This window comes from Myxococcus sp. CA051A, assembly GCF_013336705.1.
Lineage (GTDB): Bacteria > Myxococcota > Myxococcia > Myxococcales > Myxococcaceae > Myxococcus > Myxococcus llanfairpwllgwyngyllgogerychwyrndrobwllllantysiliogogogochensis.
In genome coordinates, this window is the sequence record NZ_JABUMS010000006.1 from 357,348 (window position 1) to 415,018 (window position 57,671).

Below are 57,671 nucleotides of genomic sequence, written 5' to 3' on the forward strand. Positions count from 1 at the left end.
GTGCGCGTCGGTATTGGAGACGGGGGCGACGCGGAAGCCGCGCCGCAGCAGCTCGAAATACTTGGGGAGCCCGTTGTACTCGGCGAGTTCGACGGCATCTCTCACCTTCTGGCGTCGGTCCGGCGCCGTGGGGAGCGTGAAATACACGTCGTCATTCGGATGGTTCAGCTGGATGTGGGTGCTCAGCAGCGGGTCCGCCGAGTAGTTGTCGACGATTTCGTCGTGCATGTTCCCGATGTTGGAGGAGTTGACATGCAGATTGCGGTTGAAGCTGTTGAAGTGGTGGTCATGGCTGGAGCCCGTCCCATCATCCGGGCCCACATGGGACTCCCTGCCCCTGACGACGAGCAGCTCGGATTGCCCGTTCGCATCCAACACGGGGCTCAGCTGGGAGATGGGGTCATCGTCGTCATAGGACTTCCACGACGTGGTGTGGTTGCTGGTGCCGAAGAAGTCATAGCCATGGCGGAAGGCGGACAGCAGCACCTCGCTTCGGATGATCTGGGGCGTGAAGCTGAGCGACCCGCCGCCCAGGGAGTCATGGCCGCGAGGGTGGTTGTGCAGGTCCCCCACGAACGTCTGCCAGCCCCCTCCTCCCAGCTCCAAGGCGATGCGGTTGCGGTACTTGCCCTCCCGGACGGCGGGGACCGGATACCGGTCCGAGGCGAGCACGTTCGTCACCTCCTCATCAGCGAGGCCGGGGGTGGAGACCAATGCGGCGGCCAACAGCACACTGCTGCCAAGACTTCTACTTCGAGACATGTAAGGCGCCTCCGCTGAAGGAACTCCGCGCGGGCAGGCACGCGTCCGTGCACGACCCCTGGAGTTACTACGGAGGGAGGGGTGAGGACTGGTCGTTCCCTCATCCCAAGGCTGACGGCCCACCCCGGAACTCAGGAGCGGGCCGCGGCCGCCTACGGTCCTCGCGTCACTTCACCTCGACGCCCGGCATCTGGCCGAGGCCCAGGTCAATCCACCCCGGCATGTTGTAGCTGGCCGTCGTGCCGTCCGTCCTCGTGGCCAGGGGGTTCTGGTCCACGTGGCCCGCGGTGCCCAGGCTCATGAAAAGCGTCGTGGGCATCGACTCCGGCGTGGCCTCCATCAACGTCATCGTGGTGGAGGGCACATCGGGCAGGTAGTCGTGCGTCGCGTCGAAGTCGCGATACGCGGTGAGCCAGGCCTCGTGGCTGTAGCCCGGGTCATTCGGCGTCATCGCCAGGGTGGCGAAGGGCTCGCCCTCCGCCTTGAGCTTCTGACGCTGGGCCGCGAGCGCCGCGGGGTCGCTGGAGTCCGCGAAGAAGCCCACCACCATGTCCTGCGCCTGCCGGGCCGCGACGTTCTGCACGTTCGCCAGCCCCTCCGCGCCCGTCACGGTGATGGTGGTGTACTCGGTGCCGCCGTACTCGAGGATGTCCATGCTCATCCCCTCGAACTTCCGCGAGCCGTCCGGGTTGAGCGAGAACTGGATTTCAAACGAGTTGTCCGTGCCGGCCACCTTGCCCTCGGCCGTCACCGTCGTCTGGCCATTCACCGTCGTCACAGTCTGCGTCAGGCTCTCATCCCAGAACTGGTGCTCGAAGCCGACGAACTTCGTCAGGTGCAGCTCCGCGCTGAGCGAGCCCTCCTCGGACCAGGTCTGCTGGGTGCGCACGTCCAGGACCCCCGGGCCCGTCTGCGTGGGGAGCGTGCCCTCCCGGACGAAAGTCTCGTAGGCCGTGCGGCCCTCTGGCGTGGCCAGGTCGAACTCCACGCTCGCGGAGTTGCCCTGCGTGTAGCTGTGCTCCGAGCCGATGCCGCCGCCGACCTTGTGTCCCTTGAGGGTCAACTCCAAGCCCAGCTCCAGCTTCGACGTGAGCGTCTCCTCCGGGCCCACCGTCACGCGCACCGTGGTGTCTCCGGTGCGCTCCACCGCCACCGACTGGGTCTGCTCCTTGCCATTCTCCCCACTGAGCTTCAGGGGCCCGATGGACAGACCGCTCGACGTCGTCACGAAGTCAGAGGCGTCCATGACGAGCTTGCTGCCGGGCGGCAGCGCCAGCGGGTCGCTCAACGTGGGGACCTGGAAGCCGCCGGGGTTCATGATGAGCTGGCCAATCTCCCCCTCGGTGAGCGCGAGCTGGAAGCTGACCGATTTCTTGCTCCCGGACTCCGCGCCAATCTCCACGCCGAACGGGCCCACCTCGCCCGCCTCGATGCCCGCGCCGCCCTTGAGGCCACCGGTGGCATCGAACGTAACGGTGATGAGGTGCCGGCCGTCCGCGGTGGGCTCCGTGGGGTTCCAGCTCAGCTTGACCTCCGTCTCCGCGTAGGCGCCGCCGGAGATGGTGCCCTTCACCTCGCCCTTCTTCTTCTCCCCTTCCGCGGGCTTGAACTCGGCCTTGATGCCTACTTCGATGGTGCCATCGGTGGAGATGTTGACGGACGGCGTCAGGTCCACCAGCTCCTTCTTCTTTGTCGGGTCCGCCGCATCCCCCGTCGTCGTCGCCGCCGCATCGTCCGCCACCGAGCGCGCCGCGGCGCCCGTCAGACCAAAACCGTGGATGAGCGCCTCACGCGCGGGGCCCGGAGGCACGGACAGGATGCGCGCGAGCTGCGCGTCCGGCACCGCCACCGGCTGGCCGTAGGAGGAGTGCGTCGCCTTCCACTCGGCGAGGTTCGCGTACGTCTTGCCGGGCTCGTTCGGGTCGACGACGGCACCGCCCGGCTTTCGCACCAGCGCGTGGCCCACGCTGTCGCGCGAGTCGCTGAGCAGCAGCACCTGGTCCCCTGGCTTCGACAGCGTGTTGGCCTTCTCCAGGCAGTTGGCCTTGCCGTCGCCCAACACCTCCGTGCGCAGCGTGCTCGCCGGCCCCGCGCCGCCGAACAGGTCCATCGAGGGACGCCGACCCGACTGGAAGCTGCTGCGCCCCGAGTGGCCCGCCGCGGGCTCCTGCTTCGGCGCTGGAGGCGGAGGCGGAGGCGGCGGAGGGGGCGCGGCGACGGTCGGCTGCTGAGGCACGGCGGAAGGTGTCGGGGTGGCGGCGCGGCGAATCGGGGCCATGGACTCTCACTCCTCGGATGCGGGCTGCGAACGCGGATAAAAAACCAATCGACCAATTTGTTTTAGTCGATTCTCCGCGCGTCCGGGTGAAAGTTGCTGTCAGTGGTCAATTTTCTGGCGTCAGCGGACGGATTCCCAGGGTTCAGGGGCCCGCGCCATGGCCAATGTGCGGCAAGGCAGGCGAACTCCGACCCGCTGAAAGGCAGCGGGGAATTCGCCGTGGCGGTCAGAAGTCCGCGGTCAGCTTGACGGACAACGAGCGGCCGGGGCGCTGGACGCCGAAGAAGTCATACGTCTTCGCGTTCGTGAGGTTGAGCACCTCCAGCGTGCCCCCCAGGGTGGGCGAGCCTTCCCGCACGTAGGTGAGGCTGAGCGAGTGGGTCAACTGCGCATCGACGTCCTGCTTGTACTCGCGCAGGCCCTGGCTCTCCCATCCCCGGAAGAAGCCGTTCATGAATCGCGAGGTGACGCCGAGCGACGCGGAGTCGCTGGGGAGGATGAGCGCGCGGCGCCGCAGCCGGGCGCTGAAGTTCGCGAAGAGCCAGGGCACATTCGGAATGCGGTCGCCCTTGAAGGCCGCGTACGTCCCCTGCCCGCCCGTGTTGCGGAAGTCCTGCCACGTCACGTTGGCATCCAGCCACAACCAATCCCCTGGAACCGTCCATCCCGCGGCAGCCTCGACTCCGAGCGAGCGCGCCGCATACACGTTCTGGAAGGAGACCGTGGAGTCGTCTCCCAGCTTGACGATGAAGTCGTCGGCGAGCCGGGCGAAGCCTCCCACGCTTCCGCGGAAGCTCCCCATCCCCGTGCGCCAGTCATCCACCGAGAAATCCAGGTTGGCGTTGTGGCTGACCTCGGGCCGCAACCCCAGATTCGCCATCACGAGCACGCCATCACCAAACAGCTCATCCGGACCGGGGAGGCGCGTGGCGTACTCGTACGAGAGCTTGGCCAGCACGCCATACGGGAGGAACATCCGCAGGCTGTCTCCAAAGCCCAGATGCTCGCTGGCCTGGTCGGCCCGCCGGAAGACCCCGCCGGGCAGCACCTCCTCCGAGTCCGAGCGCATGACGTACCCCTTCACGAAGGCCACGTTCTTGAGCCGTCCGTCGCCCAGCGCCAGTTCGTGCTCGAGCCCGCCCACCAGCGTGAGCAGGTCGCGCTGCGCGCTCAAGGGGTCTCGCTGGCCCGTCCCCAGCTTGAGCTGGTCCTCACCCTGGCGCGTCACGAAGGTGGGCGCCAGCGAGAGCCGCAGGGACTGCGTCGCGGTGAGTTCGTAGGCGGCATGAAGGCGCGCCAGGGCGCTGTGTTGCCATTGCACCTGGTCCGCCGGCGTGGTGCCCAGCTCTCCGGGCTGGCGACGCTCCACGCCCGCGTTGCCGTACCAGTCGTAGACGAACCCCGCCATGTCGCGGAAGTCCGTGTCACGCCGGCTGTAGCCCCCCACGCCCTCCAGCCGAAGCTTGCCGGACAGCAGCCCTCCCTGGGACCACGTCGCCAGCGCGCCGTAGCTCGACTCGGCGGAGCGGGCCTCGCCGTAGGGCACCGTCATCACCACGTTGTGCTGCAGCTCCTTGCGCGTGCGCGTGCCAAAGACACGCAGGGAGAGGCGCTCCGCGAAGGGCCGCTCGAGCACCCCCACCTCCAGCCCGACGCCGCCCGCGGTGAAGCCATCGTGGAAGCGCGGCACGCGCGCGGGCACCAGGCGCCCCCGGTCATCGGCGGCCTCCACGTCCACCATGTAGTCGTTGCGCGCGACGTCGCCGAAGGCGTGGCCCTTCACGAAGAGCCCGCCGGTCCCCAGCTTGTACTGTCCCGCGAGTGACCCCCGGTATGTGCCGAACGAGCCCGCCTGCAGCGAGACGGAGGCCCCGCTCGGCTCGTCTCCGTCCGAGGAGACGAGGTTGACCGCGCCTCCCAGCGCATCCGCGCCGAAGCGCACGGGAACCACGCCTCGATAGACCTCCACGCGCTTGAGCAGGTTGACCGGCACGTTGGCGAGCCCCAGCCCGAAGCCGGCCAGCTCCAGCGGCACGCCGTCGAGGAAGAAGCGCACCTGCTCGCCGGAGAAGCCACTGAGCGAGAAGCGGCTGGCGGAGCCGAGCCCTCCGGTCCGCTGCACGCTGACACCCGTGTTGCGACTGAGCACCTCGCCCAGGTCCGCGGTCTGCTGCCGCGCCTCCTCCAACTCCACCACCTTGACCGCTTCGGCCGAGAGGGCGCGCTCCTCGCCCTTGCTCAACTGTCGCCCCGTCACCTCGATGGTGGTCTCCAGGCTGACGCTCTCCGCGAGCACCGCGTCCACCTCCGTGCGCTCCCCCGCCGCCACCTGGACGCGGTACGCCTGGGGCTCACAGCCCGGGACATAGGCGTGCAGCTCATAGGTGCCCGGAGCGAGCCCCTTCACCTCGAAGCGGCGCTGCGCATCGAGGCGCGGCGTCTGGGTGCGCCCCTCGGGCTCGAGCAGCAGGACCTCGGCCTTTCCCAGCTCTCCCCCTTCACAGGCGGACAGCCGTCCCGCGAGGTCTCCCACCGTCGCGCGAGCCTCCACGGCGGGCGCCTGCGCCGCGTCCTGTGCGGCGGAGGGAAGCGCCACGACCATGGCCAGCAGACCCACGGTTCGCCACGTCCGCCCGAGGGACACCGGGGGACAGGTCCAGGAGACCGAGCACTTCGCGCGGGCCAACGCGTCAACGAGGAGGGTCATGGTCCGTTGCATGAAACACGAGAGGAGTCCGGGCCCCGCGAACGACGGGGGGGCGCTGGAAGAAGGCGAGCCCGAGCACATCGAGCGGGACGCGAGTGAAGGGTGCGTCGGGAGTCCGGACATTCACGGCGACTCATGCGCGAGAACCGGCGCGGGCGCCCGCGCGTCCCTGGGATCTCTCGGCACGATGCGCCCGATGGCCCAGGCGGAGACCAGGAACAGGACGCCCAGCAGGGCCAGTCCCAGCTCCACGCAGAACACATAGGGCGAACCCGCCGGGTCGAACACGCGCCGGGCGTTGCGCCAGGAATCCAACCAGGGCAACAGGAACAGGATGCCGCCGGAGATGGCCAGCGACCACCGGGACCACACCTTGGGGCGGGGAAACAGGAGCGCACCCAGCACGCAGGCACACCAGCTCCCGAAGAAAATCGTGTGTTCCCAATCCGCCCGACGCGTCAGCGTGTCGGGCAGCAGTTGGTTGGCCAGGAAGACGGCGGCGAGCGCGAACGCCGCCGCTCCGCACCCTCCCGCCGTGAAGCGCGCGAGGAGGACGTCCACCCGGCGCATGTCGCGCGCCCGCCGCTCCAACCAGATGAGGTTGCCTGTCAGCACACACAGGGCGCTGAAGATGCCCAGCAGCGCATAGGTGAGCCGCAGCCCCATCCCCGCATAGAGCCCGGAGTGGAGCACGTACGCGGACTCGATCAGCCGCGCCGTGGCGCCAGGCCCTCCAGCCTGCCGCACGTGCAACACCTCACCCTTCCCCGACACGCGGACGGTGGTGAACTCGTGGAGACCCTGACGCGCGTAGCCTCGGACATCGACATACGCCTGGGCATCCCCCAGGTTGCGCATGGAGAAGCGGTAGTGCCGCGCATCCGGCAGCGCCTCGCGCGCCCGCGCCAGCACCGTGGCCACTCGCGGCGCCTCGGCGGGCTGTTTGGAGGGTTTGGCTCCGCGCGGGTAGCCGATGCTCTTGAGCCCCGCGTCCACGTCACCGTCGAAGGCCGTGCGCACCACCACCGGCTGGAGGACCGCGGAGTTCAGGCAGATGATGGCCGCCGTCCAGGCGATGACCGCCTGATAGGGCAACCCCACGCTGCCGAGCACCTTGTGCAGGTCCCCCCACGCGGTGCGCAGGGCCTCGCGCGGACGGAAGCGCACCCAGTCCTTGCGGAAGCGGCCCAGTTGGATGACCAGCCCCGTGCCCACCACCAGCAACAGGACGATGGCCACCAGACCGGCGATCAACATGCCCCCCGGCAGCGGGTAGAGGAAGTGCACCAGGAACAGGAAGTAGCCCAGGTCGCTGCGCTCCGGGGCCTGCTCGCCGGAGAGCGGGTTCACCCAGACGGCGGTCTTCTCGCCCCCCCGCTCCTTCCACTCGAGCCGGAGCCAGGGGGAATACGGAGCGGGCAGGTCCACGTCCAACTGGGACGGCCCGTCCTTTCCCACGCGTGCGTCCAGCCATTGCTGGAGCGTCTCCAGCGCCCGCGCCTCGTCCGCGGCCACGGGCGTCCTCAAGCGCGGCTCCTGCCAGGGCATCAGCTCGTGGCGGAACAGCGACACGACGCCGAGCAGGAACATGCCCACCAGGAGGACGGAAGCCACCGCGCCCGCCCACGCATGCGCCTCCCAGAGGACTCGGTACGTCCCAGACCCAAGCTTCATGGGAGACATCTCCAGAGGACGAGCAGCGCCGCCCCGCTCGCCACCAGGACGCCGGCCCATGCACGCGCCGCGGAGCGAGCCAGGAGCGCCATGCACGGCGCGGCGGCCATCAGGGGAATCACGACGATACAGGCCACCAGGTAGCGCACGTCCGACGAGGCGGGCACCACCGCGGGCAAGGCGACCGAGACCAGCAGCGCGGCGAGCGGAGCCCCCAGCACGGCCGCCAGCAGCCAGCTCACGCCCCGCTGGCGCCGCGTCCTGGCGCTCACGATGCGCGCTCCAGCACGCCCAGCAACAGGCCCACCGGGGCCAGCAGCACCATGGCCCGGATGGGACGGCGCACCAGCGGCGAAAGGACGGCCAGCGAAGTGCCCCCCGCCATGACGTACGCCATCGCCGAGCCCAGGGCGGCCCCCGGAGTGGGAGCCGTCGACAAGGACGTGGCGAAACCCGCGAGGACGAGCACCAGCCCCCCGCCCTTCAAGCCGGAGGGCACGCGCGAGGAGTCCGGCCACCGGCCCGCGTGGCGACACCACCACGCGCCGTAGAGACCCACCACTCCGAGCCAGAGCAGCGTGGGAACCAGGACATCCATCCAGGAGACCTCGCGGGAATCGAGGGCGAGCGCTCAGCGGATGCGAGCGACGTCCAGGACGAAGCCGGGGAACGAGATGCTGGGCTTGGGGGTGCCCGAGGACAGGTCCATCAGCGTGGAGGTGGAGTAGGTAGCCGCGCTCTGGCTGACGAAGAAGCTGGAGCCTGACGTGAGCGTGAAGCCGCTGTAGGCCCCGGGCGCGGCGTCCACGCGCGAGGGGGCACTCAGGGTCGCCAACGGCACCTGCCACCAGCTCCACCCCTTGCTGTACCACTCGCTGTAGGTGGTGCCCGGCGCCGACGGGGTGATGGTGGTGTCCGCCACCTGGAGCCACGCGGTGCCGTTCTCCGTGAGGGCGATGATGGTGCCCACCTTGTTCTCGCCGAGCGCGGAGGCCACGCTGCCGACGAAGCCCGTGTCGAAGGTCTGCTGCCCCGCCGGGATGCGCAGGAAGCAGTCCTGCTGGCCCGCGTCCTGGGCCCCCTTGACCGCGTAGCCCAGGCCGTTGATGACGCCGCTGAAGAAGTAGAGCGTGTCACCCTGCCGGCCCGTCTTGGTGAGGTCGCGGCAGCGCTCGTCGGAGGACCAGCTCAGCGCGTCCGTCGCCGTGTCGATGCGAACGAGCACCGAGCCCGGAAGCACGGTGTCGTACGTCGACGTCGACCAGCCCACCGCGAAGAACGCCTCGCCCTCGCGGGTGGCCCACTGGCTCAGCCCCGTGACGTAGCCCGCCTTGGTGAACTCCGCCGGCAGCGCCAGCGTCTTCTCGACCGCCATCTCCGCGGGGTTCCAGACGATGATCTGCCCCTGGGCGTCGTCCTTGTAATACGCCTTCGTGGCGCTCACGAAGTGCACGGCCTGGGCGCCCATCCGCTTCACGCCGAGGTTCTGGAACGAGATGCTGGCACCCGGCGTCAGCGCGCCGTCCTTCACCTCGTAGCGGGTGATGGTGGGAGACTCTCCGGCGCCAATGGCGAAGAAGCCCACGCCCCTGGCCGCGTAGAGCCGGGGACGGCCCGGCAGCTCCAGCGACTTCGAGTAGTCCAGTGTCTTGGGCTCGTCCAGGGAGTCGACCAGCGTGAAGTAGTTCATCCGGCTGCCGTTCGTCTCCACGGCGGAGTGCACCAGGTACAGCGCGCCCTCCTCGCCTCCACCCGGCCCCCCAGGGAGGGTGGGCTCATCGTCGCCGCACGCGGACAGGAACAGGGCGGCACACGCCACGAGCCCCTTCGAGAAACCGCCCTTGCCAATCCTCAATGCTCCGCGGTGCATCGCGCTCTCCTCGAACCTGGACTGGCCTCCCAGCGCTGTCCGTCAGCACCGTGAGATCCGGTCAATTCCCGATATGAATTTGAGACTCAGTATCAAAATCAATACAGGCGCGCTGGAGTAGCCCTCTCGCAAGCCAGGTGTCAAGCAACGTCAGGGAGGAGGACAGAACAGACACGAGGTCCACTCGGTTGCTCGCGGGTATTCCTCGATATCGGCGGCCGCGGAGGACTGGGAGTGGAGGGGGCCGCACGCATGGCATCACCCGGCGGGAGCGGAGCCGTGGATGGAGCGGGCGCGTCAACCCCGGTCCGGTGTGCCCGAAGGTGGCTTCAGCAAACAGGGTTTGGACTCCGCGGGTTGCCCGCGACATGGGGCCCCCGAGGCATCGAGCGGTCGCAATTGAACGGGAGTTCGTGCGACCTCACGCATTCCCTACGTTCTTACTGATGCAGCTTGATTGCGAATAAGGGGCGACCTGTTCGCCTCTCGCCGCGCCATGCCCGCCCCCCAATGACCTTCGATACCACTTGGATGAGATGCGCCCTCGCCGTCCTTGGCCTCTGGGCATTCACCCCCGGCTGCAAGAACGCCGAGCCCGGCGACGAGGACCCGCCCATCTCCATGGACGGAGAGCCCGACGCGGGTGGCTCCGATGGAGGGCCCGACGATGGCGGCACCCAGACCTCGGACGGCGTGGGCTTCATCGACTACACGCTCCCCTCGGCGGACATGGAAGCCGTGCCCCTGAACGCGCGCGTCATCGTGGCCTTCACGGAAGTGCTCGAGGCCACTTCGGTGAGCGCCACCAGTCTCACGCTGTCGGAGAACGGCGTGGCGCTGGAGGGCGCCGTGAGTCATGACGCCGCCACCCGCACCCTGAGCTTCGTCCCGGCGCGGCCGTTCACCGCCGACTCGCTGGTGACGGTGGCGGTCTCCACCGGGCTGCGCACCGTGACGGGTAGGTCCCTGCCCGCGCCCCACGTCTTCGTCTTCTCCGTGGGGAAAGAGAGGGACACGACGCCACCGACCGTACTGACGACGCTGCCTTTGGACAACGCCGCGGGCGTGGCACCGACGCGTCCCGTGTACGTCATCACCTTCCGCGAGCCGATGGACCCCCGGTCGCTCACGGCCGAGTCGCTCCGGTTCGAACAGGTGCTGGGAGCCAATCCCGCCGCCCCGCTCTCCGGTGTCATCTCCTACGAGCCTCGGACGCAATCGGTGTACTTCCGCACGAGCCCCGCTCCCGCTCCCGGAGCCCGTGTCACGGGCGCGCTGTCCACCCAGGCGAAGGACCTCGCGGGCAACGCGCTCGTCGCGGCGTACTCGTTCTCATTCGCGGTGACAGCGTCGAGGGACACCTCGCCCCCGCGCGTGCTGGGCACCTTGCCCGTCTCGCAGACCGTGGGCGTCGCGGTGCGGTACGCCCCTTTCACCGTGAGCTTCGATGAGCCGCTTCGGCCCGAGTCCGTGACGACGGATTCCGTCTACCTGGAGGAGCAGAACGAAGCGGGGACCCAGGCGGTGCGGCGTGTCGCGGGCACCGTGCGGTATGACGACGCGAGACTCCAGGCCGCCTTCTCTCCGAGCGCGCCCTTGAAGTACCAGACCCGCTACCGGGGTCGGGCTCGCGCCGTGGAGGACCTCGCCGGCAACCCACTGGGGGTGTTCAATGGCTTCGACTTCATCACGGAGCTGCCGCCCGCGCCTCCGACGGTCCGTGGCGCAGTGCCTGCTCCGGACATGCGCTTCGTCTCACTCGGAGGCCCGCTCCGCGTGAGCTTCGACCGCCCCCTGGACCCGGCCACCGTCAACGCGGCGAGCTTCGGCGTCGAGGGCGTCAACGGGCTCGTCAATTACGAGGCCTCCACGAATACGGTGGTGTTCCGACCCGTGCCGCCCTTCGCGCCGGCAACGGACTACACGGTGACGGTGAAGGACGTGCGCACGCCCCAGGGCGCCAGCCTCGCTTCGCCCTTCACGTACGCCCTCCGCACGGTGGCTTCGAGAACGAAGGTGAGCGCGGACCTCCCTGGACAGCCCTCCCTGCCAGCGTTCGCCACCGGCCCGCTGGGAACACTGGCTGTCTGGAGCGTGGACACCGGCACGAGCATCCAGGTCCGTGCGGCTTTTGATACCGGCGCGGGCTTCGCAGACTCCACCGTCCTTGGCGAGGCAGGCGCGAACACGCTGCCGCCGGAGGTGTCCTCGTGGGGCAATCGCTTCATCATCAGTTGGTCGGACGCGTGGGCCCTGGGCAAACGCGTCATGCTCTTCGACGGGACGTCGTTCACCTCCGTGACACCCAACGTCAGCGGTGACCTGTTCGGCTTGGGCAACAACCTCTACGTCCTCAACGGGAAGACCTTCAGGGTCCTCAACGGCACCCAGTGGACCGAGGTCCACACGAGCCCGAACCTCGGTTCGCCCATCCTCTCCCTCCTCCTGAATGGCGACTCCATCCTGGTGAGCTCCGGGTGGGGCACGAGTCCCGAGGTCGCGGTCGTCTTCGACGGGGCGCGGTGGTCGGAGTCCTCCGTCACCTCCAACGTGGATGCACAGTACATCCGCGTGGGGACGCGCTTCGGCCGGGCGTGGGTGTCCAGCCGAGGCACGGAGTTCGCGCTCTTCAACCCCGACACCCACCAGTGGAGCGCGCCCGAACTCATCTCCTCCACGCAGGCGAGCAGTGTGCGCATCGCCTCGGATGGCAATACCATCACCGCCGTCTTCGGTGCCTCGTCGGGGCTCTTCGGGGCCGACCGCGTGAACGGGACCTGGCAGCCCGCGGTGTTGCTGGAGAGCATCCCTGTCCGGGAGCTCTGGGCGCTCGTCCGGCACCATGGCAACTCCGTCGCGTTGTGGAGCAGCACCGCCACGCAGCTTCACGCCGCGGCGCAGACAGGTGGCTCCTGGGCGTCCGCCTCGAAGGGAGTGGTGACGACCGGCGCGAACCGCGTGCGCGACGTCCGCGCTGCCGGTGACGACCTGCTGGTCCTCACCGAGAGGAACAACGTCGACAATTCCGCGTATGAAATCTGGGGCACCGCGCTCACGTCCCAGGGTTGGCGGCCGAGCGTCCGACTGCGCGGCATGGAGAAGGCCGGCGCGAGGCTCGCCATGCAAGGCGCCCGCGTGGGTGCCGTCTTCGCGGCTCCGGGTCTGGTGGCCCTGCGCGCCTATCTGGGCAGCGGACAGTGGGAGGAGAGCCACCCGCTGGTGACTCCGGAGCTCGTGGGCAGCGTGCGCAACCCGTCGGTCCACTTCGCCGCCGACGGCCATGGCGCCGCCGCGTGGGAGCAGTTCGAGGCGGGGGCGTGGAGCATCCTCCTCGCTGAGTTCGACGGGACGGCCTGGCACGAGCCCGTGCGCGTGGCGCGAGGTGGCTCCAGGCCTCGCGTGGCCGTGGACGACAACCTGGCCGTCGTCGCGTACCTCCACCCTGGAACCACCGGCAATGTGGAGGCATGGATGGTGACGCACGAGGCCGGCGTACCAGGGACGCCCCTCAAGTTGGACAGCGTGGCGGCCACCTACGCCAACGCGGACCTCGCCCTGACCCACGGCGCCAGCGGCTTCATGGCGGTGTGGGGTGACCTCGAGATTCGCTCCGCCCAGAGCGTGGATGGACAGACATGGTCCGCGCCGGTGACCGCCAGCCCTCGCGCGGTGTCCGGTGGGAGCGCGACCCGCCTGCGACTCGTGGTGCCGGGCACCTCCTTCGCCGTATCGGTCCAGCGCGGCGGGAGTTCGTTGAGCGCGAGCGTCCACGCAGGGGGGGCCTGGCAGACACGGGCCGATGCGACCGCGTCGAACACGGCGCCTGACTTCGCCGCCGACGCGAGCACCGTCATGCTGCTGACCGGCTTCGAGAACGAGTTCCGGTACCTCGTCCACAACGGCACTGCCTGGTCCGCGCAGCGCACCCTCTCCTCTCCCGCGGACGGCAAGGGACTGCTGGCCGCATCGCCCCAGGGACTGCGGCTCCACACAGGCATGAGCTGGTGGAAGTGGAGCGGGTCGGAGTGGGTGAAGGAGGCGACCCAGGTCAGCCGCCCTCACGCCACGGGCTCCTTGCGGTGCGACACGAAGGGCTGTGGACTGGCGACAGGACCTGTCTTCGGGACGCCGGTGAACCTGGCGCTGTCCTACGCGCCGGGCACGAGCGCCTTCCAGCAGGGCGCCTCGCCCCACGAGCCGTCCCAGCCCGTCATCGACGGCAGCGTGAGCTGGGACTTCGCGGCGGGCTCCTACCGAGCCACCTGGCTCCAGCCCGCGCAGCAGGGTGTGCACGCGCTCCACGCCAGCACGGGCCTCTAGATTCTTCCAACCTCCACGAGGATGCGCCGAAGCTGTGCGCGCCGCGTGCCCATGCGCCTCGGCGTTCAGCGGCTCCAGCAGACATTGATGGCGGGACTCCCACAATAGGTGTTCGCGACACTCTGGCACTGTTCATAGGGGACCCCTTCACCCATGCACATCCAGGGGAACCCCGGGGTGCAGATGAAGCAGCAGCGGCGCCCACCCGCCTCCCAGCCCTCACATAGGGAGGAGTCCACCGTTCCCACGTCCGCGTCCTGGGGAGCTTCACGGGGGGGCCTTTCGGAGTGTGCCGGAACAGGACTGGCGCCGGCCAATGAAAGCCGAGCCCTCCGGGTTTGACCATCCCTGGCAGTGGCGCTCGGGCAAGACCGTCTCGAGCGGAGGGAGACAGACCGCGAGGAGGTCCGAGAGCTGATGGATGACCGCGGTGATGGGTTCGGCTCGAACTCCTCTCAGTCGACACGCGAGTAGAGGGAAGCGGCGCCCCTCAACCGTTCCATGGCTTTGGCATCGAGCTTTCGCTGGCAGCGAAGGTGAAGGCCCCGGTCACTGAACCTCACCGCCGCGCGAAGGACTGTCACGAGCGATTCAACGTGCCGCTCACTCACCAGCGTCGCCTGGACAGGTACTTCCGCGCCGAGGTCCACCGAGAGTTTCCAGGCTCCAGCCAGGGCGGCATCGAAGCGTTGCAGCCTGGGCGCCAGGGAAGAATCGGCACAGAGGACCACCGTGCCCGGCTCAGCCCTGGGGAACTCCAGCCAGGACAGGTGCGGCAGGGCGGCCAGTGCCTCGAACAGCCCAGGCCCGCGTGCGCCCGTCACCTCCAGGCGCCGCACCGGCAACGCGTGGGCGCCCAGCTCACGCGCCAGAGCCTCCGAAACGTTCCTCAACCGCGTCACGCCGCGCAGGTGCGGATGGGCAAGCCACCGGCTCCAATGCACGGCGGGGCCAGTCCAGTCGGCAATGCCGTTCCAGTCGATTTCCTCCACCGTGCCCCAGGCCGGTCCTGGCGCGGGCGCTCCCTCCATGACGTTGGATTCCATCATCCGGACCGCCACCGGAAAGCCTCGTGCGAAGCGTGCATACCCTCGCTCGATGACGGCCCCCAGCGGGGCCTCCCACTTCTCCCTGTTCGCCACCAGCAACTGAGTGATGCGGTCCTCGTCGGGCACCTCGGCGTATTGGAGCACGATGAATTCACCCAACGGGTCGCCCAGTTCGAGCAGTTGGTCGGCCAGCACTCTGCGCGAGGAGTCATCCTCCGGCACGGCATGGATGCGAGCGAGCAGCACATCCCGGGTGGAGGAGATCCGTTGCTCCACGGCCGTGCGCGCGTCGATGGCCTCCCTCAACGCCTCACACCGCGCCTGGGTCTCCTCGTCGAGAATGGGAGGGACCCAGCCAGTCCCCAGACGGATGACGATGTCGAGCTTCTCCGCCACGAAGAACAGCTCGGCGGGGAGTCTCACTCTCAGCGCATGAAGGACGTTCACGTCGTAGGGCGGCCCCACGTGCATGAACAGGCCGCACAGCTCGTCCAGGACCTGAGAGTGCTTGGCCACCGGCATGAGCGCGATGGCGAGCAGCGGTTGAATGAGCCGGGGGTCCGCGGCCCGCTCTCGAAACTTCGGGATCTGCCGCGCGGTCTCTTGCCCATGACCCTGCCGCGCATGCGCCAGGAGCGGCATCAGCTCCCTCGGTAGGTCCATCAGATGCCTCGGATCCCGCTTCTGCCACCAAGAGGCGTTGACGTCGAGCGGAGTGAGGCCGACCACGAGGCGGTCCGAGAGCTGCTGCGCGAGCGCGATGATGGGCTCCGCGCGGGCCTCAGCCCAGGCCTCCAACAGCCTCTGGAGCGCCTCCTCCTCCTCGTGCCGCTCGAAGGACTCCGTCGCGCGAGCCAGGAGCTCGTTCAGAATGTGGCTCACTTCGCCAGCATAGCCCTTTGCGCAGCGCCCAGTCGTCGAGGCCCAGGACTCGAGCGGGGCTGGCAGGAAGCAACGGGGCGCGGCGCCTCAGCCGCAGGAGGGGAGCGAGACTGGTGGGCGTGGCCAGGGGCTTGAGCAGCCGGGCCCCGGCTTCTGCTCCCGCTGTGATTGCAACGGAGCACCCCTCGGTGGCCAGCCGGCGTGGCCGGTGCGCCTGCGCGGACAGCAGGCGCACCGGCCGCTCCGTGAACGTGCGGCGGGGAGCGCGAGCGTTACGGAAGTGGCGGAAGCGCGATGCGCAGCTTGACCCACTCGTACTCCTTGACGGTCTTTCCAGCCACCTGGACGTTCTTGCTCTTGGAGCCGACCACGGAGAGCTTGAGGGGACTTTCAAACACCGCGTGCACATTGGTGTTCGTGGCGATGAAGCGCGCCAGCGTCAACGTCCCCATGACCATGACAGTCGGGCAGTCCGCCCTCAGCTTGCACGTGGGAGCACGATACACAATCACCGTGCCGCCCTCGATATCGTTCGCGCTGTTGAGGCGCGCCTTCGGTACGACGATGAACAGCCGATTCTTGCCGTCGGGAGTCTCCCAGACCGCGCCCAGCTTGTGGTCGATGGGGCTGTCGGGCTTGTTGGCGTTTACGTCCACGGGCCGGAGGATGACCTCGGTGAAGCGATCGCGCTCGAGGACCGCATTGACCTGGGTGAGCTCCGCCTTCTTCGTCCATCCCAGCCAGTGGAGCTGCGGGAGGTTGTAGTTATCCGACGGGAATCTGCCCATGAACGTGCTCGCGTCGCGGTACTCGATGGGCTTGTTGGTAGAAGGATCTCGCGCGTTGCCGTGCGCGAGGCCGAGGATGTGCCCGGTCTCGTGGACGTAGGTCCGGAACAGGTTGTCATTGAGGTAGATGTTGCCCCCGGTGGCGTGCGAGATGGAGCAGAGCCCGGTGGGCAGCACATACACGGTCATGAACGCGGTCGCGCTGATCTGGGCGACGGCCTGTTCCTTCGCCTTCCCGCAGTTGCTGCTCGTCACCTGCACGGTCTGCGTGCCGATGATATTCCGGTGCACCTGATTGCGAGACGCGACCACGAAGAAGTCGTACATATTGTGGACGTTGGCCATGATGGAACTCATCGAAGGCGTGGTCTTGCCCGCGAGCGCGACGCGAACGACATTGACCCTGTGCGTACTGTTCACGACGCCCAATCTGGGATTGTAGTTCCTGACGCACTCCGACTCCCCGACGGCGCAGGTGTAGTTGTAATCCGATGACGGCACCTCGGCGTCCGCGATCCGGAACGACTGCACGTTGCCGTCCGCGCTCGCGCCCGACTCGAACGAGGTATCACAGAGGCTCGCGTCGGATTGAACGGTGACCGAGTCCCCGGTGCAGCCCGTGCCGGCATGGAGCGTCACGGCCTTGCCGGACGCCACGTTGACGTAGGAGGCGCCAGCGGCTGGCTCCAGCGTATAGCAGCCATTGGCTTCGGCCCCCTGAATCACCTGGGAATCACTGTGGCAGCTTTCGCGCAGGCGGACTTCCATCGAGCGAGGGGTGCTGAGGTACTCGCGCATCGTGGGCCAGTTGGCCGCCGTGCAGTTCCCAGACTGCACCTCCTCCAGGAAGTAGCCATCCTCGAGCGCCGGGTGATCGTAGGTCGCGCACGTCTCCCACAGCTCACTCCAGTGGTCCCAGTCGCAGGTCCCCGCGTTGACATACGTCTCGACACACGCGAGCGACACCATGAGTTCAGGCGAGGTGATGGCCTGTCGGGTGGACCCGACGGACGCCTCGGTGCCGGTGCCACCGGGCTGTTCGTGGGCGGGCTCCTCCCACTCTCCTGCATTGCATGCCGATACCAGAACTCCGAACAGCAGGACGCCTGTCATGGACAGCTTCTGCATACTTCTCCCTCTCGCGGCCCATGGCCGCATGGCGCTGCGCATCATTTGCAGTGGAATGGCTGCTACAATTCGACAGATGAGCCAGCCCGTCGGCTGTCCCATCGGCGCTGTCTTGCCTGCGGGTTTCGCGGCGGGCGTCGCTCGCGCCTTAAATGGTCTTACTCGACATTCATGTAAAAATCGACAGACAGTGGAAAATTAATTTCGCGCCCTGACGAAAAGGTGCGAGCGGATTGCGGGAAGCGGATGAGAGGTGCGACAGAGCGCGAGGTATTGCGAGCCGCTGCTGCCGAGAGTTCAACATCCGAGGATGCAGTCACAAGAAGATTGCTTGAGCTCAACCCGGAATACCGGGAAGGAGGCGGCACACCCAGGAGCGTGTCAATGCATGTTCGTCGCCTTCCCCTCGCAGCTCACCGCGCCGTACTCGCCCTCCTCTTCGCCACTGCTATTGCCTGTGGAGTGAAGACGGAGAACGACCCCGAACTCTCAACGCAAAGCGCCGCGGTCACCTCGGGCACCCGGCTCATCGGCGTGCAGTCCGGCCGCTGCCTCGATGTGTCCCAGAACAGCCAGACGTCGGGGCAAGGCCTCAACATCTACGACTGCCACGCACAAGCGAACCAGCGGTTCCTGTTCACGCCCGAGGGCGAGTTGCGCGTGTTCGACGGCGCCTGGTGCGTCCAGCCCGCGACCGCCAGCGCGGGGGGCCGCGCCGTCATCAGCGCCTGCACCGGGGCCGCCAACCAGCGATGGGTCCGAAACACCAGCGGCGCGGTGGTCCATACGGCGACCTCGTTGTGCCTCGATGTCTCCGGTCAGGCCACCGCCAACAGCTCCCCGGTGGTGGTCTGGAATTGCAACGGCCAGACGAACCAGCAGTGGTCGCTGCCTGTCGACACCCAGCCTCCCACCGTGCCCACGGGACTCACCCTGTCCAACGTGACGTGCAACTCGGCCACGCTGACGTGGTCGCCGTCCACGGACAACGAGGGCGTCGCCTTCTATGACGTCTACCACGACGGTCAGCACATGAAGGCAGTCTCCGGCGCCGTGGTGTCCACCGGCCTCACGGTGGTCCCCGGAGCGACGTGGGGCCTGTATGTGAATGCGCGGGATGCGGCCGGCAACGTCTCTCAGGGCAGCGCCACGCTCACCATCACCCCGCCGCAATGCCAGGTGGATACCCAGGCCCCCAGCATTCCCACAGGCGTCACCGCCACCGCCCTGGGCACCAGTGTGACGGTGAGCTGGACGGCGTCGACCGACAACGTGGGCGTCAGCGCGTACGACGTGTTCCGAGGGGGCGTGAAGATTGGAACGGTGTCCGGCTCGCCGCCCGGGACGACCTTCGTCGACAGCGGACTCTCCCCGAGCACGACCTACGCCTACGCCGTGCTCGCCCGTGACGCCCAGGCCAATGCGTCCGCCCAGAGTTCGACCGCGACGGTCACCACCGGCCAGGCCTGCACGAACGACGTCTGCTCCGTCTCCCAGGTCGCCACCGACACGGACATCCCGTGGGGACTGGTGAACCTGCCGGATGGCTCGGTGCTCTACGGCCGCCGGGACGCGCAGAACATCGTCCGCCTGGACCCGGCGACGGGCCAGAAGACGTCGGTGGGTGTCGTGCCCAATGTGCAGAGCACCGACGGCGAGGGCGGGCTGATGGGGTTGGCCCTCTCCCCCACCTTCTCCACCGACAGGTGGCTGTACGTGATGCACACCTCCCCCACCGACAACCGCATCGTGCGCCTCAAGTATGAGAACGGCGCCCTCAACACCTCCTCGCTCCAGGTGCTGCTCTCGGGTATCGGCCGCAACAAGTTCCACAACGGCGGGCGCCTGCGCTTTGGCCCGGACGGGAAGCTCTACGCGTCGACGGGGGATGCCCAGAACGGTGCCTATGCACAGGACCTCAACAACCTGGCTGGCAAGGTGCTGCGGCTCAATGCCGACGGCACGCTCCCGTCCGACAACCCCTTTGGCAACTTCGTGTGGAGCTACGGCCACCGCAACCCGCAGGGGCTGGCCTTCGACTCCCAGGGGCGCCTGTGGGAGCAGGAGTTCGGCAACTCGGTGATGGATGAGACGAACCTCATCCAACGGGGTGGGAACTACGGCTGGCCGAACTGCGAAGGGACGGTGTCCCAGGGAGGCTCGGGCTGCGCGACGGCCGGGTACATCGCCCCGAAGCGGACCTACTCCACGGCGGAAGGCTCGTGCTCTGGCATCGCGGTGGTCCGCGACGTCCTCTACGTGGCCTGCGCCCGCGGCTCACGCCTCTACCGAGAGGTCATCAGCGGCACCGAGCTGACCAACGTGCAGCAGTTCTTCGTCGGCACCTACGGCCGGCTGCGCACCGTCGAGCCGACGCCCGACGGCAACCTCTGGATGACCACGACCAACCAGGGCGACAAGGACAGCATCCCCGACAACAGCAACGAGAAGATCTTCCGCGTCGTCCTCGGACAGTAGGGAGCGTTCATTGCCTCCGGGGCCCTTGTGGCGCCGGGGGCAGGCCTCGCCTCGCTCCGAGAGGCGGGCTCCGCGCACGCAGTTCCAGGCAGAGCGGGCGGCTTGTATCAACACCCCGAGCGACTCGACGACGAGGCGCCCTTGAATGGGCGCCTGCGTGCCGACTTCGCTTTCGCCTACTTCTTCTTTTTGATGAAGAACCTGTGCTCCGACCACCAGTCGAAGTGGCCTCGGCTCCGCGAGAAGTAGATGCCGCGTCCGGCATCGAGCACCTTTTCCCAGACGCTGCCGCCGTCCTTCTTCTTGAGTACGCCCGTCGGCTTGCCGAGGAACTTCTTCGCGGTGAAGTCGTTCACACCCTGAGGCAGCTTGAAGGCGAGCGGGCCGTCATACTTCTCGCCGAGGTGCACTTCGGAAATCACGCCATTGCGGCCGATGTGGACCGTGATGCCACGCTTCTTGTCCTTGAGCGCGCCTCCGGCCTTCAGGGGCCTGGTCGGCAGCTTCAGCTTCTTGAGCTCCGCCGAGAGCTTCGGGTCAGTCACGGGCCGTCCGAGCAGGGCCACCAGCCCTCGCGGAAGGGGGGCCAGCTTCTTCACGCCCTCGCTCTCCACCGGAGCGGGCGCGGCGTCACGCTGGTACGCCTTCACGTTGAACTTCGCGGGCTTCGGCGCCTTGACCTTCTCCTTCGCGAGCCACTCACGCAGCGCCTCGCGCTCATCGCCCTCATCCAGGTCATCCAAGCGCGTCTTGCCCGCGCCGAGCGCCAGCAGGAACGCCTCGAGGCTGGGAGCGACGACCTTCAGCACGTCCGACTCCGAGTCGAACAGCACGACCGGCCGCGGCGTCACGGTCGAGACGAGCGCGAGCAACGAGCCCTCTGGCAGCGACAGGAAGCACCACGCGTCGCTCAGCTCCCCAGGCACCTCCGAGGTCATGAGTTCGAACGAGCCGAAGTTTCCATACTTCTGCGTCGCGACCCACTTGGCGAAACGCGCGAGCAACGGAGGAACAGTCAGCCCCTTGGGCGGCTTCAGCCTGGCGAAGTATTTGCTCATGGGGCGCGCACCCTACCCCATCGTTCAAGGGATGCCACGGCGCCCGGAAATGGATTCCAGGCGCGCATCGACTCCGCCCCAACAGCGCTGACGCAGGGGCGCGCGCGGCTACTTCTGGTGGATGCGGATGAAGTTGAGCTTGTTGTTGGCGGCTCCCGGCGCGCTGCGCACGGTGAGCCGGCCGTCGGACACCGCGACCACGCCAGAGCCGTTGGTGAAGCCGTAACCCGTCGGCACACCGCTCAGCAGCACCGAGTCCTCCACCTGGATGCGGTATGAGCCGTTCTTGGTGCTCGGGTCTCCCGCCAGGAGGTCAATCGCGTAGACGCCGTTCGGCACGGCGATCTCCCAGACCCGGTCGCCCCCCTGCTGCATGCGCGCGTGACGCTGCGCCAGGATGTCGATGTCGTAGCCCGCGTCCACCATGTTGGCCGTGTTGTCCACGTTCCACCCATAGCTGAAGCCGTACGCCCGGCCCCCGTACACCTGGCCGTAGTCGGTGAGCATCGCGTAGATCTCCACGGGCGAGGCCGAGGCCGGCTGGAAGTTGATGTCCACTCCGAACTTCCGCGTCACCTCCACGAAGGCCAGCTTGTTGTTCACCGCGGCGCTGTCATTGCGAATAGTCAGCCGGCCGTCATTCACGTCGACCGTGGTCACCGCCTCCACGAAGCGCTTGTCCGTGGTGGGCGTGCCCTTCAGCACGTGGCCGTAGTATTCGACGCTGAAGATGTAGTCGCTGTCGAAGAAGCTCGGGTCCCCCGCCACCAGGCGGACCTGGTAGTAGCCGTTGGGGACCGCCAGCTCCCACGTGAAGTTGCCGCCGTTCTGCGTGCGGATGACGGTGTCGTAGGCCTGGGACGGCGTGTTCGCGTCATCGCGATCTCGCGTGTTGGCCGTGTTGTCCGCGCTCCACCCGTACGTGTGGCCATTGCCCCGGCTCCCGAACACCTGCCCTGAGTCCGCGACGAAGCCCGCGGGCACCGCCACGTTGGCGGGCTGGAAGTTCACCCGCAGCTCGAAGGGAACGAAGGGAGAGAACGGCACGGTCTGCGCCACGGCCGGAGCGCCGACCAACGCCAGTCCGCCCAGCGCCGCCAGCCGCACCGTCTTCGAGAGCAGTGTCTTCATGATGTCGACCTCGGGGTGTGGGACCGCGCCACGGCGGCCCCCGTGAAGGGCCCACCGCTAACATGCCCCTCCCGCATCACCGCAAGCCACACATCCACCACCCACTCCCCACGCACGGCGGCGCGCAATTTTGCCGCGAGAATGGATGCGCGTTGAACACCGCTCGCCAGACTCATCCATGAGTGCCACGCGACACGCGACAACAACCCATGTTGCGCAATCGGGGCGGGTGCGGGGTCTACGGGAGAACCCGGGTCAGTCAGGCCTCGGCCCGTCCTTGGAGAACCCCATGCGCAGCTCTGCTCCGCACACGCCTTCGCGTGCCACGCTGCCCGTTCGACATCCCTCGGCGGCATACCTGCTCGCGGCGGTCTTGATGGTCGGTTGCGAGTCCCCTCCCTCCGAGCCGCCGCCCCCGTCGCCGGAGTCCCGCCCCACGACGGAGGAGAGCCCCTACTTCGACGGAGAGCTCCTCGTCCGGTTCCGTGGCGGCGTTCAGGCCCTTGCCACGAGCGGCGCTGACGTGGTGAAGGGCGCGAGCGTCCTCCACGCGTACCGCGGGGCTCCCGGGCTTCAGCACGTCCGGCTTCCGGTGGGATTGAGCGTCGAGCGCGCCCTGGAACAGTATCGCGCGGACCCTCGCGTCGAGTTCGCCGAGCCCAACTACCGCCTCGAGAAAAACGCGCAGCCGGACGACACACGGTTCCGCGAACAGTGGGGGTTGCACAACGTCGGGCAGACGCTCGGCGTCGTGGACGCGGATATCAATGCGCCGGAGGCGTGGGAACTCGTCGAAGGGCGTGAGTCGGGTGTCGTCGCCGTCATCGACACGGGCGTGGACCTCACGCACCCGGACCTGGTCGACAACCTGTGGGTCAACCCCGGGGAGACCGCCGGCAACGGCATCGACGACGACAACAACGGCTACATCGACGACATCCACGGCATCGACGCGACGGACGCGGCGGGGGCCAGGCCGCCCAGGGACGACGATGGCCATGGCACACACGTGGCTGGAATCATCGCCGCGCGCGGTGGCAACGGACGCGGCGTCACGGGTGTGAGCCCCCGCACGAAGCTCATCGCCTGCAGGATTACGGACGCGAATGGAAACCTGTCGGGCGCGGCCGCCATCCGCTGCCTCGACTACGTCGCGGAGCTGAAGACGCGGACACGACACCCGGTGAACGTGGTCGCCACGAACAGTTCCTGGGGAGGGCGCCTCCCCTCGCAAGAGCTCGAACGAGCCATCGCGCGCAACCTGCCCGCGGGAATCCTCTTCGTGACCGCCGTGGGCAATACAGCCATGAGCCTCGACGAGAACTGGGGCTCCCAATATCCAGCGGAGTACTCGCTGCCGCACCTCATCCGGGTTGGTGCCTCGGACGCGTCGGACCGGCGTGCCTGGTTCTCCAACTTCGGTCCCCAGCGCGTGGACGTCTTCGCTCCCGGAGAAGCCATCCTGAGCACGGTGCCGGGAGGCGGGTATGCCGCCTACAGCGGGACCTCCATGGCGGCTCCCCACGTCGCCGGCCTCGTGGCGCTCCTGTCCGCGCAGGTGCCCGCGCGCGACTGGCGGACCTTGCGCAACCTGGTGCTCAGCGGAGGGCAGCAGGTGCCCGCCCTGCGGGACGTCAGCGTGACGGGCCGCCGCATCCGCGCCATCGGTACGGATGGAGTGGGCTCGATGAGCTGTGAGAACCAGACAGTGGCAAGGCGACTGGCGCCCCAGGGCGAGGTGTTCATCAGCGGCACGAGTTGGGGAGAGCCTGGTGATCGCGTCACCCTCTCCGCGCTGAACATCCGCTGTGGCGAGGCCGCGGGTCGCGTGACGGTGCTCATGAGCAGCCCCCCTGGCAGCATCGACCTCCTCGACGACGGCCTGGGCGCCGACCTGGTGGCCGGTGATGGCATCGCCACCGCGCACTGGTCCCCCCCGGAGACGGGCGCCGTCACCTTCACCTTCCCGGGAGAGGATGCGGTGACGGTTCATCCCAGGTTCCCTGCCCTCCCCTCCATCCACAAGGGGCGCGCATCCTGGAATCCCGCCCTGGGAGAGGTGGCCTTGTTCTCCATCGACTTCAGCGGACGTGGCTCTCCAGGGCCCTGGGAGGTCCAGTGGGATGTCGACTACAAAGGCCGCTTCGACGTCGATATCTCGACGGCGGCGCCAGGGACCTCCCACCCCGGCGAGGAGACGAACTCGTCCGTCCGGCTCGTTCCACAGGCCCCCGAGGCGACGGTTGCGGCCGTGAAGCTCATCGACTCCCTTGGGGTCGTCTCGCCCACCCTGCAGTTCTTGACGGACTACCAGAAGCCCTATCCCTCCGACGTGCGGGTCGACGCGAACATCCTGGTGCCCGAGACTTCTCATCCGTTCGAGCTGACCGTCTGGTTCCGGGCGAACGGCACCATCGGTCCCTGGGTCGTGCAATGGGACTTGTTCCATGACGGAGAGCGCTTCACTCCATACGCGGCGGACCTCGTCCTGAGCACCGCGGGAGGGGAGTGGCCCAAGGCCATCGGGCGACTCACGCGGGTGTTCTCCGCATCCCATGGGGGGCCCCACCGCTTCGCCGTGCGAGTCATGGACGCGAAAGGGAAGACCTCTCCCATCCAGACGTGGGGCGCTGTCGCGGTCTGCGGCCCTCCCTTCATCCAGGAGGTGGAGTGGGAGAGCGCGGGGCGCGTGGAGCCCGTCGACGCGAGGCTGACCGCCCGCGCCGTTCAGGCCTGCGAGCCCATCCTTCGCTACCGCTGGGACTTCGACGCGGACGGGAGCTTCGATGCGGAGAGCGAGAGCCCCTTCATCCGTCATGTGTATGCGGACAACGTCACCGGCCAGTCCTCGCAGCGGGGCATCGTGCGCGCGGAGACGGCGACGACCCACTTCGACCGGACCTTCGAGGTTCCCGTCGAGAACACAGCCCCTCTTGTCCTTCCCATCCCCGAGCAGGTCGTGACGACCCGGCAGCGAATGGAGTACCAGGTCCCCGCCCATGACGTGGCGGGTGACACGCTCCGGTTCACCCTGAGCGCGAACGCCCCCAGGTGGGTCCAGCTGAGCGACACCGGACGGCTCTCCTGGACGGCCTCGGAGTCGTGGGCTCGAGGGGAGAAGCCGCTCGGCTTCAGCGTCACCGTGACCGATGACGAAGGGCTGTCCGCGACCATCCCCGTCGTCCTGGTCCCCGCGTATCGGCCGGAACCGCCCCCCGCGCCCCCGGATGAGGGCGGGTGCTCCACCACGGTGGGCGCCTTCCCTGGGGGTCTCGTGCTGCTCGCGCTCCTGCCGTGGCTACAGCGCCGCGGCCCATCCCGGCGCCCGGGGCGAACACGGGAGAAGAAGAGGGAGCCCCCAGAGACCACCGCCCGCTGGACAGAGGGGCTCTGGTTCACGTTGTCGCGCTGCAGGGGGCTGACGAGCGTCCTGCCACCGCCACTCAGCGAGAGGATGTAGAGCTGCGCTCCCTGGGCCGGGTAGACCTTCGAGCCCAATCCGCCCAGGAGTCCCGGGGCCCTCGCGGCGTTCGCGTCCACCTTGGGGGCAGGATGCTTGTGGACCGACTCCTCGATGGGAAGGTTGTGCTCCGCTGTCAGTCGTCGCGGAGGGCCTTCATGAGAAAGCAGCGAAGAGGGAGTGGGTTCATTCCCACATTCAGTTCACTCCTGCTAGGGCTGACGCTGGCCTGTGGAGTCGAGACGACGGACCCATCCGAGGACGAAATGCACCTCGGGGAGGTCGCGGCCGAGCTGGTGGAACCCCCTGACGGGAAGGAGATCTTCCTGGAACGGTGTCCGACGGCGGCGGACGCACGGGACAGAACGCTGTTCGTTTCGAACACGGGGCCATGGAACTCCAGCAGGCCGTTGGGCTCCAGCTCCAACCCATACAGGACCATCACCCTGGCGCTGAAGGCCGCCCGGCCGGGAAACATCATCGAGGTGCGCCCGGGAACCTATCCCGAGCAGCTCGTCATCAACCCGTCGACGACCCGGGCGGGTACCGCCATCGCGCCCATCCTCGTCAGGGGAGCGTCGTCCTTCAGGACGCGCATCGTCCCCCCGACCGGACGTGTCGTGGGCAGCCTGCTGACCTTGAGCCAGCCCTACTGGATCTTCCAATCCCTGGAAGTGGACATCCAAGGCAAGGCATCGTTCGCCGCGCTCTTCGAACGCAACACCTATTGCTCGCAGTTGATTGACTCACGGATACACCGAGGCACAGCCGGTGGCGGCGTCGTCATCAGCAGTGCCAACAATGTCCTCATCGGCAACAACGAGATTTATGACTTCTCGAAGTCGGGGGCGGACTCCCATGGGGTCGTGGTCAAGAACGCCTCGCGGGAAATCTTCGTCCTGGAGAACAATATTCATCAGACCGCGGGCGACTCGGTGCAGTGTCAGATGGATGGCAACAGACCCGCGTATCTCTATATCGAGCACAACCAACTGCATGATGCCGGGGAGAACGGCGTCGACATCAAGGGTTGCGACTCCGTCTTTGTGCGCACCAACTCCATCTTCGACTTCCCCAACCTGTCGCGCTACCCCTGGCAGGCGAGCACCTCCGCGGCCGAAGCGGTGGTGGTCCACGCGGACGCCACGAACGTTCAACTCGTGTCCAACACCATTTCCGATGCGGGCCGAGGAATCTCGCTAGGAGGCACCACGGCAGGGGACCAGCCCGTGGACGTGCTGATTCGGAACAACACCATCAGCGACATCTTCAACTTCGCGAACAGGGGGAACGGACAGGGCATCCGCGTCGTGCAGGTCAACCGGGTGCAGATCCGCGCGAACCTCGTGCAGCGGACGGCGGACGCCGGACTGCGGCTGGCCGCGGATGAACCCCTCGGGGCCCCGGGCATGCTGGTGTTCGACAACATCCTCCGCGACATGCCGCTCTTCGTGCGGCTGGGCCGCGCGCAATACCGCGCCCAGATGAGGATGGACCGAAATCGTTACGAGGGGCCCCGTGGCAAATTCACGGCCACGGGACTCGTCAACCTCGGGGAGTTCCCTGAGTGGCGCAGCAAGCTGGCGCCCGCGGGCCTGGAGCAGAACTCAATACGAGTCCCCTGAGAGGCGACTCACATGAGGTTCCGGCCGCCACCACGCCAGCGGCCGGCGGGCCGGCTTCGGCCCTCATGCCTGCTCGCTCGATTTCGGGACAGCCTCTAGGATGTTCGGGCGCCTTCGCCGCGGACTTCGAGGCGAAGGAGGTCAAGGGCCCCGACTCCATGCATGTACCCCCACCCTCCGAACTCGAGCTCATCCAGGACGGCATCCGGCTGACCTCCTGGGTCTTCGGCATCAACCTGTATACCAGCCGCTCGTTCTACGACGGCTCCGTCGGGCTGCTGTCGGCCTGGGACCTGTTCCAGACCCGGTGCCCACCCGAGCGGCTGACCTTCCACGCCACGGAGACGATGAAGGCCCACAAGCCGGTCACGAAGCGGGTCCTCGGACTGCTCGGCACCTGGCTGGCCCCCGATGCGCCTCGCAAGAACTACCGCGGGCTTCGCCTTCGAGTGCTCCCGCGATGACAAGGAGGCCAGCGAGACACACGCCTGGAAAATGTCGATGCGTCACCCGGGCATCGACATCGTTCGCATCCCGTTCGACGCCAAGGCCGTGGGCGGCAATGGCATCCAGGGCGTGAATTGGCTGACGCTGCTCGACACAGGGACGCTGGAGCAACTCGGTGGGCTCAAGGCCCTGCGGAGTCAGCTTCCCGCCGAGGTCGAGCTGCTCGAAGCCCGGCATGGCACCCTGGTCAAGACAGGGCCCGCCCCCATGACAGGCGATGTCGACCACGGGGAGATGTTGCCGCTGTACCGTGAGGTTTATCGGCTGCTCGCGCCGTGGATCGCCATCGCGGCGGACCAGTCCATGGCCCTGCGGCTCGGGGGCGGCGCCATCCCCCGGACCGAGGCGTGGTACCGGCGACTGGGCACCTGAGCCCCCGCCAGGAAGCCGCACCCCGAGCAGGCTCTGGAAGGCTTGTCCACTCGCCCCGTTGGTCGACGGTGCGGGGTTGGAATTCAGAACGTTTGAGCGCGTTGGGGACTGTCGCAAGGCTCGTCCTCGCCCGCCGGCGCGAGGGCTGGGGCCTTCCACTCAAACAGACGCAGGGTCCGCCGTTCAGGGTGGCTCCTGCCACGCCTGGGAGCCTGCTCCCGAGCGTGGCGGTGTGCCCCTCGCTGGGCCTGCTGGAGGCAACACCGTTTGCGGAAACTTCGACTGGCATTCGCTGTCACGACTTTCTCACTGCTGCTGTCGGCAGGCTGCGGCAGTAAAGGAACGGAAAAGGAAACCCCTCCGGATGACCCCTCTCCGGACACCAGCCCCTCCGTACCCGGCGACGGCACCCCTGACCCCACGCCTGGCACCGGAGACCCCGACCCCACGCCTGGCACCGGCGAGCCAGACCCCACGCCCGGCACCGGCGATCCTGACCCTACCCCTGGCACCGGCGAGCCTGACGCCGGCACCCCTCCCACGACCGACCCCGGGCCTGTCATCCCCGACCCGACGGACCCCGAGCCTCCCGTAACCACTCCGCCCGAGCAGGTCGATGTCCTGCCCACCCCCAAGCGGACGCTCAGCGCACGCAACCTCAACGAGCTGCGGAGCATGATTGCGTCCGCCCTCCCAGGGGACCGCATCGAACTCGCCGACGGCGCCTACACCAACGCGGACCCCATCGAGGTGTCGGTCCAGGGCACGGAGAAAGATCCCATCGTCATCACCGCGAAGACCGTGGGTGGGGCGAGCATCGGCGGCGCGTCGAGCTTCCTCGTGGAAGGTGCCTCCCACGTCATCCTTCGGGGCTTCAAGCTGACGCATGCTGTGGAAGAGGGAGACGTCGCGCTGAGAATCGTCGGCTCGACCCATGTCCGCTTCACGCGGAATGAGTTCGCCATCAAGGACACGACGTCCATCAGCACCTGGATGCGGCTGGAAGGAGCGGGCAGCGGCAACAACCGCATCGACCACAACCACTTCCACGACAAGAAGAGCTCCAACGTCTTCCTCGCCGTCTATGGCGATGCGCCGAATGGAAGCACGGGCATGTCGCAGAACGACCGCATCGATCACAACTTCTTCCAGAAGCTGACCCTCGACGCCGAGGGAGGCGAGTGCCTGCGAATCGGCGACAGCAAGCGCGGCCCCATCAGCGCGCACACCGTCGTGGAGGCCAACCTCTTCGAGGAGTGCAACGGTGACCCCGAGGTCATCTCCAACAAGAGCTCGGAGAACGTCTTCCGCGGCAACACCCTGCGCAACAACAAGGGCTCGCTGGTGCTGCGCCACGGCAACAAGAACGTGGTGGATGGCAACTTCATCCTGAACAACGCGGGGGGTCTGCGCATCTACGGCCACGACCACCTCATCACCAACAACTACATTGAAGGCAGCACCGGCACGGGCGCCCAGGGCACCATCGTCCTCAGCAGCGGCTGCACCGAGGAGGACACGGGCCTGGGCACGGACTGCAGCGTCGCCAACCGGGTGACCGTGGCCTTCAACACCCTGGTGGGCAACGGGCCGACCCACCTGGTCATCGGCGCCTCCGACTCGCGCCGGCCCATTCCGGCCAGGGATCTGCGCGTCGAGAACAACCTCCTCGTCGGTGAGCAGGGCGCGTTGGTGGACTTCGAGCGGGCTCCGGATGGATTCACGGCCGTCGGCAACATGCTCTGGGGCGCGGCCTCGCCCGGCGACATCCCGTCCGCGGGCTACGTCCGGGCGGACCCCAAGCTGGTGCGCGCGGCGGATGGCCTGCTGCGTCCCACCGCCGCGAGCCCGGTGATTGGCGCGGCGCGTCCCTCCACTGGCACCCAGCCCCCCACCACGGACATGGATGGACAGGCGCGCACCGGCGCGCTGGACGTGGGCGCGGACCAGACCGTGAGCGGAGCGGGCCCACGACGTCCACTCACCTCCGCGGACGTCGGACCTCTGGCTCCCTGAGCAGAGCGCCAGAGGGTCCAAAACGAAGCAGGGGCTCGCCAGACAGCGGGAGCCCCTGCATTTGTCGTGGACCCCTGGACGAACGGCTCAGGGCGAGCCGGGGGAGCCTGCATTCTCCCGCGCACAGGACTCGGGTGCGGCGGTGACCGTGACGGCCTCGTCCGATTCGGCGGGCCGCTGCACCCGGATGCGATAGCCGCGGCCCGCCGCACAGGCGTGTACGTCGACCCCCTCCTGCAGCGGCACGGCTGAGACATAGGCTGGCGACAGGGCGTTCAGACCACTGGTGAAGAGGGTCGCGTAGTGCGCCTGCGTGCCTTCGCGCGGATAGATGAGCACCGTCGACGCCTTGCGCACCTCGTAGTCCTCCGAGTACCAACCGTCATACGGCCTGGTGGCCCCGCGCACGGTGGAGACGGACAGGCCGTCTGGCAGGGCCTGGGTGACCTGGAGGACGCGCTTGCCCTTCGGGTCGGTGACGAAGGCGGAGACGCCCTGCGTGGCGACGGTGAGGTCCGGCTGGAACTGCCAGCGCTGCTCGAAGCGGTGCGAGTCCTCCGACAGGAGCCGGTCCACCACCAGGACGACGTCCTTCTCCAGCAGCATGACCGCGCGCCAGTGACGCACCCCTTCGTACAGCGCGTGGAAGCCTGACTGGTAGAGCCACTGTCCCCCCTGTGCGGTGAGGCTGGGGCTGGCGTGCCCGTCGCGCTGGTCCAATCCGTCCACCGTTACGGTGTTGTGGGCGCGGGTGCTGCGGAAGTAGGCCTCCTCCTCTCCCGGCTCCTCGGTGAACATCCCGGAGTCCGTCAGCAGCGTGCGTCCGGCCGAGTAGAGGACCACGTTGAGGGCGTCCAGGTGGCTGTGGTCCGTACGGTAGGGCCCCGTGTCGAACACCAGGTGCGTCTGTGCCTGGTAGTCCAGGGCGGTGTCGAACGAGGAGCGGAGCACGGCCACGCCGGAGCTCGCGAAGAAGGCGAGGCGCTCGGTGGGCGCGGTGCCACACATGCCCGCCGTCAGCATGTGGCCCAGTTCGGGGAAGGCCGCGCCCATCCGCGCGAGCAACACCGGTTGGTGCTTGCGCACCAGCAGCCGCTGGCTCGCCCCGAGCATGGGGATGCGCCCGTCGGGCTGCACCACGTAGGAGGCGAAGCGGGCCATCCGCTCCAGCACTTCCCTGACGAGAGGAGACATCTCCAGGCCGTACGTCTGGGCCCACTGCGAGACCTGATACACCTGGGTGAAGACGTAGAACTGGTAGTAGGCGGAGTTCTCGATGATGAAGCCGTCCGAGCCGATGATATCCGTGAGCAGATCGTCGTAGCGATCCAGCGCCAGCTCACGCCAGCGCGGCGCATCCTTGAAGTGCGGGAAGTTCTCCGCGATGAGCAGCAACGCCGCCGCTTCGGCGAACCCGTGGTTGAAGCCCGCCTCGAAATGCTTCGGGTCCTCCAGGAAGCGCGCATCCTCGATGATGAGCCATTCGAGCAGCGTCGAGTCCTGCCAGGAGAGGGCATCCGCGTGCTTGAGCTTCCAGTACGAGTTGACGAGCACCATGGCCCGGTAGGCCGTGCCGTGCTTGTCCTCGCTGAAGACGGAGTTCTTCTTGTTCGCGGCGAAGCTCCTGAAGATGTCCATGAGCTTGTCGCGGTAGCGCCCGTCTCCCGTCTCCCGGAAGGCCCACAAGAGATGGGCGGTGGGCCGCAACCCGTAGAAGACGTAGCGCCAGAACTTCTCGCCGTAGGGGTCCTCCGTCCAGGTCAGCGGCTGGGGCAGGCGGACCGGCTCGAACCGGGGAACGGACCAGGTGTCCTTGAGGAGGAGGTCCGCGACCTCCAGCTCCCCCTCGTCCAACCACAAGTAGGCCACCTCTTTACCGAAGACATGGCCCTGCACCACGCACGCGCTGCCCTCGCAGCCCTTCTGCTGCACCGGGTTCGCATCCTCGCGCCCGCAGGCGATGTTCAGCACCTGCGCCGAGTCGAGCTCGTGCGACGGCTCCTTCTCAGTCCCGCAGTGCGTGAGCAGTACGAGGAGCAAGGCACCTTCCACGGCTCTCCATCCCAATCGTCGCGCCATGTCTCATCACTCCGTTGCAAGTCGGCGAACAGTCCGGTCCAGGCGAGCCTCGCCGGACCTATTCCACACGGATGAAGGCGTCCGTGCCGCCGAGCACCCTGGGTCCGCGGCCGAGCCCGACCTGCGGGAGCAGCGCGGCACACTCCGGGTCCCCGGCGCTGGAGAAGCACCCTGGGACAGGGTCCGTCAGCCCGTCCCCGGAGCTCTCGAAGTCCGTGTGCGCGAAGAGCGCGGCCACGTCGAAGACGACCCGGCTGCGCCCTGGCACGAAGCCCGTGAGGAGGATGGTGCTCTGATTCTCCGCGCTGCAGTCGACGCCGATGTCCGGCGTCCCGGTGCAGCCGTCGGCGCGGACGTGGAAGACATAGGCCCTGTTGCCACCCGAGCGCACGTCGAGCCGGAGGTACCTGTAGCCGTACGTCCAGCTCCACCACATGCTGGGGTCGTTCAGCGGTGGGTCGGCCCACTCCACATTCCTGTGGTTGAGCTCGCGAGGAACCCCCAGCGTGAACTCCACGCCGGTGTAGTCGTCGAAGTCAGGCACGACGCCGACCACCTCGGTGCGGAGCTCCGGGCTGCCCGTGTTGCAGGTGCCGGTGCCGTCCTCGAAGTCGAGCAGGGCGATCGTCTTGCGCTGCCAGCGCCCATCCTGCGCCAACACCAGGGGGAAACGGTCCCCGTTCTTGCGCACCAACGCGACGTCATGGACGTACGCCTTGAAGTCCAGCAACTGGAGGCTGGTCCCCGAGGCACCGACCTTCTCGTAGCTCGCATCGCAGCGCAGGGGCTCGCCGCGCACCTGGGCGGTGAACTGGACCGAGACCTGACGCTCTCCCATGCAGGCGAGCAGGAGCACGGGCGCCGCGAGCACGAGCAGCCGGAGGCTCCCTCCGCCCCCCAACGCGGCCCGCGCGATGGTGCCGACGCGCGGCGCAAGCCGTCCCGCCTCCCCGCTCCCTCGCTCCTGTCTCCCCCCCGGATGCATCTTCCCCCCTTGCGTGGATGAACCACGGCGGGAGCGGTCGATTGCACGGCGTGCGCCCACCGGCGTGCGACCGGAAAGAGGCGACTGGCGCGACAGCGCAATTGCCCTCCTGGCGGGGACGTGGCCGTGTCAAGGCGCTCCCCTGGCGACGCGCCTTCCCAAGTGGGGCGGGTGTGCTGCCCCCGCTGGGTATTCGCGCGCATCACCCTCGGGGGGCTTGTGCGGACGCGAGCGACAGGCCCCAGCGGCACGGCGGGCCGCCCCGCGACCCCTGGCGGCTGGATTTCGACCGCTCGGGCTGACGAGGCGGTGGGCCTCGCGGGAGCGTGCCACCTTGGGGCTGACCCTTTCGGTCATCGACAACGGAGATACGTCCATGCGCACCGCGCCCCCCAGCATCGCCTATAGGGCCGCCCTTGGCCTCGCGCTCTTCGCCTCGCTCATCCTGATCTGGTTGAGCCTCGGCGTCGGCATCATCGGAGCGGACGGCGACCGCACCAACCTGGTCTACGGAGGGGTGCTGCTCGTCGGCCTTGCCGGGGCCTTCGTCGTGCGCCTGCGCGCGGCAGGCATGGCCCGCACGCTGATCGCGATGGCCTTCACACAGGCGGTCATCGCCGGGGTCGCGGTGCTCGCCGGCTGGGGGATGCCATGGAGCCCTCCTGTCGAACTCCTGACGCTCAACGCCGGCTTCATCGCGATGTTCCTCGGGTCCGCCTGGCTGTTCCAGCGCGGTGCGCACGGGCGACTTGAAGTGCGGTGAGCACGTGACGACGTGGGGCGCGGCGTCCGCGGGTGGACGAACCGTTCTCGTCACCGTCCCGAGAGCACCCGGTCGAGCCGGTCCCGAAAGCTGCGGCTCAGCTTGAGGCGGCGACCAGTACCTACGCCACGAGCGACGGGCAGGCGCGAGCCCGCGCCTGCCCCAGAATGCCCGGCCAGCAGCACGGCCCGCCAGGTGTCGCGACAATAGATGCGGCACCCGACGAGGCTCGCTGTCAGCTCACGACGTCACTGCGACTGGCCGTACAAGTTCCACTTCTGATTCACTCCGCCGGTGCAATCCCAGAGCTGGACCTTGTTTCCATTCGGGACAGGGAGGGAGGCGACCCAGTTCGCATCCAGGCACTTTCCGCCAAATCCTTGGATGCTCCCGTCGGGATTCAGTGTCCACTTCTGGTTGACACCGCCGGTGCAATCCCAAATCTGGACCTTGTTTCCATTCGGGACAGGGTCTGCCCAGGCGGCATCCAGGCACTTTCCACCAAATCCCTGGATGCTGCCGTCGGGATGCAACGTCCACCGCTGATTCACCGCGCCGCTGAGGCACGTCCACTGTTGAATCTCGATTCCATTGACAACCGGCGTCGCCCAGGACGCATCCAGACACTTGTCCCCGAAGCCACGGATGGCGGCATTCACGACGGCAGGCACGTTGACAGTGGCCTGAATCGGAGAACCCGCCATCCCGCTCAGCGTTCCCGCGACGGGGTCCACGGTATAGAAATAAACAGGGTGAGGCAGACCATCGTGGAATTGCGCCGGGACGGTGAGGCTGAATCCATGGTCTCCGGTGATGCCAAACCTACGAATGACGCTCGGATTCGGGAGGTTTGCCGTGACGGACACCTGCACTCCTCCGAGGATTTCCAGCGGGGCGCCAAAGACCGCAATGATGGGAAGCGCGTGCGCCAGGTTGCGCCTATCGAACGCCCCACCCGTGATGACACCCGTGGGACTCACTCCGTCCATATGCCATCTGAGTGGCGTGCACAGTCGGTCACTCTGGAAGCCCGGCTTGCTGCACAACGTATTCAGGATGACCGGCATCGCGAGAAAATCTGATTCGGCATGGACCCAGCTCGCAAGCACATTGCAGGTACCATTGGGATCATAATCGTCACCACCGTTCGCGCTATGAAGCACGCCAACTACGGTGTATCCATTCCTGGAGTAGACAGCAGAACCCGAGTTACCGTGCATCGCGTCAAGCGAGGTGGAGGGATTATCGTTCGCAGCGCCACCGGTGATGACCCCCTCCGAGACAATCTTGAGCGGAAGGCCACTGGGACTACCTATCAACGCCACTTCATGCCCGGTAACAAAGGCCTGGCGCCCATATGCAACCCTCGCCGGAGTGAAGCGCGGCGTCGCGGGCCTGTCCAGACGAATAATGGCGAAGTCAGGTGCGGGAGGGGAGCTCCTAAGAACAATCTCATCGCAAGCAAAAAAGTCATCCTCGCTTATGGTCGCGTACGTCCCCGCTGAGGGGCGGTAGTAGTTGAAGACCCATTTCCAAGTGCAGGCATTGGATGCCGTGACGCAATGGCCTGCGGTGAGAACCAGGTCATCATCAATCAGCACACCCGAACAGTCACCAAGGACGGGCTCATCCAGGAAGCGCTCCGTCGAGCAGAGATTTTCTTCGACCGCCAGACGAGGAGCCGTCGTCGTCAGCTCGGACTGAGTCGGAGGGCCACCCCGCACCATCATGGTCGGAGTCGAGCCCATGGCCAACTCCCGAAGGGCTGCATCTGGATGAGCATAGACATTGAGGCGATCATCCAGAAAGCGGATACTCCTATCTCCGCGGGTCGCCAAACTCTCATCCATCTCTGATGATGGCTCAGCGGATACACCGCACCCCATCACCAATCCCATCACGAGCCCCAGCACACTGCCCTTACACGCACGCCACAGATTCAACTCTCGCACTGACTTGTCGGTCACATACCCTCCGGGAAACCAAGCCAACCTCTACCATGAGGACAGCAGAGTTCAATGCGCAAATGCCGTCTATACCGCCGCCTCATCGTGCATTCCTGGCGAAACCTCGACGGAAACACATGCGCCCAACCCCTCCAATCCGTGAGTGAGTGCCGGCGGACGCGCTCGGCGCCGTGTGGCGCGGCGCCAGCAGGTGGACGAACCGCTCTCGTCACCGCCCCGCGAGCACCTGGTCGAGCCGGTCCCGAAAGCTGCGGCTCAGTTTGAGGCGGCGACCATCGTGCAGCTGTACCCAGTACTCGCCATGGAAGAGAGGCTGAAGCTCCCGGACCCGCTCCAGATTGACGAGCGTCGAGCGATGGATGCGCAGGAAGCGGCGCGGGTCGAGTTGCGCTTCCAGCTCACGCAGCGACTGACGCAGCAGGTGCGAACGACTGCCCACGTGCACCTGGACATAACAGTCTTCCGCCTCGACCCAGTCGATCTGCTCGACGGGAACCAGCAGCACCCTCCCCGCCTCCTTCACCGCGAGTCGCTCGAGATAGGTCGGTGATGCGACAGGACGCGCGGCGGGAACAGGCTCCTCGGCCGAGTACAGCTCACCGAGCTGGCGCGCCATGCCCTGCACCCGGAGTCCCCGAACGCGCTCCTTCGCACGGGCGAGGACACTGGCGAACCGCGCGTCGTCGAAGGGCTTGAGCAGGTAGTGGACCGCCCCGACGTCGAAGGCCTGGAGCGCATAGGTGTCGAAGGCCGTGACGAACACCACGGCCCCCGCGGCGCCCGGCCCCACAGCCCGCAACACCTCGAACCCGTCCGCACCTGGCATCTGGATGTCCAGGAAGAGCACATCCACGGGCCCCTGCCGGAGCACCTTGATTGCCTCGCGGCCCGTCGCGCACTCTCCCACCACCTCCATGCCCGCGTCGCCCGCGAGCAGCGAGCGGAGGCTCTGGCGGGCCAGGGGCTCATCATCCACCACGAGCGTGCGGAGGCGCTCGCGCTGCATGAGCGCGCTCATCGAGCCGCCTCCTGCACCAGGAAGGGGATGGCCACCTCGGCCAGCGTTCCGCCATCCGGGGTTCGACTGAGCAACAACCTGTGCCGCGCTCCGTACAGATGGCGCAGGCGCGCGCGGGTATTGGCAAGGCCCACGCCTCCGGACTCGGCGGACGGGCGGTCCTGCCTCGCACCCTCGGGAGCATCTCCCGCCCCAGAGTCCCGTACCGAGAGGCACAACATCTCCGCCTCACGGCGGATGTGGACCGACACCCTCCCCTCACCCTCTCGTGCGCACGTGCCATGGCGCACGGCGTTCTCCACGAGCGGCTGGAGCAACAACTGAGGAACGAGCGCCCCGAGCACCTCCGGGTCCACATGGAAGTCGGTGCGAAGCCGGTCCTGGAAGCGCACCTGTTCAATTCCGAGGTAGCGCTCGACCAGGTCGACCTCCTGTTGAAGGGGAACCTGCTGATTCGCATCGCTCCGCAACACCGCCCGCAGCAGGTCCGCCAGACTCGCGACCACCCGGAGCGCCCCTGCCTTGTCGTCGTTCCGCACGAGCCCGGACACGGTGTGCAGCGCATTGAAGAGGAAGTGGGGGCGCAATTGCATCTGCAAGGCCAACAACTGGGAGCGCAGGAGCTGCGATTCCAGCTCGGAGGCCCGCACCGTGCGCTCCAGGTAGAGCCGATGGAAGCGCAACGCGTGGCCCACGGCGAGCACGCCCAGGTAACAGAAGAAGCAGTAGGCCAGCGCGCCGAAGAAGTACTGCAACAACGGGCGCTGCGGGTGCTCGACGAACCTCTCCAACACCCAGCCGACGACGAACTCGAGCCCCCACAGGACCAGGAACAGCGCCACATGCACGCCCACGCCTCGGCGCCATCGCGGACCGTCGAGCGGGTAGCGCTCGCACAAACGGAAGATGAGCGGCGTGTAGAGCGCCCACAGCCACATTCCCAGGATGTTGCTGAGAAAGAAGAAGGTGCTCGGCAAGGGCCGGCCCGTGGAGAGGGCGCCACCAACGCCCCCTGCCACCGCCACACAGCCCACGAGCGTCCACACACCACCCGTCAGCGCCATCGCACGCCAGCGGGAAACCGCGACAGCAGGGAATGACATCGTCATGGGAGCCCCGACACGCGAACTGAAGCAGGCGGCGCAACCCTAGTGCATCTGCATTCCTCCCCTGGAAGATGCCTCACACGGCGGTGAGCATCGGTCCTCGCACACGAAGGCCGTGACAGGACATGTCGCCCACGCGCGGCAGGCGTGGCCTCCGGCTCGGCCCCACGTCAGGCCGCTTCACCTCACCTTTCCGCCAGCTCACAGCAAAGCCGAGGTGCCTGTCGCGCACGGAAGGCATCTTCCGGGGCGCACCCTCATCCGGGGCGTGCCGAGGCAGCAGTGAGCATTCAACGACTGGAGAGAGTCCCCATGAGCTACGCAGGAGTCGTGAAGGTGGTTTCGTCGATGGTCGCGGTGAGCGTCGTCGCATTCGCGCCCGCCGTCTGGGCGGAGCACTGCCACAAGGTGCATGCGGATTTGATCGAACACCCGGCCACGGAAGGGTGCCTCAACGGAGCGACGCGATGCTTCCTCGGAGAAGTGGACGGGAACCACGGCCTGCGCGGCGTCACCCACTTCAAGGCGCAGGAGGCGCGTCTCGCGCTGACCACCGCTCCGGGGTGGCTCAGCTACGCCGGCTTCTTCCACTACACGCTCGAGAAGGGGACCCTCGTCGCCCGTGAGACGGGCGTCACGAACGCCGGCTACGTGACGGCGCATCACGAAATCCTCGAGGGAACAGGGAAGTTCGCCGGCGCGACGGGCTACCTCTTCGTGAGCGGTCTCCTGCTCGACAACGGCAACAGGATTGTCACCCGCGTGACGGGGGAGATCTGCACGCCCTGAGGTCGGCGCGCGTCGGGCCCGTCTTTCGCGCCTGACGACCCATGGCGGGGAAAAGAGTGGGGCCCCACGCGACGTCCGCGTGGGGCCCCAGGGAACGTGACATCCAGCCAGTCCAGCCGCTGGAGCTTTTTCCTGGTCTGGAACCCGGGACGTTTTTTCGCGGGCGGCCTTCGGGAAATTCCAGGCCGCGCCTCCCGGTGACAGCTCGGAGCATGTGCTGGACGACCAGCCCCGTGTCGCCGCGACGTATTCCTCTTGCAGTGCACTTGCATCGAGGAACGATGAAACGACCTGGCTTGCTCGCGACCTTCTTGATGGGCTTCCTGCCTGCCGCCACGGTGGGGGCGTATTCGCTCAACACCGCGGTCAGATGGGGAGACAACCCCTACGTCATCGATGTCATCACCGGCCCATTCCAGACCCACTTCGGACTGAACAATGCCAGCATCATGACCATCGCGCGTTCTGCCCTTCAGTCCTGGCAGAACTCAGGGGTCCGGTTCAACACGAACATCGAATTCCACGACACGACGCCCAACGCCTCGGACCTCGAGATTGAAGCCAAGACGTGCTGCGACGGCGATTGCTCGGGGAACAGCTGTCTCGGACGGTCGTCCTACATCTTCCTCTCCGACAACTGCTCCATCGACATCTACATGAACACCGGCGTCGCGAGCGCGTACTCGGACAACGGGACCCAGACCTTCGACCTCCAGTCCATCTTCACGCATGAGTTCGGGCACTGCCTCGGGTTGACCCATCCCTCCACGAGTTCGCCTGAAGCCGTCATGCACCAGGGGAACTACGCCTTCGGGGCCTATCCGAAGCGCTTCCCTCGCGAGGACGACAAGCTGGGCGGACAGCACGCCCAATACATCGCGGACTATCCCGTCAGGGTCCGCGCCCGGACGGGCGGCGGCTGGACGCAGGTGGGAACGACCTCCGGAAGCGTGGGCGTGGCGACGCAGACAGACGGGTGGTCGCTCGTGACCTTCGAGAACGACTCGAACCAGGACTACACCAGCCGCATCTCGTACGTCGGTATCGACCCCAGTGGCACCGTGGGACCGACCTGCACTTCGACGGACTATGCCTTCGACGGCGTGGCCGTCTCCGAGAATCCAGGCGGGGGCTTCGCGGCGGCGTTCCGCTCGTCCAATGACACCGGAGCCATCTACGTCTACCGGGGCGTCTACGGCAGCCTGGCCGGATGTTTCTGGGGAGGAAGCCCCCAGCTCACGACGATGACGTCCCATCGGCGCCCGAGCCTCGCGTATGACGCGGCGTCAGGTCGGCTGGTGATGGCCTTCATCGAGATGGGGACGGGAAAGCTCCGGGTCTCCACGTCGACCAGCGCCGGCACCTGGACCACCCCCACCCAGATCAACGGCGAATGGACCGACACGTCGGTCGGGATTGATTGCGGCTACTGGGCGCCCGCCGGTGCCAACCGCTGCTTCCTCACCTTCCCAGCCTCGAACGGCGAGCACCAACTGCGCATCGCCGAGGGCTACATCACCGCGGCCGGCACCTTCATGTACCTGGGGACGCACGTCACGGCGGGCTGGACGCTCAACGTCGCCTCGGACGTGCAGATCGTGAATGGCAACCGCCTGGAAATCATCCACGCCTCCACCAACAACACCCGCGACGCGTACATGTACATCCGGGACTGCGCCAGCGGCACGTGCACGGACTCCAACTTCCCCATCGAGCGCAAGACGTTCGTTGGCGGCAGCATCTCCAGCGCGAAGCTGGTGACGGCGGCTCCTTGAGCCTGGACCTTCGCGAGACCCCGCAACACCAGACTCCTGGAGACACATTGTCATGAAGTCCTTCTTCAAGCAGGGAATGATGGTTGTCGTCGGTGCGGTCGTGGGCCTGGGAGCCGTGGGTGTGGGGAGGGCGCTGATACCAACCCCCGCGCTGGGTCCGGCGGGCCGGGGACATGTCCACGACGATTACGCGCGGTACACGCTGGGGCCCGAAGGCTACGTGGCCCAGTCCGACCTCATCGTCACGGGCCGCGTCACCCGACAGGTGGACACGCACCGCAAGGTCCAGGGCAGCAAGAGGCCTCGCTACTTCCAGAAGCTGGAGCTGGAGGTGGACGCGGAGCTGTATCGGAACGCGGAGCGGCTCCCGGGCTCCGCGACTCGCGTGGTCGTGGCGGTTCCAGCGGCGGGCATGGACGCGTCGGCGGGGCGCGCCCACCTGGGCACGCTGGATGGACACCGGCAGTTGTTCTTCCTGCGGCGCTCACCCGACGTCGCGGGGGCCTTCGTCCTCCTCCGGGGCGACCATGGACATGTCGACCTGGACGCAGCCTCGGTCCAGCACGAGGTGCTCCCGGGAGCGACTCCCTCCGCGCTGCTCGACACGCTCAAGCGCTTCGTCGCGTCCACCCAGCTCTCGGTTCCTCGCACGGAGCGCACCTCACTGGACTCCGTTCCCCAGGGCGCGGTGCCGGGCCGGCTCTACGGACGCGCGGACCGGCCCGCCACGCTGACCACGCCCGCTCCCGACGAGGCGGGCACGGTGGTGTTCGACGCGCTCCCTGAAGGCGCGGTGGCGACACGGGTCCACGTCGTGAACGTGGGTGAGCGCTGCTTCGTGAGGCTGGCCTGGGAACCCGGACCGGCCTCGGGGCCCGTGGCGCTCCACATCAAGGATGGCGCCCGGCCGTCCGACTGCGCGGCCCTGCTCGACAAGACGTTCTGACGTCGCACGTCCAACGCGTCCGCGACCCGGCCTGCCCGTGGCGATGGCCGGGTCGCGGTGCTCACAGGATGATGTGTTCGATGGGCTTCCAGACGGGCTGGAGGTCCTTCGTCAGGACACCCACCTCGGGGACCACCAGCTCCTCGGCGTGCAGCAGGTAGGGGCCACCCTTGACGTTGCGCCCCACGAGCAGGAACGTGTAGCGGCCCGAGGGGAGCGCGTCGTACACGACCTCCGGGGAGGTCACTCCCGCCGGGCCGAGCACACCCAGCTCGAGCTTGATTCGTTCCACGCGACCGTAGCTGCGGATCGGCGACAACGTCCCCGGGACGAGCACCGCCTGGTGGAGGGCGACATCCTCGGGGGGAGTGCCCGTGACACGGGGCACACGCAGCCGCAGCGTGGAGTGGCCTTCTCGCTCCTGAAGTTGGAGCACTCTCCGCTCGTTGGGGGCCAGCGTCACCCGGCGCGGGACGTACCGGCCCGACTGGGTCTCCGACCAGGGGTTCCCCATGAAGTCGTACCTGGAACTGAGGGAGATGACGTACTCCCCGGGCTCCAGCCCTCCCATGGAGAAGGACCCTTCGCTGACGTCCACGATGCCGGAGCGATGGAGCTTCTGGCCCCCCAGGGCGCTCAGCCGCAGTGTCACCTTCGCGGGCTGTCCCTCGCGGTCCTTCACGGTGCCCTCCAACCGCGCGCCCTGCGAGAGCACCACCTCCAGCGTCTCCTCGCCCGAACCCACCGACTGTTGAAGCGGCAGGTAGCCGGAGTGGGAGACTTCCATGGCCAGGGGACCTGCCTCCATCGGCCCGAACTCGAAGGCGCCCGAGGGGTCCGTTTTCGCGCTCGCCAGCTCGGGAGCCTGCGCCGACGAGGACTCATCGACCTGGGAGGACGGTGAGCGCCGGACGACCACCTGGGCGTTTTCGACGGGGGCGGAGGTCGTCGCGTCCACGACGCGCCCGCGCACCCACCGCCCCGCTTCGACGACCAGCGTGCCCAGGTCCACGTCCTGGCCGCGCTCCACCCGGACCTCGCGGATGATGCGCGTGTGTCCCGGGGCCTCGAGCGTCAGCCACGTCACACCGGGTTGCTGGATGCGGAGCCGGAAGGCGCCGTCCTCGCCCTGAAAGGACTCTTCGTTGACGGTGAAGCGGTCAATGGGCGCGCCGTCCGAGCGCCGGAGCTTTCCGCGGATGCTCCCCAGATAGCGCAGCACCAGCCTCACGTTCGTCGAGCCCGCGGCGACCTGGTGCTCGGGGAGCGGGTCGAAGGCGTCATCCTCCCCGCGCGTCGCCACGCGCAACACGTAGCCCGGCTTCTCGACGGTCAGGTTGCTGTCGCCTCGCAGCAGGTGATGGACGGTGAACCGGCCCGCCTCGTCCGTGAGCGAGGATGCGTCCTCCAGTCGGATGCCGTGCTCCTGCTCATTCAACTGGGCATGGTTCTCCCGCTGCGAGTGGGCCTTCACCTGAGCGCCAGCCAGGGGCATGCCCGCCTCGTCCACGACGACACCGGATACCGACTTTCCGGTGTCCATCCGGAAGACCACCGTCGACTGTTCCTTGGGGCGCACCTCGACGAAGCGCGAGGCGCGATGAGGCGCCCCCGTGTTGAAGACCGCCCGGAGCGTGTAGCGACCCGGCTCCACGATGCGCATGACGAAGCGTCCTTCTTCGTCGCTCATGCACTCGGTGGTTCGGTCCTTCTTTCCCTCGGCGAACAGGGTGAGCGCCACCTCCGGGAGCGGCTCACCCCGGGCGCTCACCACGGTGCCCTCCACGTGCCCACCGGCGTGCAGCACCAGTCGAAGGTCCTGGACCGGAGCCTCCACACGCTCCAGGCGCGTGACGACGAAGTCCTCCCCGTAGGCGACGAGGATATAGGGGCCCGCTTCGGGCAGCTCGAGCACGAAGCGCCCCGCCGCGTCGGTCCGCGTTTCGAACCTCGTGGACTCGTAGTCTCCGAACCTTTGGACCTCCCCCTTGGCTTGCACCTCACCGGAAGGACGCGCCTTGTCCTTGCTCAGCCGAGGCGGCGTCATGGCCGCCACGGTGGCCTCCGCCAGGGGATGCCCGTCCACGTCGGTGACCAGTCCCTCCATGAGGACGGCTGGCGCGCGCTGGGAGTCCGGCGTCGTGCCCTCGGCAGGCACCTCCCGCGCCTGGGCCTCGGTCCGCCCGGCGTCGGGCGCCCCACCCAGCGACTGCCGGGTGGAAGCCTCGCGAACCGTGGGCGCGGCCATCGGGGTCTCAGGGGGGCCGAGCGAGAACCGCGTCACGGCGAATCCCAGCACGACGACACCCAGGGCGATTGCCACCACGGACGTGCTTTTCATGAGGCCTCCCGTCGACGTCACGCTAGCAGCATCCAACGCCCTCTCGTGCACGGGCGCGGTGTCTGCCCATCCACCCCGCCCCCTGGCACTGACCTTCAGGCCACCGCTTCCGGCGTCGACGGGGTCCGCTTCGACGAGAGGGCACTGCCCACCGACGCCAGGACGATGAAGCCGACGGCCAGGGCCTGCACCCACGAGAGTCGCTCGTCCAGGAACAGCAGCCCCGCGAGCGCCCCGAGCGCGGGCTCCAGACTCATCAGGATGCCGAAGGTCCGCGTGGGCAGCTCCTTGAGCGCCATCATCTCCAGTGAATAGGGCAGCGCGCTCGACAGCACGGCGATGCCCAGAACCGCGGGCAGCAGCGACACGTCCAGCAACGAGGTGCCCGCCTGCGCCACGCCAAAGGGAACGACGAGCAGGGCCGCGGTGAGCATGCCCAGTGACGCGGCCGTCCCGCCGTGCACGGAGGCGCCCGCCTTCTGGCCGAACACGATGTAGAGCGCCCAGCACGTGCCCGCCACCAACGCCCAGCCGACCCCCACCCAGTCGAGCGCCTTCCCGGTCCCCGCCAGGGGCAGAATCATCACGACGCCCGCCACGGCCAACAACGCCCAGATGAAATCGACGGCCTTCCGAGTCGACAGGAGCGCCACCGCGAGGGGCCCGGTGAACTCGATGGCGACGGCGATGCCCAGGGGGATCCGCTCCAGCGCCAGGTAGAAGGTCAGGTTCATCACCCCCAGCGAGGCGCCATACACGAGGACGGAGCGCAGCTCCGCGCGGGTGAGGCGCTTGCGCCAGGGACGCCAGATGGCCAGCAGAATCAGGCTGGCGAACACGAGCCGGAGCGCCGTCGTCCCTTGTGCGCCGACGACGGGAATCAACCGCTTGGCGAGCGAGGCCCCCACCTGGATGCAGCTCATCGCGACCAGCAACAGGAGCACGGCGCTGGTGCGGGGGCTGGTCAGCCCACGGAGTCGAGACATGCCGCGCACTGTCGCACAAGCGCACCAGGGCAGGTCATCGCTCACCTCCGGCGGAGTCAAAGCCGCCGGTGCTCCAGAATCGCGCGCCACCCGTCCGCTTGCAGCGGGTGCAGCCAGGCGCGCGCGCGATTCTGGAAAGCCGTCCGGGTTACTTCTTCTTGTCGGCCTTCTCCTTCTTCTTCTTCTGCTTCTCCTTCGTCGACAGCTTCGGCTTGTTGTCCTTCTTCGCCTTCTCTTGACCCTTGGGCACGGTATCGCTCCTTACGCCCGACCACGGCGAACCCCATCCTACCGCGCCCGGACTGTCGCGGGTGGGAATTGCCCGGCCCCGCGAGCCTCGGCGGCACAGGAGGGCGCGCTCCCGTCGCGCGCCCTCCCCTGCCCGCCTGCTAGTGGTAGAGGCGGATCTCACACACCTGGGAGTAGCTGCTCACTCCAGGGAACGTGCCGGACACGTAGAGCCGCACGTGTTTCGCAATCAGCCCTCCGCCGGGACGCTGGCTGTAGTCCGCGACGACCGTCTGGTTGGGGCCATAGGACATGGACCCACTGTCACTCGTGCTCCAGGTGCTCCCGTTCAGGCCGACAGCCATCGCCCAGCCCGTGGGGTTCCACTGCCCGAAGTCGATCTCCATCCGCTTGATGAGGTACTCGCGCTCCATGTAGACGTACACCGACTGCGAGTTCCCATTGCTGCTCCACCAGCACGAACTCTTGTTCCTGTCCGCGACGGTGTAGGCCGCCATGGGATTGACGGTGGCGTTGCCAGCGCCCACTCGAATCTGATGGGAGACGGTGACGGGGCCGGAGAAGCCCTGGTAGCTCACGTCGAGCCGGTTCACGACCTTCAGCATCAGCGTCGAGCCGCCCAGTCCCGCCGTGTCGAAGGTCCAGTGCCTATCCGTGAAGGCAGCGCTCTCCTCTCCAACCTTGGTCCACGTCAGGCCGCTGTCCTGCGACAGGTAGTAGTCGACGAGCTGCGGCGCCGGGTGGGACCAGTGGACGTGGATGTCATCGCCATCCAGGGTCGGGGAGGTCCCCGAGGAGGCGGTCACATCAATCAAATCCGTGACGGTCAGCGTCGTCGTATTGGAGACCACGGTCTGCTGGTAGGCGTCCACCACGCGCCAGTGGGAGACGCGCGGCTGGATGTGGTGGTCAATGGGATAATAGATGTGATTGCTGGTGATGGTCCCGACCGTCTGCCAGGTCTGGGGAGCCTGGGGCGTCGAGCGCTGGAGGAGCAGCGTGTCACCGCCTCCGCTGACGGTGAAGTACGGGTACTGGGATGACCGGGTGACCACTGAATCCGGCAAGGAGAGGACGGGCTTGCTGACGGGGTTGGTGACCCAGATGGGCGCCATCACGACTTCGGCGTTCTCCCATTGCTGCCTGAGCGTGACGACGTAGATGGACTCGTAGGGCGTCAGCGAGAAGACCTCCTTCAGGTCGATGAGTCCTATGTCGGTGTACGGGATTTCCTTGATGGGTGCGTTGGGCTGGAAGGGGCTCCAGACCTGGAGCGTCGTCCAGTTATTGCCGCCACCGGTGCCATCCTTGGTCGTCCCCCACACGGTGAAGTCGAGCCGCCGCTCGGTGGGGCTGAGCGCGAACTCGGAGCCCATGGGACGGCCGTTGACCATGAAGAAGCCGGAGGCAGGCGGCAGGGCCGTGCGGAACACCGAGCGGTTGCGCAGCGCGATGAGGAAGTTGTCGTAGTTGAACGGCGTGCCGGGAGGCAGGACGACACCGGCGCGGCCCTGGGCCGTGTCGTGGCCATGGGTCTTCTCGCGGGGCACGCCGGGCTCGTCGATGTAGCGGCGCACCCAGGTGCCGTTCGGGTGCTGTTCCATGAAAGCGCCCCCCAACTGCTCGCGGGTGGTGGAGTGCGCGTCGGTATTGGAGACGGGGGCGACGCGGAAGCCGCGCCGCAGCAGCTCGAAATACTTGGGGAGCCCGTTGTACTCGGCGAGTTCGACGGCATCTCTCACCTTCTGGCGTCGGTCCGGCGCCGTGGGGAGCGTGAAATACACGTCGTCGTTCGGATGGTTCAGCTGGATGTGGGTGCTCAACAGCGGGTCCGCCGAGTAGTTGTCGACGATCTCGTCGTGCATGTTCCCGATGTTGGAGGAGTTGACATGCAGATTGCGGTTGAAGCTGTTGAAGTGGTGGTCATGGCTTGAGCCCGTCCCATCATCCGGGCCCACATGAGACTCCCTGCCCCTGAGGACGAGCAGCTCGGATTGCCCGTTCGCATCCAGCACGGGGCTCAGCTGGGAGATGGGGTCATCGTCGTCGTAGGACTTCCACGACGTGGTGTGGTTGCTGGTGCCGAAGAAGTCATAGCCGTGGCGGAAGGCGGACAGCAGCACCTCGCTTCGGATGATCTGGGGCGTGAAGCTGAGCGACCCGCCATCCATGGCGTCATGGCCGCGGGGGTGATTGTGCAGGTCCCCCACGAAGGTCTGCCAGCCGCCACCTCCCAGCTCCGTGGCGATGCGATTGCGGTATTTGCTCTCCCGGACCGCGGGGACCGGATACCGGTCCAAGGCGAGCACGTTCGTCACCTCATCATCAGCGAGGCCCGGGGTGGAGAACAATGCGGCGGCCAGCAGCACGCTGCCGCCGAGACGTCTGTTTCGAGACATGGGAACCACTTCCTCAGGAGGGACGCAGCAAGGGCGGACGAATCAAGTGAGCGTCACCCACTCTCACTACGGAGGAAGCCGCGAGGACTGGTCGTTGCGAACCGGCTGAACCACTTTGAGCGCAGCCTGGGTGGCTCGGGGAGCCGGGCCTGCATCCGGCTCGCATGTCCGCCGCGCTCGTTCTCCGAAGCCCTTGCGACCGACCTGCCCCCTGGCCGCGAGGACGCCCTCACCCCGCCGCGGGCCCGTGCCTCATCGCTTCCAGCGCGCGTGGATCCGGCCGTTGACCACGTCGACGGCCATCCAGTCGTCCGCGAAGGCGGCGGAGCAGTCGCACTGCACGCCCTTCAGGTGCTCTCGAATCAACTGGAGCTTGAAGCCACGCGGCGTCTTCAGGATGGCGACAACGCGCTCCTTCGACTGACCGAGTCGCTGCTTCACGTCGAGCACCTTCCCCGTCGCCGCGTCGATGAGCGCCACGCCCACCCATTCGTACCCGGGGCGGTCGTCGCGGGTGAAGAACACCAGCGCGCGGCGGTCATCCACCGCGAAGGCGGAGACGCCACCGCCGACGGACCCTTTCGCTCCAGCCAGCCGGCAGACGGACTTCCCATCCGCGACGTTCGCGATGGAGCCGTACCAGGCCTTCTCCAGCGGCAGCCCGGTCTTCCCTCCCGAGGTCTCCACGACGGCCGTCATGTCGTCCTCGGTGCACTCGCCCGAGGCGGAGTCGAAGGCCACCGAGAACACGTGCGCTCCGACCTGGCACTCCCACCGGAAGTCACAGTCGGCGACCTCCGGCTCGGCGGCCTCCACCGAGACCGCACCGCAGCACAACATCAGCGCCACCCAACCACCGCGTGTCATCGAGGCCTCCGTGCGGGCCCCGCTCGGGCCGCTCGGTGGCCAGCGTCGTAGAGCGCGGCGCGGAGGGCAATGGTGAACGCACCCCACCTGCCCTTGGAACGGGGCACCCCTCCCTCCATGCGAAGGGTGCCCACACACATCGTTCACATCGGCTTCGGGGGGAGCGGCTGGGAGCTGAGGCACCACACGTCGCCGCACACCCGCTCGCAGGAGAGCCCCGCGCACTGGTAGGTGGGCACGTCGCACTGCACGCCACAACCACCGCAGTTCATGTTGTCGTTGTAGATGTTGATGCACACCCCATTGCAGAGGTGATGGAACGCCGGAGTGTTCCGCCAGCAGGACTGCGTCTCGGTGGTGTTCGCCGACTGGCAGGAGTCATTGGAGCAGACGGCGCTCGCGACGGAGCGCGACTGCGTGCCAGTCGGATCGCAGTCGTTGTCGAACCCCGCGCACTCGCTCCAACCGCCGACACTCGAGCCTCCGCAGGACGTGCCATTGGTGCTCCGGCTGCAGGTCCGGCTGTTGGAGTAGTACGTGGGCGAGCACTGCTCGGACTGGCACTTCTCACGCATGAACTGCATCGACTGCGTCCCTCCGCTGTCACACACGTCGCTGAAGCCCGCGCAGTCGCTCCAGACGTAGCTGCTGTACTCGGGGCCACACCAGCTCCCCTCGGTGACACGGCCGCAGGACCGCGACTCCACGTAGGAGTCACTGCCGCATGCCCCGCCCGAGCAGACCTGGCTGGAGACGGTGCGCTGCTGTGTCCCTGATTGGGCGCAGGTGCTGCTGAAGGAGCAACTGCTCCAGCCGCCCGCGCCTCCCGAACCGCACGAGAGGCCATCCGTGTCACGGGAGCAGCCCCGGGACTCGGTGGACGAGGAGCCCTGGCAGCTCCCGCTCGAGCACGCGTAGTTCGTCACGCTCCGGGACTGGCTCCCACTCTCCCCGCAGGTACCGGAGAAGCCTCCACAGGCGCCCCAGTTCCCGGTGCCGCTGCCAGGGCCACAGGAGTTCCCGCTCGTGGTCCGCGCACAGCCCTCGCTCTGGGTCGCCGTCGAAGCCTGGCACTGCCCGCTGGAGCAGGCGTAGGTCGTCACGTCGCGCGAGCGCGAGCCGGACTCGCCACACTCCCCGGAGAAGCCGCCGCACGTGCTCCAGCCACCGCTCTGCGCGGTGCCACAGGTGGTGCCGTTGGCCACCGCGTTGTCGCCCGGGCACTGCGCACTGCTGCCCGTGCAGGTCTCCGCCGCGTCGCAGACGCCCGCCGCGCCCCGGCACAGCGTCCCCGCCGACTTGAAGCTCCACTCCGTCGAGGACAGGCCCGGCTCGCACACCTGGCAGGCTCCCGAGGGGTTCGTGGCACCGGGCGCATGGAGCGCGCCATCAATCCAGCAGCCGGCCACACACTGCGCCGCTCCGCCGCACACGCTCCCCGCGCCGCAGGACGTGCCCGCCGCCACAGGAGGGTGCAGACACGCGCCGACGGCATCACACGCGTCCGCCGTACACGGGTTGCCATCCTCCGGACACGCCGCGCCCACCGGCCGGAGCGAGTAGGAGCACGTTCCCCCCGAGCAGGTGCCCGCGGACACATGGCACGGGCTCGGCGGGGTGTTGCAGGTCAGCGCGGTTCCCACGCAGCCACTGGCGCTCTGTCCGTTGCACGTCTCCGCGAGGGTGCAGGCATTGCCGTCATCACACGCCGCACCAGCGGAGCGCACGGTGCACACACCCTCCAACCCCGGCAGGTCGCAGGCATCACACGCGCCACCGCAGGCCTTGTTGCAGCAGACGCCGTCGGCACACAGGCCACTGAGGCAATCCATGCCGGAGATGCACATCTCGCCGTTGTCACGCTTCGGCCCCGCGAGGGCCTCCACCGTTCCGGTCGGCACGACGTCGACACACGCGCCATCCGCGCAGGCCTGGCCCTCGGGACAGGAGACGCCCTGACAGGCTTCGTCGATGCAACTGCCATCCTGGCAGACCTCGCCCGCCTGACAGCCCGCATCGCAGGCCTCGTCCGGCGGGTCGGAGGCGCACCGCGCCAGGAAGAAGGAGAACACACACACCACGGCGGTTCTGAGCAACACGCTGCCTGAGGACTGAGGACGCATGGGGGCTCGCAAGGGAAAGGAGGAAGAAAGGATGCGGTCCACCCGCGAGGCGCCGACATCCGGCCTCGCGGGGGAACGCGGGACAGGCTCAGGGCGCGAAGACACCCGTCACGAGCATCGCGCTGGCCTCGGGCCACGCGGAGCGGAAGGGACGGTTCTGGAAGTCCAGGTTGCCGCTCGAGCGCGCCTCGACGAGGGCGAAGTACCGCTTCCCTGCCTCCAGGACGCCCGGAGGCACCGTGAGCTGCGTCGCGCTCGTGTAGAGCCGGCCTGCCTGGGGGCCCTGAACGGTGCTGCCCTCGCTGTCCACGTAGATTTCGAAGATGCGGACCCGGTAGTGCGTGGCGTCGCCCACCGAGGGCGCGCTCCACGCGAGCCGGGGCGTGAGCCCCACGCCGGACAGGGTGCCGAACGCATCCTGCCCGTTGAGGGTCGGCGTCCGCACGGGACTCAGGCGCGGAGTCAGCGGCGCGGAGCCGAAGGCCGGCAGCGCGTCCGCGTACGTCACGGAAGGACGGAAGTACATCGGCTCCGCCGTGCCTCCGCCCGGCAGCGGAAGTGCGAAGGCCACGGTGAACTCCGTGCTCACCTGCCCCGCCTGCGCGAAGCCCGGGAAGGGATTGCCGTAGGAGAAGGACAGCGCCCGGTCCCCTCCCCCCACCGGCGGGTAGAACGTCATCAGGTCCGGCGCGGCCGCGTAGGTGCCACGCGTCCCATCCGGGAAGGCGGACACGTAGAGCGCGTGCGAGTCCACCTGGGCCGCGGGATGGACCGCCGTCCGCAAGCCCTCGAAGGTGGTGGCACGCCAGTCGACGAGGAGGCCCTGGTCCTGGGGCAGCGCCGCCATCGTCCCCGCCACGGAGGTGGTGGTGGCGTTCGCGACGGTGGCCGTGGTGGTGAAGGCCCGCGCGGCCGCGCTGTAGGTGAGCGTCTCGCCCGCCTCGGTGCCGCCCGGAGTCTTGGTGGAGAGCTGGTGGAACGTCAGGCTGTCACCCCGCGCCGACTCCAGCAGCCGCGAGCCCGGGATGCCTCGGTAGCGCAGCGTCTGCGTCCAGCGGACGGCGCCAGCGGTGGGCGCGGTGCCGGCCTGATGGAGCAACTGCACGCCCTGCCCCCACAGGCCCACGCTCGCGGAGAAGACCTCCAGATAGTCCTCGGCCTGCCAGGTCGCGAGCCCCTGGAGGTCGACGGCGAGGTACGTCGTGTTGGCTGGCACCACCGCGTCCGGGCGCCCCTGGACGGACGTGCCCAGGTCCAGTGAGCGCGACGACGTCACGATGTAGTCCGAGCCGATGCGGAGGTAGTACGCGCCGCGCGGCACGCCGGAGATGGAGAACGTCCCCGCCGCCGTGCCCGTCCCCGGGTACATGGCGAAGCCACCATCCTGCCGTTCCACGAGGGCGGAGATGGTCGTCGCGCTCAGGTCGAGGCTCCGCTGCACCAGGACATTGCCCGTGGTGAGGTGGTCATCCAGCCGGCTGCCCTGGATGACGAGGGGATGCACCGTGAAGGCCGCGCTGCTCACCGACGGAAGTCCCGCCGAGGAGGCCACCAGCGTGTAGCCCACGTCCGACGCGTCGATGGAGAGCCCCGTGAAGGTCGCGACGCCCGCCACCAGCGTGGCCGACGCGGTGCCCGAAAGGACGCCTCCGCCCGGGTTGTCACCGATGGACAGCGTCACCACACCGGACGACACCGGCACGTTGCGCCCCAGGCTGTCGAGCAGCTCGACCTGGATGTCGGGGGAGATGGGCGCGGTCGCCAGGACGTCGGTGGGCTGGGTGCGGAACACCATGGCCGTGGGGCACGAGAGCCCGCGCCACGTCAGCGGGAAGGACTGGAGCGTCTCCAACCCCTCCGCGTCGGCGACGCGCACCGTCACCACCGGCGCCACCTGCGCGTCCACGCAGGCGGGCGCCGTCCAGAGGACCTCACTGGCGTCACCGCCGCTGGTCGGAGCACCGAGCGCGCCCGTGTTCGTCTCCCAGGCGAAGGTCAGCGCGGAGCCCTCGGGGTCCACGGCACGAACGCTGAAGCGAAGCACGCTGCCGGCCGACGCGTTGCGCGAGGTCTGGAAGGCGCTGGTAATCCGGGGCGCGACATTGGGGGCCACCGGCGGGCCGACGCAGACTCCGAGCCGACCGAAGCCCTCGCCGCCCCTGCCATCCGACACCCGCACCGTCAACTGGCAGTTGTCGCACGTGGCATTCGCCGGCACCGACGTGGGCGTGAAGCGAGCATTGCGTGAGCCGGCATCGGTCCAGGTGCCCTCGCACGACGCGCTCCACGAATACGCCAGCGACGTGGCGGAATCGTCATTGTCCGTTCCCTGGGCGCTGACGACGATGGCCTGCCCGGGGACGACCTGCGTGGGGGCGCCCGTCAGTGAGACCACCTCTGGCCAGGCGTTGAATCGGACGATGACCTCCGCGGTGCCCACGCCCGTCCCATCCACCTGGATGACGAAGCTGACAGAGGTGGATGCACCCAACTGGTCGGAGACGGTGAGCGTCAGCGTGACAATCCCTTCCGTCGCGGGCGCCGTCCACCGGGCCCGCCGGCTGGCCGCGTTGTCGAAGGTGCCCGCAGTGGCGGTCCACGCGTACGAGAGGACGTCACCAGGGTTGGGATCCCGCGCCGTCGCCAGGAGGTCGACGAAACCGCCCACCTCCACCGAGGAGCGCGACACGACGAGTGAGGTGATGATGGGGCCCGCATTGGAGAACTCGGGCGACGGGTCCACCTGCTGGAGCAGGATGTTCACCTGCACCGTCTGGTTGGCGGTGATGGTGACCCCCGTGGCCTCGCCCCGGAAGATGAGCTTGTCCTGGGCGTCATAGGCGGAGGCCCGGAAGCGCCGCTCGGAGCCAGCGCGAATGACGCTCATCAGCCCCATCCACACCGTGGTGTCCTCCACCAACTGGACAGTCGTCGCGGGGATGTCGGCGGCATCCAGGATGACCTCGACACGCTGGACGTCATCCGCTGTCACGGCTTGTTGCACTGAGATGGCGAAGCGCGCCGAGCCATCCTCGGCGGAGGGAGTTGGAAGGCTGTCTTCACGCTGGCAGCCCACCAGGGAGAGAACGACAGACACGACGACCAGGGTCTGTCTCCAGAGTGGAGACAGCACCCGGAAGGATGCTTGAGTGTGCATAGAGAGGGAGATGTGAAGAGAGGGGACCCTGCCCGCGACGGACAGGCAGACACTTCACCGGGAGGCTCGCGACGCGAGTTCCAGCGGCGATGCTCTTATCACTCAATAAAAGTCTTTCAATTTTTCAACCAGACAAGCTCTCGACTCAAGACATGGATGTCAATTCCCACCCTCGGTGGGGCCGCACCCGGGACGCACTGTCATCCACGACCCGGCGCCTACAGTCCCCCACGAGCGCGTCCAGGCAGACGTCAGGCCTGACACAGCGGTTCGATGGACCCACAAGGTCCCCCTTCCACGCCCGCGCCCCGTCTTTGACACCTCATGGCCACGCAGTTTAATCTTGAGTTACACGATTAAACCCGACCCTAAGACAGGGCCGGGAACCTCCGTTGGACCAGGAGCAACCCATGGACTCTCCTTTCCATCGACTCGTCATCAAGCCCGCTCTCGCGATGACCGCCCTGTCTGTGGTCATGGCGGCTTCGCTGACACCAGCCATGGCCGGCGGGCAAGGCGTGGTGCCTCCCCTGACGAACTGGGACCTGGCCGCGGCGCCCCAGCGCACACCAAACACCGAGATGCCGTTTGGCTTCGTCGAGAAGTTCGACGTCGACAACTACACGGACCTCATCTTCGAGGAGAGTCTCAATCCCCGCGCGCAGATTCTCAGGCGCACCCACGCGACTGTGAACTGTTACAGCGGGGGCTGTGCCCGCTTCGACGTGCGGCCAGGCTATGTGGCCCAAGGTGATACCGGAATCCTGCTCAACCACCAGAACGGCCTGCGCGCGAACGTCGGCTACATGGTTTATTACGGTCTCGATTGGCCGGCGACGATGCGCGGCGCGGGCCACAAGCACGTTCTGGTCTACGACGACGTCTCCAACGGCGGCAGGAACATCCGCCCGATGGTGACCGAGGGGGCCCTCGAAACGGCGTCCGGCCAGTACGCCTACCGCGGCTTTCGCGCGTGCAACAACGCCGCCGGAATCTGCGCCGACGAATTCAGTTCACATTGGGCCCCCTCCACTCCGACGACCAGGCACTCCTTCCAGATGGAGCAGTTCCTGGAGCAATGGCTCTATGTGGAGTTCGAGGTCGTCATCGGAGGGCTCAACACGCTCTACATCTGGTCTCGAGACGGGCGCCTCCAACACCGCATCGGCTTCTGCGATGGTGGGGTCACCACCGAGGGCTGGAACTGCGGCAACCTGAATGTCGTTGCGCAGCCACTCGACTACAGCCGCATCCTGGCCTATTTCGGTGACCGCCCCAACAATGCCATCACCGCGAACAGCTACGTCTTGATTGACAACATCCGTGTGGGCAACGCGTTCATGGGGCCACCGGCCGGCTTCATCCAGGCCCCCTGACCCGCGCGCTGAGCGCCGCGAATCGAAGGGGCCTGACCGCTCCAGCCGACCCCACGGTGGTCAGCGCACTCGCCGCGCGCTATCGCAGCGTGGAGTTGGGCGACATCCAGGTGGTACGCAGGGGCGCGGCCACCTGGTTCGACTTTGGCGACTGGAAGAGCGAGGTCGCTTCGCGGCGCGGTGATGACGGCACGGTCACGCTCGTAAGCAGCTCGCCGGGTGAGGACGGCGATGAGTTCGTCGTCGCGAACAAGGACAGCAAGAAGTCGCTGGTGCTCCGCGATGCGCAGCATGAGTACGTGTTCATGGAAGCGGAGTAAGGCGCATCGTCGCCACGGCGTCTTGCGCCCGGTCCGCTGACGCAGTCCGCTGACGCAGTCTGCCAATCTGACGGGTCTTGCTGCGTCACCTCTGCCCTGACGGTCTCCAAGTCCCCGTTATCACCCTCACTCCTCCACGGCCGACACAGACCGGATACTGGCTCCGAGAGACTGCCGGTTACCGCGAAAAAGTCATGAGATAGAGTCTCAGCGCGCACACCCCTGCCCACTGAAGGCTCTCGAATGAACAGCACGGCGAAGCAGTCCTGCAAGACGGTGTCGGACCGCAAATGGACCCTGAGCACGTTCATGGAGTTCTATGAACGCGTCTTGGGGCCCAAGCTCTTCAAGCCCTACGGCGAGCTCCTCGTCCGTGAGATCCGCAAGGACATCCGGCCGGAAGCTCCCGTCACGAGCATCCTCGAGGTCGCCTGTGGGACGGGCCGAATCACGACGCATCTCTACGAAGAGCTGGCCAGGCCGCTGAACCTGAAACTGGTTGCAACGGACCTCTCCAAGATCGCCATCGAGGTGTGCAAGACGGTGGTGGGCGACGACCTCAATCGTGACGTCGAGTTCCATGCCGACGTCGACATGGCGGACCTGCCCTTCAGCAACGACAGCTTCGACATCATCGTCTGTGGCTTTGGCCTGATGTTCCCACCCGACAAGAGCAAGGTCGCGCGAGAGTTCAAGCGAGTCCTTCGTCCGGGAGGGAAGATCTACGGCACGGTCTTCCATTACAATGAGCTGTTTGGCCTGACGCTGGAGCAGACGCAGAAGCTCTTTGGCGCTCCCTCGGCCATCCTGGATGGAGCGCTCAGCCTGAGCGATCATTCGGCGATCACGAGCGCGTTCTCCATGGAGGGGCTCGCCAGGGGCGTCGCGGAGGTCGTGACGTCGTGTCCCCTGACCTTCCATCTGGACGAGCAGGACACGAGAGAATTCCTCTTCAATACCTGCGTCTTGCTGGAGGAGTTCAACCAGTGCGACACCCTCACCCGGGAGGCGTATCTCGATACGATTCTCGGAGAGCTTCGTGCGCATGTTCCCAGCCAGAACTATGCGGTCAATGCCTGGCTCCTGCGCGGTGCGGTTGACGAGGCCAGCAAGCAGACCGTTGCTGTCAGCGCCCTGCCCGACTTCGGTGAACTCAGCGCGTTCCGTACGATGGCGCCGGAACTCGTCGAGAGTCGAGATGATCGGTTGCTTCCGCTTTCCGATGCACCTGCCCTGCGCCGATACCAGGCAATGAAGTCAGCCTTCCTCGCCGAGCATCCGGAGTATCCCGACGACGAAGTGGAAGCCCTGAGACGCGAGGAGTTCTCTCGCCTGGATGCACAACGGGTGACCTATCTGGATCATGTGGGCGGTGGCATCGCTCCAGAGAGCCTCATCGAGCATGACTACCAGGTCCTGAAGAATACAATCCTCGGCAATCCCCACACCGGCTCGAAGGCCACCGAGGAGGCCCACGAGAAGGCCCGTTCGGAGATCTATCGGTTCTTCCGCTGCTCGCCGGAGGAGTACGAGATCATCTTCACTCCGAACGCCAGCGGCGCCATCAGGCTGGTCGCGGAGTCGTTCCCCTTCGAGAGCGGCTCGGAGCTCCTGCTCGCCAAGGACAACCACACCTCCATCCACGGCATCCGGGAATTCGCCAGGTCCAAGGGCGCGTCTGTCAAGTACGTCCCCCTGAACAAGGAGCTGCTGCTCCTCGAGAGTTCGCTGGAGCGCATGCTCGAGAAGCTCGACAGGAACCACGCCCACCTTTTCGCGTTCCCCGCGCAGTCCAACGCCACGGGCGCGAAGCATGACCTGAAATGGATCAAGCGCGCTCAAGAGCGCGGAGCGATGGTCCTGTGTGACGCGGCGGCGTTCGTCCCCCTGTCGGCGTTCGATTTCGAGACCTATCAACCGGACTTCGTCCCGGTCTCCCTCTACAAGATATTTGGCTATCCGACCGGGGCAGGCTGTCTCATCGCGAAGAGAGACTCCTTGCGCAAGCTGACCCCGCCGTCCTTCGCCGGTGGAGCGGTGTGTTACTACTCCGGGCCGTGGTCTACCACGGACAGGATGTTGCACCATGACCAGGGGAGGCAGTTCGAAATCGGTACGCCCAACTACGCATCCTTCCATGCCATCGCCTATGGCTTCGAATTCATCTCCAGACTCGGAGTCGACCACATCGGCGGTCGAGCGAACGCGCTGGCTCGATGGCTCGAAACGCAGTTGCAGTCACTGCGGCATGAAATCAAGGCCAAGGGCCCCCTCTGTCGAGTCTATGGCCCCGCGCCGGAAGACAAGGGCGCGACGGTCA

36 protein-coding genes (1 of these 36 only partly in view) are annotated in these 57,671 nt (G+C 67.3%); 14 read left to right on the forward strand and 22 right to left on the reverse strand.

Going from position 1 to position 57,671, the window contains the following annotated elements; genetic code table 11:
• The 7 genes from HUA74_RS19850 to HUA74_RS19880 all read right to left on the reverse strand — a co-directional run.
• Nucleotides 1–762: hypothetical protein (locus HUA74_RS19850; RefSeq protein WP_174455758.1), on the reverse strand; the 762-nt coding region annotated here is incomplete at its 3' end.
• Between the two features lie 166 nt (nucleotides 763–928).
• Complete coding sequence (locus HUA74_RS19855) at nucleotides 929–3,040, reverse strand: hypothetical protein (protein WP_174455759.1); 2,112 nt, start codon at nucleotides 3,038–3,040, stop codon at nucleotides 929–931.
• A gap of 226 nt (nucleotides 3,041–3,266) precedes the next feature.
• Nucleotides 3,267–5,747 carry a TonB-dependent siderophore myxochelin receptor MxcH gene (gene mxcH / locus HUA74_RS19860; RefSeq protein ID WP_254625139.1) on the reverse strand — a complete coding sequence of 827 codons (2,481 nt, stop codon included), beginning with the start codon at nucleotides 5,745–5,747 and terminating at the stop codon, nucleotides 3,267–3,269.
• Nucleotides 5,748–5,870: 123 nt separating this feature from the next.
• Nucleotides 5,871–7,421, reverse strand: coding sequence for a PepSY domain-containing protein (locus tag HUA74_RS19865; protein WP_174455760.1), 1,551 nt, complete (start codon nucleotides 7,419–7,421; stop codon nucleotides 5,871–5,873).
• A complete protein-coding gene (locus HUA74_RS19870; RefSeq protein WP_246136997.1) occupies nucleotides 7,418–7,693 on the reverse strand; it encodes a hypothetical protein in 276 nt (91 codons plus the stop codon). The genes HUA74_RS19865 and HUA74_RS19870 overlap by 4 nt, the downstream gene beginning before the upstream one ends.
• Nucleotides 7,690–8,019, reverse strand: coding sequence for a hypothetical protein (locus tag HUA74_RS19875; protein ID WP_141641230.1), 330 nt, complete (start codon nucleotides 8,017–8,019; stop codon nucleotides 7,690–7,692). Before HUA74_RS19875 ends, HUA74_RS19870 begins: the two co-directional genes overlap by 4 nt.
• 33 nt (nucleotides 8,020–8,052) lie before the next feature.
• Entirely contained in the window at nucleotides 8,053–9,291 is a 1,239-nt protein-coding gene (locus HUA74_RS19880; protein ID WP_174455761.1) for an MxcI, read from the reverse strand.
• Nucleotides 9,292–9,822: 531 nt separating this feature from the next.
• On the opposite strand from HUA74_RS19880, the gene HUA74_RS19885 reads away from it, so the two are divergent.
• Nucleotides 9,823–13,611 carry an Ig-like domain-containing protein gene (locus HUA74_RS19885; protein WP_174455762.1) on the forward strand — a complete coding sequence of 1,263 codons (3,789 nt, stop codon included), beginning with the start codon at nucleotides 9,823–9,825 and terminating at the stop codon, nucleotides 13,609–13,611.
• 455 nt (nucleotides 13,612–14,066) lie between these two features.
• Here HUA74_RS19885 and HUA74_RS19890 read toward each other — a convergent pair whose 3' ends face one another.
• Together HUA74_RS19890 and HUA74_RS19895 are read right to left on the reverse strand one after the other, a co-directional pair.
• Nucleotides 14,067–15,542 (reverse strand): hypothetical protein, encoded by a 1,476-nt coding sequence (locus HUA74_RS19890; RefSeq protein WP_174455763.1) that lies wholly within the window; start codon nucleotides 15,540–15,542, stop codon nucleotides 14,067–14,069.
• Nucleotides 15,543–15,814: 272 nt separating this feature from the next.
• The gene (locus HUA74_RS19895; protein ID WP_254614720.1) at nucleotides 15,815–17,458 is read right to left on the reverse strand and encodes a hypothetical protein; all 1,644 of its coding nucleotides are present in this window, start codon (nucleotides 17,456–17,458) and stop codon (nucleotides 15,815–15,817) included.
• A gap of 384 nt (nucleotides 17,459–17,842) precedes the next feature.
• Between HUA74_RS19895 and HUA74_RS19900 the strand changes: the two genes are divergently transcribed.
• Nucleotides 17,843–19,936, forward strand: a complete 2,094-nt coding sequence (locus HUA74_RS19900; RefSeq protein ID WP_174455764.1) for a PQQ-dependent sugar dehydrogenase — start codon at nucleotides 17,843–17,845, stop codon at nucleotides 19,934–19,936.
• Between the two features lie 176 nt (nucleotides 19,937–20,112).
• Here the strand turns inward: HUA74_RS19900 and HUA74_RS19905 are convergent, their stop codons facing one another.
• Both HUA74_RS19905 and HUA74_RS19910 read right to left on the reverse strand, forming a co-directional pair.
• Complete coding sequence (locus tag HUA74_RS19905) at nucleotides 20,113–20,994, reverse strand: SMI1/KNR4 family protein (RefSeq protein ID WP_174455765.1); 882 nt, start codon at nucleotides 20,992–20,994, stop codon at nucleotides 20,113–20,115.
• Nucleotides 20,995–21,102: 108 nt separating this feature from the next.
• Nucleotides 21,103–22,125 (reverse strand): hypothetical protein, encoded by a 1,023-nt coding sequence (locus tag HUA74_RS19910; RefSeq protein ID WP_174455766.1) that lies wholly within the window; start codon nucleotides 22,123–22,125, stop codon nucleotides 21,103–21,105.
• A 289-nt stretch (nucleotides 22,126–22,414) separates the two neighbouring features.
• On the opposite strand from HUA74_RS19910, the gene HUA74_RS19915 reads away from it, so the two are divergent.
• The 5 genes from HUA74_RS19915 (at nucleotide 22,415) to HUA74_RS19935 (ending at nucleotide 30,105) form a co-directional block, all read left to right on the forward strand.
• Nucleotides 22,415–25,585, forward strand: coding sequence for a S8 family peptidase (locus HUA74_RS19915; protein ID WP_174455767.1), 3,171 nt, complete (start codon nucleotides 22,415–22,417; stop codon nucleotides 25,583–25,585).
• 266 nt (nucleotides 25,586–25,851) lie between these two features.
• Entirely contained in the window at nucleotides 25,852–27,210 is a 1,359-nt protein-coding gene (locus HUA74_RS19920) for a right-handed parallel beta-helix repeat-containing protein (protein ID WP_174479049.1), read from the forward strand.
• Nucleotides 27,211–27,275: 65 nt separating this feature from the next.
• A complete protein-coding gene (locus HUA74_RS19925) occupies nucleotides 27,276–27,674 on the forward strand; it encodes a hypothetical protein (protein ID WP_174455769.1) in 399 nt (132 codons plus the stop codon).
• Nucleotides 27,622–28,089, forward strand: coding sequence for a type VI immunity family protein (locus HUA74_RS19930; RefSeq protein ID WP_174455770.1), 468 nt, complete (start codon nucleotides 27,622–27,624; stop codon nucleotides 28,087–28,089). Before HUA74_RS19925 ends, HUA74_RS19930 begins: the two co-directional genes overlap by 53 nt.
• Nucleotides 28,090–28,356: 267 nt before the next feature.
• Nucleotides 28,357–30,105 carry a chondroitinase-B domain-containing protein gene (locus HUA74_RS19935; RefSeq protein WP_256434504.1) on the forward strand — a complete coding sequence of 583 codons (1,749 nt, stop codon included), beginning with the start codon at nucleotides 28,357–28,359 and terminating at the stop codon, nucleotides 30,103–30,105.
• Between the two features lie 87 nt (nucleotides 30,106–30,192).
• Here the strand turns inward: HUA74_RS19935 and HUA74_RS19940 are convergent, their stop codons facing one another.
• Together HUA74_RS19940 and HUA74_RS19945 are read right to left on the reverse strand one after the other, a co-directional pair.
• Nucleotides 30,193–32,145: an alginate lyase family protein gene (locus tag HUA74_RS19940; protein WP_174455772.1), complete on the reverse strand. Its 1,953-nt coding sequence runs from the start codon at nucleotides 32,143–32,145 to the stop codon at nucleotides 30,193–30,195.
• Nucleotides 32,146–32,242: 97 nt separating this feature from the next.
• On the reverse strand, nucleotides 32,243–33,169 hold the full coding sequence (locus HUA74_RS19945) for an MbnP family copper-binding protein (protein WP_174455773.1): 927 nt from the start codon (nucleotides 33,167–33,169) through the stop codon (nucleotides 32,243–32,245).
• Between the two features lie 376 nt (nucleotides 33,170–33,545).
• On the opposite strand from HUA74_RS19945, the gene HUA74_RS19950 reads away from it, so the two are divergent.
• The gene (locus HUA74_RS19950) at nucleotides 33,546–33,932 is read left to right on the forward strand and encodes a hypothetical protein (protein WP_174455774.1); all 387 of its coding nucleotides are present in this window, start codon (nucleotides 33,546–33,548) and stop codon (nucleotides 33,930–33,932) included.
• A gap of 248 nt (nucleotides 33,933–34,180) precedes the next feature.
• Here the strand turns inward: HUA74_RS19950 and HUA74_RS19955 are convergent, their stop codons facing one another.
• The 3 genes from HUA74_RS19955 to HUA74_RS19965 all read right to left on the reverse strand — a co-directional run bounded on the left by HUA74_RS19955 (nucleotide 34,181) and on the right by HUA74_RS19965 (nucleotide 38,026).
• Nucleotides 34,181–35,899, reverse strand: coding sequence for a ricin-type beta-trefoil lectin domain protein (locus HUA74_RS19955; RefSeq protein ID WP_174455775.1), 1,719 nt, complete (start codon nucleotides 35,897–35,899; stop codon nucleotides 34,181–34,183).
• A 208-nt stretch (nucleotides 35,900–36,107) separates the two neighbouring features.
• Nucleotides 36,108–36,917: a LytTR family DNA-binding domain-containing protein gene (locus HUA74_RS19960; protein WP_217443511.1), complete on the reverse strand. Its 810-nt coding sequence runs from the start codon at nucleotides 36,915–36,917 to the stop codon at nucleotides 36,108–36,110.
• Nucleotides 36,914–38,026: a sensor histidine kinase gene (locus tag HUA74_RS19965; RefSeq protein ID WP_254614717.1), complete on the reverse strand. Its 1,113-nt coding sequence runs from the start codon at nucleotides 38,024–38,026 to the stop codon at nucleotides 36,914–36,916. Before HUA74_RS19965 ends, HUA74_RS19960 begins: the two co-directional genes overlap by 4 nt.
• 309 nt (nucleotides 38,027–38,335) lie before the next feature.
• Between HUA74_RS19965 and HUA74_RS19970 the strand changes: the two genes are divergently transcribed.
• The 3 genes from HUA74_RS19970 (at nucleotide 38,336) to HUA74_RS19980 (ending at nucleotide 41,533) form a co-directional block, all read left to right on the forward strand.
• Nucleotides 38,336–38,812, forward strand: coding sequence for a hypothetical protein (locus HUA74_RS19970; protein WP_174455776.1), 477 nt, complete (start codon nucleotides 38,336–38,338; stop codon nucleotides 38,810–38,812).
• 281 nt (nucleotides 38,813–39,093) lie between these two features.
• Nucleotides 39,094–40,587, forward strand: a complete 1,494-nt coding sequence (locus HUA74_RS19975) for a matrixin family metalloprotease (protein WP_174455777.1) — start codon at nucleotides 39,094–39,096, stop codon at nucleotides 40,585–40,587.
• Between the two features lie 52 nt (nucleotides 40,588–40,639).
• Nucleotides 40,640–41,533 (forward strand): hypothetical protein, encoded by an 894-nt coding sequence (locus HUA74_RS19980; protein ID WP_174455778.1) that lies wholly within the window; start codon nucleotides 40,640–40,642, stop codon nucleotides 41,531–41,533.
• 61 nt (nucleotides 41,534–41,594) lie between these two features.
• Here HUA74_RS19980 and HUA74_RS19985 read toward each other — a convergent pair whose 3' ends face one another.
• The 6 genes from HUA74_RS19985 to HUA74_RS20010 all read right to left on the reverse strand — a co-directional run bounded on the left by HUA74_RS19985 (nucleotide 41,595) and on the right by HUA74_RS20010 (nucleotide 53,595).
• Nucleotides 41,595–43,874: a carboxypeptidase-like regulatory domain-containing protein gene (locus HUA74_RS19985; protein ID WP_174455779.1), complete on the reverse strand. Its 2,280-nt coding sequence runs from the start codon at nucleotides 43,872–43,874 to the stop codon at nucleotides 41,595–41,597.
• 95 nt (nucleotides 43,875–43,969) lie between these two features.
• On the reverse strand, nucleotides 43,970–44,860 hold the full coding sequence (locus tag HUA74_RS19990) for an EamA family transporter (RefSeq protein WP_174455780.1): 891 nt from the start codon (nucleotides 44,858–44,860) through the stop codon (nucleotides 43,970–43,972).
• A 389-nt stretch (nucleotides 44,861–45,249) separates the two neighbouring features.
• Nucleotides 45,250–47,508 carry a hypothetical protein gene (locus tag HUA74_RS19995; RefSeq protein WP_174455781.1) on the reverse strand — a complete coding sequence of 753 codons (2,259 nt, stop codon included), beginning with the start codon at nucleotides 47,506–47,508 and terminating at the stop codon, nucleotides 45,250–45,252.
• Nucleotides 47,509–47,760: 252 nt separating this feature from the next.
• A complete protein-coding gene (locus tag HUA74_RS20000) occupies nucleotides 47,761–48,375 on the reverse strand; it encodes a hypothetical protein (RefSeq protein WP_174455782.1) in 615 nt (204 codons plus the stop codon).
• Nucleotides 48,376–48,518: 143 nt separating this feature from the next.
• A complete protein-coding gene (locus tag HUA74_RS20005; protein ID WP_174455783.1) occupies nucleotides 48,519–50,498 on the reverse strand; it encodes a hypothetical protein in 1,980 nt (659 codons plus the stop codon).
• Between the two features lie 88 nt (nucleotides 50,499–50,586).
• Nucleotides 50,587–53,595, reverse strand: a complete 3,009-nt coding sequence (locus HUA74_RS20010) for a hypothetical protein (RefSeq protein ID WP_174455784.1) — start codon at nucleotides 53,593–53,595, stop codon at nucleotides 50,587–50,589.
• Between the two features lie 470 nt (nucleotides 53,596–54,065).
• On the opposite strand from HUA74_RS20010, the gene HUA74_RS20015 reads away from it, so the two are divergent.
• From HUA74_RS20015 to HUA74_RS20025, 3 genes are all read left to right on the forward strand, one after another.
• Complete coding sequence (locus HUA74_RS20015) at nucleotides 54,066–55,031, forward strand: hypothetical protein (protein ID WP_174455785.1); 966 nt, start codon at nucleotides 54,066–54,068, stop codon at nucleotides 55,029–55,031.
• A 56-nt stretch (nucleotides 55,032–55,087) separates the two neighbouring features.
• Nucleotides 55,088–55,351 (forward strand): hypothetical protein, encoded by a 264-nt coding sequence (locus HUA74_RS20020; RefSeq protein ID WP_174455786.1) that lies wholly within the window; start codon nucleotides 55,088–55,090, stop codon nucleotides 55,349–55,351.
• 243 nt (nucleotides 55,352–55,594) lie between these two features.
• Nucleotides 55,595–57,671: the 5' portion of an aminotransferase class V-fold PLP-dependent enzyme gene (locus HUA74_RS20025; RefSeq protein ID WP_174455787.1), read on the forward strand. It continues 356 nt past the right edge of the window; only the first 2,077 of its 2,433 coding nucleotides appear in the window; its start codon is at nucleotides 55,595–55,597; the stop codon falls past the right edge of the window.

What these genes read in the sequence shown, in the direction of transcription:
- HUA74_RS19855 (WP_174455759.1), bottom strand. Translation starts at nt 3,040, where the DNA reads ATGGCCCCGATTCGCCGCGCCGCCACCCCGACACCTTCCGCCGTGCCT.
- mxcH (WP_254625139.1), bottom strand. Translation starts at nt 5,747, where the DNA reads ATGACCCTCCTCGTTGACGCGTTGGCCCGCGCGAAGTGCTCGGTCTCC.
- HUA74_RS19865 (WP_174455760.1), bottom strand. Translation starts at nt 7,421, where the DNA reads ATGAAGCTTGGGTCTGGGACGTACCGAGTCCTCTGGGAGGCGCATGCG.
- HUA74_RS19875 (WP_141641230.1), bottom strand. Translation starts at nt 8,019, where the DNA reads ATGGATGTCCTGGTTCCCACGCTGCTCTGGCTCGGAGTGGTGGGTCTC.
- HUA74_RS19880 (WP_174455761.1), bottom strand. Translation starts at nt 9,291, where the DNA reads ATGCACCGCGGAGCATTGAGGATTGGCAAGGGCGGTTTCTCGAAGGGG.
- HUA74_RS19885 (WP_174455762.1), top strand. Translation starts at nt 9,823, where the DNA reads ATGAGATGCGCCCTCGCCGTCCTTGGCCTCTGGGCATTCACCCCCGGC.
- HUA74_RS19895 (WP_254614720.1), bottom strand. Translation starts at nt 17,458, where the DNA reads ATGCAGAAGCTGTCCATGACAGGCGTCCTGCTGTTCGGAGTTCTGGTA.
- HUA74_RS19900 (WP_174455764.1), top strand. Translation starts at nt 17,843, where the DNA reads ATGCATGTTCGTCGCCTTCCCCTCGCAGCTCACCGCGCCGTACTCGCC.
- HUA74_RS19905 (WP_174455765.1), bottom strand. Translation starts at nt 20,994, where the DNA reads ATGAGCAAATACTTCGCCAGGCTGAAGCCGCCCAAGGGGCTGACTGTT.
- HUA74_RS19910 (WP_174455766.1), bottom strand. Translation starts at nt 22,125, where the DNA reads ATGAAGACACTGCTCTCGAAGACGGTGCGGCTGGCGGCGCTGGGCGGA.
- HUA74_RS19915 (WP_174455767.1), top strand. Translation starts at nt 22,415, where the DNA reads ATGCGCAGCTCTGCTCCGCACACGCCTTCGCGTGCCACGCTGCCCGTT.
- HUA74_RS19920 (WP_174479049.1), top strand. Translation starts at nt 25,852, where the DNA reads ATGCACCTCGGGGAGGTCGCGGCCGAGCTGGTGGAACCCCCTGACGGG.
- HUA74_RS19925 (WP_174455769.1), top strand. Translation starts at nt 27,276, where the DNA reads ATGCCTGCTCGCTCGATTTCGGGACAGCCTCTAGGATGTTCGGGCGCC.
- HUA74_RS19930 (WP_174455770.1), top strand. Translation starts at nt 27,622, where the DNA reads ATGCGCCTCGCAAGAACTACCGCGGGCTTCGCCTTCGAGTGCTCCCGC.
- HUA74_RS19945 (WP_174455773.1), bottom strand. Translation starts at nt 33,169, where the DNA reads ATGCATCCGGGGGGGAGACAGGAGCGAGGGAGCGGGGAGGCGGGACGG.
- HUA74_RS19950 (WP_174455774.1), top strand. Translation starts at nt 33,546, where the DNA reads ATGCGCACCGCGCCCCCCAGCATCGCCTATAGGGCCGCCCTTGGCCTC.
- HUA74_RS19960 (WP_217443511.1), bottom strand. Translation starts at nt 36,917, where the DNA reads ATGAGCGCGCTCATGCAGCGCGAGCGCCTCCGCACGCTCGTGGTGGAT.
- HUA74_RS19965 (WP_254614717.1), bottom strand. Translation starts at nt 38,026, where the DNA reads ATGACGATGTCATTCCCTGCTGTCGCGGTTTCCCGCTGGCGTGCGATG.
- HUA74_RS19970 (WP_174455776.1), top strand. Translation starts at nt 38,336, where the DNA reads ATGAGCTACGCAGGAGTCGTGAAGGTGGTTTCGTCGATGGTCGCGGTG.
- HUA74_RS19975 (WP_174455777.1), top strand. Translation starts at nt 39,094, where the DNA reads ATGAAACGACCTGGCTTGCTCGCGACCTTCTTGATGGGCTTCCTGCCT.
- HUA74_RS19980 (WP_174455778.1), top strand. Translation starts at nt 40,640, where the DNA reads ATGAAGTCCTTCTTCAAGCAGGGAATGATGGTTGTCGTCGGTGCGGTC.
- HUA74_RS19985 (WP_174455779.1), bottom strand. Translation starts at nt 43,874, where the DNA reads ATGAAAAGCACGTCCGTGGTGGCAATCGCCCTGGGTGTCGTCGTGCTG.
- HUA74_RS19990 (WP_174455780.1), bottom strand. Translation starts at nt 44,860, where the DNA reads ATGTCTCGACTCCGTGGGCTGACCAGCCCCCGCACCAGCGCCGTGCTC.
- HUA74_RS19995 (WP_174455781.1), bottom strand. Translation starts at nt 47,508, where the DNA reads ATGTCTCGAAACAGACGTCTCGGCGGCAGCGTGCTGCTGGCCGCCGCA.
- HUA74_RS20000 (WP_174455782.1), bottom strand. Translation starts at nt 48,375, where the DNA reads ATGACACGCGGTGGTTGGGTGGCGCTGATGTTGTGCTGCGGTGCGGTC.
- HUA74_RS20005 (WP_174455783.1), bottom strand. Translation starts at nt 50,498, where the DNA reads ATGCGTCCTCAGTCCTCAGGCAGCGTGTTGCTCAGAACCGCCGTGGTG.
- HUA74_RS20015 (WP_174455785.1), top strand. Translation starts at nt 54,066, where the DNA reads ATGGACTCTCCTTTCCATCGACTCGTCATCAAGCCCGCTCTCGCGATG.